Consider the following 47,130-nt stretch of genomic DNA (forward strand, 5'->3'; position numbering starts at 1 on the left):
ATATTAAATATTAAATATTAAAATTAAGTTTGGTATTATATGGAGATATTCTTTATTATCTTTTGGTGAACGCCGTTTGAAAATACTTCCTTATATCTTGATTAGCCTATTAGGAGGTGCCATTGTTCCGCTCCAGCTGGCTATTGTCAACGCTTTTCGAGAAAGTACGCAAGCCTCTCAAATCCAATCTACCTTTTATTTATACTTAGGAGGTGCATTGGCTTCTTTAGTGCTGTCCTATATGATGAGTGGTGGTATTAAACCGCCAATAATTGAAAATGCGACATGGTGGATGTGGTTACCAGGATTCTTGGGCAGCTTTTATATCTTGTTTATGTTTATTGCCGCGCCAAAGATAGGCGCAGGTAATACATTGCTCTGGGTTTTTCTAGGACAAATGTATTTTGCCTTGATTCTAAGCCAGACTGGGTTGTTTGGCTTAGAGGTCAAAACGATAGATATCTATAAAATTACTGGTTTAGCCTTAGTCACTCTAGGCGGGATGTTAATGATATACGGTGAGAGTAAAATTAGCGGTTAAAAACTATCCGCTGGCACAAATACCGCGCCTTCCATAATTCGGCGAGCAGAACGACTCATGGAGACTTTTTTGGCTTGCCAGCGTCCAGCGACTTGTTCAGTCTTGCCGCCGACCAGCAGTGTTCCTGATGGATGACCAAAACGAACCTCTGACAGCTCGCCACCGCCTGCCGCCTCATTGACTAGTGTGCCTTGCGTGGTCGCTGCTGCCGCAATGGCGACCGCTGCTGTACCCATCATCGCATGATGCAGTTGTCCCATACTCATCGCGCGAACCACAAGATTGATGTCATCTTTATTGACTGCTTTGCCGCTCGAGGCGCTATAGCTTTGTGCTGGTGCTACCCACGCAATCTTAGGAATATGTTGGCTGGTTTGTGCCTCGCTCTCGTCTTTAAAGAGTCCCATTGCCACACCGCCACGCGCACGGATAGCCTCTAACTTGGCTAAGGTCTCACTATCACTATTAATATCGCCTTGTAGCTCCGTACCGCTAAACCCTAAGTCTGTTGCCTGCATAAAGATTGTCGGGATACCTGCACTGATAAAGGTCGCTTTGACGCTATCGATATTTAGACCACAACCAGAGACATCAAAGTCATCGACGAGGTTGTTGGTCGGAAACATATCACTGGATGAATCGACTGGATCGATAAATTCGATTTTGACCTCAGCAGCGGGGAAGGTCACGCCATCGAGTTCAAAGTCGCCTGTTTCTTGCACTTGCACCTGGCCATTCTTATCTTTGTATACAGGTACATGAGCGATAATGGTTTTGCTGATATTCTCTTGCCAAATACGCACTTCGCAGATACCGCTGTCCGCGTCTTTATCAATGCTACTAGAAACCTTGTCCGCGTCAACCAAACCCATATTTATCGCACAAGCACCCACGGCGGCGGTTAAGTTACCGCAATTACCCGCCCAGTCAATCATGGGCTTTGCGATATTAACTTGTCCAAATAAATAATTGACGTCATGATCAGCTTGTTTTGCTTCAGACAATATCACCGTTTTTGACGTACTAGAGCTGCCATTGCCTAAGCCGTCGATTTGCTTGCCATACGGGTCAGGGCTACCGATGACACGCAATAAGAAATTATCCCGCGACTCGCCTGCCACTTGGCAACGCTCAGGTAGATCAGATAATTTAAAGAAGGTGCCCTTTGAGGTGCCGCCACGCATATAGGTGGCGGGAACAGAGAGTTGCGGTGCGAATTTTGGTTGGGTCATGGTTTTCATTCCTTTAAGTCTTATTATAGTGTGAATAGTTAATATTTCTTGTTTGTGGTAAAATACCACAAAGGTTAGTATTATTAAATAAGGAGGACGTTATGTCCACTGCGAGTATACGACTTAATAAGTCCCTGGTTGACAAAGCTCATGCTATTGCAAAAGCACAACACCGGACACCACCGAAGCAGATTGAGCACTGGGCAACTATCGGTCAAATTATGGAAGATAATCCTGATTTATCCTACGAATTTGTTCGTCAGTTATTAATTGCACAAGCCGAGGTTGATGCTGGTATGACTGAGCCTTATGAATTTGGATAGTTTAATCTGGAAAAAATATGACTCAATCTCTACGTGTTATTCAGTCTCATGGGTTCAAAAAAGCGGTTAAAAAGTTACATAAGAATCAAAAATCAGACCTTGATAAGGCTGTGCACGCAATCGTTGATGATCCTCATTTAGGAACACTCAAAGCAGGTGATCTTTCGTCTGTGCGCGTCCACAAATTTAAAATGGCAAAACAGTTAACGTTATTAGCTTATCAGATAGATGATGGTCAGCTCGTTCTTACGCTGCTTATGCTAGGGACACATGAGAACTTTTATCGTGATGTTAAGTTAATGCTTTAAAGCTAAGTTTTTAAGCTCGATACTGTTAAACGCCATCGGCATCATTTGCCAAATCCACATAGTTAGGCAGTACAAATAGTTAGGAAATATAAGCTTAAAAAAGCCGATGCCATATCTTTATATAACATCGGCTTATTTATTACTTATACGCTATGCCTTGACGCTTACGCAATATCTAGCGTGCCTTCAATAAACTCTTTGGCAAAACGCTGTAACATACCGCCAGAGTTGTACATCTTCACTTCATCAGCCGTATCTAGGCGGCAGATAACTGGGGCTTTATCGACTGTGCCGTCTTTGCGATGAATCACTAGCGTCATATCGCCGCCCGCCGATACTTCACCTTCGATATCAAAGATTTCTGTACCATCGATATTTAGCGTCTCACGGTTGGTGCCTTCTTTAAACTGTACGGGAAGTGCACCCATACCGACTAAGTTTTGACGGTGGATACGCTCAAAGTCTTCAGCCACGACGACTTCTACGCCAGCGAGGCGCACGCCCTTTGCAGCCCAGTCACGGCTTGAGCCTTGACCATAGCCGTCACCAGCGATGATGATAAGCGGCTGCTCACGATTCATGTAGGTTTCGATCGCTTCCCACATACGCATGACTTGACCTTCTGGCTCCACACGAGCGAGTGAGCCTTGAATGACGTTACCTTCCTCGTCACGTACCATCTCATTCAATAACTTTGGATTGGCAAAGGTGGCACGCTGCGCGGTTAAATGATCACCGCGGTGCGTGGCGTATGAGTTATAGTCCTCAGCAGGCAGTCCCATGGTATCGAGATACTCACCAGCTGCAGAGTCGCCCATGATCGCATTCGATGGTGACATGTGATCGGTTGTGATGTTATCGCCAAGTACGGCTAGTGGGCGCAGACCTTTTAATTTATTCATCGCGGCCATCTTACCTTCCCAATAAGGAGGGCGACGGATATAAGTACTCATCTCACGCCAGTCGTACTGAGGGTCGATAACCGACGCTTCATTACGACCTGCCTGTGCTTTGGCTTCATCAAACATCGGAATATAGACGGCATTATACTGCTCAGGTTTGACGGCTTTAGCCACGATAGCATCGACTTCACTGTCCTCAAACCAGATGTCTTTTAGATACACATCGTTGCCATCTTGGTCTTTGCCGAGTGAGTCTTTTTCAATATCAAAACGGATATTACCAGCGATAGCATAGGCGACCACCAAAGGCGGTGAAGCAAGGAAAGCTTGCTTAGCATACGGATGGATACGGCCATCAAAATTACGGTTGCCTGATAATACGGCGGTACTAAATAAATCCCGCTCGATGATCTCTTGCTCAATCTCTGGATCGAGCGCACCGCTCATGCCATTACAAGTGGTACAAGCAAAGGCGACGACATCAAAGCCCAGTTTTTGTAGCTCGGGCAATAAGTTGGCTTCTTCTAAATACAGCTTAACGGCTTTTGAGCCTGGCGCGAGTGACGACTTGACCCAAGGTTTGCGAATAAGGCCTTTTTCCACCGCATTACGAGCGACAATACCGGCAGCCACCATGTTGCGCGGGTTTGAGGTGTTGGTACAGCTGGTGATAGCAGCAATAATGACGGCACCATCCGGCATCAGACCATCTTTTGGTTCTGGTAGTTTTTCGTTTTCACCGTGGGCGATGCCTTCTTTGACAAGATCAGTCGTCGATACACGTGCATGGGGACGTGACGGGCCTGCGATGTTACGCACGACTTTCGATAAGTCAAAACGTAATACACGCTCATACTCGGCATCTTTTAGGCCATCTGCCCAAAGACCAACCTGTTTGGCATAGGCTTCAACTGTTTCGATTTGCTGCTCTGAGCGTCCGGTGAGACGTAAATAATCAATGGTTTGCTCATCGATGGAGAACATCGCAGCAGTTGCGCCGTACTCTGGTGTCATATTCGAGATAGAAGCACGGTCGCCAACAGTCAAATTGCGCGCGCCTTCGCCATAAAATTCTAGGTAGGCTGAGACCACGCCTTCTTCACGTAAAAACTCTGTCATCGCCAGTACTAAGTCTGTACCGGTAATGCCTTCTTGCAGCTTGCCTGTTAGCTCAACGCCAACGATGTTTGGCAAGCGCATGTATGAAGGGTTGCCCAACATCACGCTTTCGGCTTCTAGCCCGCCGACACCGATAGAGATAACGCCGAGCGCATCGACCATTGGTGTGTGGCTATCAGTACCGACCAAGGTATCAGGGAAGGTGATGGCATCGCCGTCTTGGTCAGCGACGACTTGTACCACTGGCGACATTTTTTCAAGATTTATTTGGTGCATGATGCCGTTACCAGGCGGTACGACGTTGACGTTATCAAAGGCGTATTGGCACCAGTTAATAAAGTGAAAACGATCTTCGTTACGGCGCTCTTCGATGGCACGGTTTTTTTCAAACGCATCTTCTTCAAAGCCTGCATGCTCGACCGCTAAGGAGTGATCGACGATCAATTGCGTCGGTACGATGGGGTTAACTTTGGATGGATCACCACCTTCTGCGGCGATGGCATCACGTAGACCTGCAAGATCAACAAACGCAGTCTGTCCTAAGATGTCGTGGCAAACGACGCGGGCAGGATACCAAGGAAAATCCACTTCTTGCTTACGGTAGATATGCTGTGACAGTGCCTCGGCCAAATCCTCGGGTGGGCAGCGGCGCACGAGGTTTTCGCATAATACTTTTGAGCTAAAAGGTAGCTTAGCATAAGCACCCGGCTCAATTTCATTGACGGCTTGCTCGACATCAAAGTAATGTAATTCGGTACCGGGCAGGGGCTTTTTATATTGCTCATTCATGGCTTGCGGATTAACTTGCGTTAAAGGCTGCTTGCTGTCGCTCATGGCGTGCTTTCCTTTATAGTGGGTTTTATTAGGTGTCAAAGTATTTATTTAGCAAAATATATTATGAATAATAGGTTTTGCTAAATAAATGTTACGGCAATTTTAGAGAGTTATAGGGTGCGCCATACGCACCCTATAATGAAACAACTAAGTAAATAATGATGATTAATTAACCACGCTCAGCGATAGTAGGTACGTCTCTTGGCTCTTCACCGATGTACTCTGCACTTGGGCGAATAATACGATTATTTGCGCGCTGCTCAAAAACGTGAGCCGCCCAGCCAGTCAGGCGCGAGCAGACAAATATTGGGGTAAATAGCTTGGTTGGGATACCCATAAAGTTATAGGTTGAGGCATGGAAAAAGTCAGCATTACAGAACAGTTTTTTCTCACGCCACATGACTTCTTCACAGCGCACAGATACTGGATATAAAACCGTATCACCAACGTCCTCAGCCAGTTTTTCCGCCCATTCTTTGATGATGACGTTACGCGGATCAGATTCGCTATAAATTGCATGACCAAAGCCCATGATCTTATCTTTACGCTCAAGCATAGCCATCATCTCTTTTTCGGCTTCATCTGGTGAGCTAAAGTCTTCAATCATATCCATCGCCGCCTCATTAGCGCCGCCATGCAAATGACCGCGTAATGAGCCAATCGCACCCGTGATACAAGAATGGATATCTGACAAGGTAGAAGCACAAACGCGCGCAGTAAAGGTAGAGGCATTAAACTCATGCTCTGCATACAAGATAAGTGAAACGTTCATCACGCGCTCGTGTAGCTCATTTGGCTTCTCGCCTTTGAGCAGATGTAAAAAGTGCCCACCGATAGTGTCATCATCGGTTTCAGTCTCGATACGTACATTGTCATGGCTAAAGCGATACCAGTAGTTGATGATTGAGGGGAACACCGCCAGCATACGATCTGTTTTATCATTTTGCTGTTCAAAGTCGGTTTCCATCTCAAGATTACCCAGCATCGAGCAACCAGTACGCAATACATCCATTGGATGAGCTTCCGCTGGAATACGCTCAAGCACATCTTTTAATGCTTGTGGCAGACCACGCATCTTTTTGAGTTTGGCTTGATAAGCATCAAGCTCACTTTGGGTGGGTAAGTTGCCATAAAGCAGTAGATAAGCCACTTCTTCAAAGATACATTGCTCAGCCAAGTCTTTGACATCATAACCACGGTAAGTAAGACCTGAGCCTGATTTGCCGACAGTTGATAATGAGGTCTTGCCAGCGACCTGACCACGTAGTCCTGCGCCTGATAGTTGTTTGCCTGCTGCCATGATTAAATTCCTTTTGTTGGTAGCTTGTTGTTAAGGTGATTGGGTTAAACAGCATTCACTGTTAAAAGTGCTTGAAAAAACAAGTTTATACCTTACTTAGTTTTTTCTTACTTATTATCAGCAAACAGCTTGTCTAGTGTTTGCTCAAACTCATGATAATTTAAGAAGTCATAAAGCTCCATGCGCGTCTGCATGGTATCAACGACATTTTCTTGGGTGCCGTCATCTAAGATATGTTGATAAACATTTAATGCCGCTTTGTTCATCGCACGGAAGGCTGATAATGGATATAGCACCATATCGACACCTACGCCATGTAGCTGCTCAGTGGTGTACAGGTCAGTTTGACCAAACTCAGTCATGTTGGCCAGTACCGGAATATCTAGTACATCAGTAAATTTACGATACATCTCAATGTCAGTTAAAGCTTCTGCAAAGATCATATCAGCACCGGCTTCTTGAAAAGCAACCGCACGCTCAACCGCCGCATCAAGCCCTTCAACTGATAGTGCGTCAGTACGCGCCATGACCACAAAGTCAGGGTCAGTTTTGGCATCTAAGGCTGCTTTTAAACGGTCTACCATCTCTGAGATACTGACGATTTCTTTATTAGGACGATGACCACAACGCTTTTGGGCGATTTGGTCTTCGATATGTACGGCTGCCACGCCTGCTTTTTCCATTTTTCTTACGGTTTGGCTAATGTTAAATGCACCGCCCCATCCCGTATCGATGTCGACCAATAATGGTGTGTCGACGGCATCAGTGATACGGCGCGCATCTTCAAGCACGTTATCAAGGCTAGTCATACCAAGATCAGGTAGACCAAATGAGGCATTAGCGACACCGCCACCAGACAGATAGATCGCTTGATGTCCCACTTGCGTTGCCATCATTGCCGTGTAGGCATTAATAGTACCGACAATTTGTAGCGGCTGATTATTATCGTTCTTTTGTTTTATGGCGCTGCGAAAGCGAGCACCAGCTGATAATGAGGTCATTTAAGAATCCTTAGGTAGAGGGTTAATCTTATTGTCGCCAGATAAAACCTTGGTCAATATCTTGTCTGGTCAAATTTTTATTAACTTAGAGTATACGCATTTGGTCTTAATTTGGAAGGGATCATTGCTAATATAAATTTAGTAAATATTTATTAAAAATTAAGTTAATTTAACAGTATTCATTTATTGAATAATACTATCTATATAATGAGGTTATCTTCATTCTGTTATGCATATTAATAAAAACAACAATTTTTAAATGGTTTATTCTGAAATATCTAGTTACATTTATACTGATTATAGTCGATTGTCAGAGTGTTATTAAAATGCCTTTCACGTTGTAATTGTTTTATATGTCTGATAATGAAAAAGCCCTTATAGCTAGAAGCTATAAGAGCCTGACATGACACGTTGTCTGTTACAGCTTTGACAAAAATATTAACCAAATAATCCGGCGAGATTGGCTAAGAACAATAAAGCAAAACCACTTAAAAACAGCAAGCCTGCAATCGAATAAGCGTTCATACCAAATGATAGTTTTTTATGATTTTTGACCAAGGTATAATTTAACCAACCAAAAATAGGGGCAGAGACAAAGGCGGATATCATGGCAAACTTAAGCATCGCGCCCAATTGCCCAGTAAAGAAAGTAATAATCACCAGCCCACCGCCGATGGCGTAAGTTGTCCAAAAGGCAATCTGTTTTTTATTGATTTCACCTTCGCCTTTTATCAAACGCCAGCACTCAGCATTGGCACGGCCATAACCATCTGCACAGGTAATTGTCGTTCCAAACATACACATAAAGGCGACGAACGCGACCAGCAGTCTTGACCATTCACCGATAGTGGCTGTATACATATTGATCAGCTGATTGATATAAGCACCGCCAACCAGCTCAATCTCTTGCCCTGAACCATACTGTACGAACACACCGAGCGACAAGAAAAATAAGGCCAAGATAGCAGAAACTAAAAAGCCCACATTGAAATCGAGTAAGCCTTGGCGATAAGTGGTGTTGTCCGCCTTTCTTTTGGCAGAGGTCCACATGGAGGTAATGGCTGCAAACTCCAATGGCGCGGGCATCCAGCCCATTAGTGCCACAATAAACCCTAACGTTGCTAAGTTCCAAGGAGAGGCGGGTATAAAGTCGGCAGTCATCACAGTTGGTTTGCCAGCAGCGATGATTACAGCAGCGACAGTCGCTAGAGTCAAGGCAATCATGATCCATTTGGTCACGCCATCTAATAACTTATAGTGTCCTGCAATCAAAAATACCCAGCAGATTACGACGATGATGAGCGATAGACCAATGGTTGAGATACCAAGGGAGGCGGGCAACATAAAGCCCAATATGACCGCTGCAATCAAGGACACGGCACCAGTACTAATTACCGCAGATAAGATAGAGAGAATGAAGTATACCCATAGGTAAGCTTTTGAGCGTTTGGCATATCCTGCAATCAAGCTTTCGCCCGTATCATAGACGTATTCGGTGCCAAAGCGGAAAAACGGGTATTTAAAGACGTTGGCAAGGATAATCATAATGGCCAGCTGCCAGCCGTATATGGCACCTGCCTGCGTCGATGAAATCAGATGAGAGCCACCAATAGCAGCAGTCGCCATCAAAATCCCTGGCCCAAAGATACGCCAGCTAAAGCCTTCTTGTTGAGCGGTGCTAACCGCATCGGGGTTATCAATTGGTCGTGTGGTCATAAATACCTCAATGTATATTTGATCGGCTCTCACTACCTTGTGATGAGCTCCTTTTTAAACGAAAGAAAAATGACAATAGCGACTTTAGCACACCTATGCTCACGTGCGATAATAATTGTGCTGATAAAAAAAGCCGCTTAGACACTAAATAAACCACTGCCGTCGATAAGTAATACCACGTTGTTCGTACACTGTATAGATTGCATCTAAGAGATTGGGGATCTTAGGATGAATGAAGTCTTTTAGTGTATGTAAGTACACAGGAGAGGTGATATTCTCATGAATCAAGCGCTGATAACTAATTTGTTCGGTACGTACCGTTTTTAGGCTGGCTGGTACTAAAGTAATCCCTTCGCCTGCCGCCACAAGTCCAAGCGCAACTTGTAAGTCGCTCACCTCGGTCGTCATCAGCGGGGTGATGCCGTACCTTGCAAACAGGTGCAACAAAGGCTCGGTGACAGGTTCGCTAACCGATAACGACTTGCTATTTGTCTCACCATTTTTGTTGGGCAATGCTGTGGCTGCAGGAGTAGATACGGGCAAATGAGTTTGATGATATAGAATTAGGCGGTTGTTTGCCAAATCAATCAAGCGTTGGTCTGTGCTATGAGCAAGCGGATGGGCTTTAGGCAATGCCACCAAATAGCGTTCATGATGCAATAGAATTTGCTGTATCCATGCATCTTGATGAGCAAAACGCCCAAAGCCGATGTCAATTTCACCCGATTTTAACGCTTCTACTTGTTGATATGAGCTGATATCTTTAAGATTAACTTCGATATCAGGATTTTGCTGTTTTAAGGACGCAATGATATCTGGCAAGTGCCCATAAAGCACTGATGGTACAAAACCTATGTTAAGTGCCATACTGGGCGCTGATAAACGTTGAGTCATGCTGGTGACGGTATTGAGCTCTGTCAATACTGCACGGACTTTATCATAAAAGAACTGACCGGCTTCGGTTAGTTGTAGAGGCCGATGATAACGATCAACCAGTAACACGTCCATATCAGCCTCAAGCTGTTTTAGCTGGCGACTAAGACTAGGCTGTGATAAGCCTGTTTTTTTGGCAGCAGCACTAAAGCTTTTGAGCTCAGCGATAGCAATAAAGGCATTGATCTGCTTTAAATCCATTGTTTATAGTCCTATCATAGTAGCTTTTTCTTCTTTGATTGAATAAAGAGTGTTATCTGCAAATCAATTAAATGATCAATATCATAGCGCAATTATGATAACGTAATTTTTACAAGCACTTAATATTAACGGTATTACTTGGTTTATTAACATATGAATGAATTGGATAACGGCAGCTTAGAAGACACTGATTTAGATAATAAAGAATCAGACAATAACAACCTGAAAAATAGTGACTTGGACAAAAATACGCCAAATGTAAAAGAAAAGTCGTCTGACAACGTCTACAGAAAAACCAACAAAACGAGTGATATCTACGAGCGTTTTATAAATCGCATGCAGGGTATTGGTGAATCTAATGTTGACAAAAACTCAAGTAATACCAATTTTAAAGAAAAATTATCTCATACAAAAACTGTATCTGAGCCTTTAGATAATATAGAGGGGCAACTCTTTTTAGAGACTGAACAGATCCCACATCATGATCAAAAAATCGATACTCAACAACTAGAGACCTCTAAAGCAAATACTGATAATGGGTTGGAGCTGTCTTTACTATCCTTACATGAAGACCCTACGCCTGACAATGAAAATGATAACGCGCCCGCACCTGTAACGACACCTGCAACACCAACTGATTTAGAAGCAGACTCTGATATCAAACAGACAAGCGTAACAGAAGATAAGCAAATTGGTAGCCTAAAGATCAAGTTATTGATTATTGGTATTGTGTGCGGATTACTGCTTAGTGGTCTTGTGGTTGCCATACTCACTATGACAGGTATATTTGCCAATAGTGAGTCAGCTACAAAAAGCTCAAATACAACAGTGATGAGCGTTGATGAAGCAGAGGCTGCGAGCATAAAGCCATTGAGTAATGAAGAGATGGTAGCGAAATCTGACGATATAAGTGAGGCAAATTTGTTAGATAACACTGTAACTACAGATGAATTACCGGTAGACGATCCAATCGACGAATCTAAGTTAAGCGATGAACAAATAAAAGATACGCTATCAAAGCCTAGCACAACACAACTGGTTACTGAAGTAGCTCCAACGACCGATACAGAAGCTGATCTTATCAAAAATAGCGATAGTGAAGCTATAATTAGCTATGAAGATTTTGCAGAGGAAGCGCAAAGTACCCTATATCGAGAAACGAATAACTAATCGTTGTGACATATAATCAAATTGTAAGTACTTAAAATGAGTTTTATAAAGAATGACCTTAAATTTATAGTAAAAATATTTAAAGATAAAATATAATATTAATAATAATTATTTATAAAACGATAATCAAATATTATAATAAAACAACAAATACAAACAAAACCATTTAAACAAACTTTTGTTATCAAGTTTTATTTTTAATAAACAACTATTTTTATCTAAAAAAGAATTGAGATTAAAAGAAAATTAGTCGTAAATTAGTAATACTTAGAGGTAGGCTACTAATCTAGTAGCGTTAAACACGCTCTATTATTGGATAATTATTATTCAATAGTAGAGCGTGTTTTTTATATGGGTGGTATATTTCCGATAGTTGTAGGAATACCATATACTTTATAAGAGATTAATTTTTTCATTTATTAGAGGGATAGAAAATTGTTCGCTAATATTCTCATCATATTTTCCTGTATAGAGTAGTAATAAATAATTACGCTATATTTACATTTTGTAAGCTTGTAAACATATTCGCTTTGATGAATACTAACTGAAAGTATTTTTTAAAGTGAAGGAGCAAGCAGTGAATAAGATATTCAAAAAAATTTGGAACCAATCATTAGGGCAGGTGGTAGTCACCTCTGAGACGGCAAAAAGTGCAGGCAAAACCAGCGGCGTAACTGGTAGTATTAGCCAAACGATTAGCCTATCTAGTCATTCATCCAACAGTTCATCTAATTATCCAATACTGACTCTAAAAGCTTTGGTTCTTGGTATGACAGCGATTAGCGCTACTGTCTGGGCCGATACTGGGTTTGATAATACAGATCCGAGTTACATTGATTTGAATAAAAACAGTAGTGATGTAGACCTTGATGAAAATCCAATGCCTTCATTCAGTACTGAAGTCGGTTTTGATAATATGGCAGGGGGTATATTTAGTAGTGCAGTCGGTAGTAAAAATCAAGCAATGCACGATAGTAGCAATGCTATAGGTTATAATAATAAGGCATCCGGTCATGAAAGTAGTGCGGTAGGTAGTAACAATAACGCGCAGACTTGGGGGACCGTTGCAATAGGTAATGGCAATGCGGCAGTAGAAGAGTATGGTGTTGCGATGGGTGCTGGTAATAGAGCGTCGGGTTTTTTTAGTAACGCTCTAGGTCGTGGCAATGAAGCATCAGGTATGTATAGTAGTGCATCAGGTAACGAGAGTACGGCATCGGGCGAAAACAGCAGTGCCGTAGGTTATATCAATGATGCATCAGGTGAAAACAGTAGTGCGATGGGTGCTAATAATACAGCATCGGGTATTAATAGTAGTGCGGTAGGGTATAACAATGAAGCAGCAGGTGAGGAAAATAACACCGCGGTGGGTTACAACAATACGGCAAGTGGTATGTTCAATAGCAGTGCGATAGGTTTCAGTAATGAAGCAAAAGAGAGGAATAGCAGTGCATTAGGTAATAGCAATAGTGCGGCGGGTTATTTTAGCAGTGCCATAGGTTATAACAATAATACATCAGATTATAGCAGTGCCGTAGGTTATACCAATAGTGCAACAGGAGCCTTTAGTAATGCTATAGGTGATAGCAATACGGCGACGACTTTTGGGACCAGTGCACTAGGTAGTGGCAATACGGCATCGGGGGAATATAGTAGTGCAATGGGTAATTCTAATAGAGCAGAGGGCTTTTGGAGCAGTGCACTAGGTCATGCTAATCGTACATCGGGTATGTATAGCAGTGCAGTGGGTAACGAGAATAATGCTTCAGGTGAAAACAGCAATGCGCTAGGGCACTCTAATACGGCAACAGGTGCTGTGAGTAATGCAGTAGGTGTTTCCAATACCGCATCAGGTAATGCTAGCAGTGCAGTAGGTCGTTCCAATATCGCATCCGGTAATGCAAGTAGTGCGGTGGGTTACAAAAATGACGCGGATAGTGAATATAGCAGTGCGCTAGGCTCTTTTAATAAAGCAACGGGCATTAATAGTAGTGCGGTGGGTTATAGAAATATTGCCTCAAGTAGTTTTAGTAGCGTATTTGGAAGTAACAGCCGCGCTACAGCAGCACGTGCCACGGCCATTGGCCATAATTCTCTTGCGGATGAGGTAGATACCATTTCAGTGGGCCGCGTAGGTAGCGAGAAACGTATCACCAACGTTGCTGATCCAAAAAACGATTATGATGCTGCCAATAAACGTTACGTCGATGATCAAATACTAGTGTTACAAAGAAACTTTTTAGTTGCCCCGCAGTCAGCTATGATTCAGCCTGCATCTATTGGACCTGCACCTATTGAGAATGAAATCAGTAGGTTTACGTTTGCAGAGTTTGCAACTGCCGACAATGCAAGTATGAGGTCGGTAGAGGGAGATGCTATAGATAATAATGCTACGAGCGCTAATAACGCAGCCTGGCAAGGTGAAGGCGAGCAATCTATTGCCATTGGTGATGGGGCAGAAGCAAGCGGTGTGCAATCCATTAGTATAGGTACAGGTAATAAGGTCACAGGAGACCATTCTGGAGCGATTGGTGACCCAAGTGTCGTCAGTGGCGACAACAGTTACAGCTTCGGTAACGACAACACGGTGTTGGGCGATAATACTTTTGTAGTAGGTAACAATGTTAATACTTCAGCTGAAAACGCAGTGGTATTAGGCAATAACTCTAGTTCTGTTAGCTCTGATCTTGACCGTGACAACACCGTATCCGTTGGCTCTGCTAGTAACCAACGTCAAATAATAAATGTCGCTGATGGCACTGATGAGCATGATGCGGTAAACGTCAGACAACTACAAGCTGAAAAAACGAACGCTATCGAAACGGCCAATGCCTATACTGATACTGGTATAGCGACTTTGAATAACACATTCCAAAGTTATGAGGTTGAGACTGACAGACGTTTTCGAGAGGTCGATGAGCGTTTTGATCGTCAGGGTGCGATGAGTGCCGCTATGTTAAACATGGCCACGAGTACATCAGGTCTGTCAGGTAAAAACCGTATAGGCATAGGTGCAGGTTTTCAAGGATCTGAGCAAGCGGTTTCAGTCGGCTATCAACGTGTCATCCATCCTAATGCAAGTGTCAGTGTCGGTGGCGCTTTCACCAAAGATGAGACTTCTGGTGGTGTAGGCTTAGGTTATAGCTGGTAGGAATTGATTAAACACAAAAAAGGGATATTAAGTTATCCCTTTTTTTATAAGTATCTAATAGTGTCTAACCATGCGAACCAACAATGCATCTTATAGTTATAAAATAGTTTATTTAACTTATGTTTACCTAGAGTTCAGTTCACTAATAGTGATATAAAAACATGTAATTAAATCAATAACTTAAATATATTTTTTCAAATATAAAAAAAAGTAAGTTCATGAACTAATGGTTTTATATTGTTTTTGAAACTATTTTCACATGAATCTTGAAACATAGTTCATGAACCTGGAAAGTAAGTCTTATATTAAAAGGCACGGTACTTTAATATAAGCATCCGTTTGCCCTATATTAATTTGATATCAACGTAATGCGTCGATTAAAAGTCTAAACAGTAGCGAAGACTCTCGTCGAGCAGGATAATACATATAGTAACCGGAATAACTTATATCCCTATCCTCTAGTATTGTCACAAGCTCACCATTGATCAACTCTGATTCAACCATTGCTTTGGGTAACCAAGTAATACCCAGTCCGTCTAAGGCAGCCTTGACTTTGAGTCTAGCATGACTCACGACCATGACAAATTCAGGTTTGAGACTCACCACCTCATTGTTTTTTTCTAAATTTTTAAATTCCCACGCCATGATCTGTTCGTGGGTAGGTAAACGCATCCCAATACAACGGTGTTGGTGCAACTCTTCAGGAATGTGTGGCGTACCATAAGTTCTTAGATAATCGGGTGATGCCACCGTAATCATTTGCAATTCATCACTGACTTGCACAGCAATCATGTCTTTATCGACATGATGTCCGAGACGAATCCCAATATCATAACGATCTTTGACAATATCTGAAAAAGTATAGTCAGTGGTGAGTTCTAATTGAATATTGGGATGCTCATATGAAAATTTGGCTAACTTTTCCCACAATAAAAAATTGAGACTGAGCTCAGTGCCATTAATTCTCAACCGTCCACGAGGATAATCACGAAATTCATTTAGGTTATAGAGTTTTTGTTCAATCCCTGTAATGAGAGGTTCAATATCATTCAGCAGTTGCTCACCCTCTTGTGTCGGCGAAACACTGCGTGTGGTGCGGTTTAGTAATTTAATCCCAAGACGTTGTTCCAACGTTTTAAGAGTATAGCTAAGGGCTGACTGCGATACGCCTAATTGTCCGGCGGCTTTAGTAAAACTTCCTGTTTGGGCAATCACAACGAAAGCTTTTAAATCGTTTAAGTTTTCAGACATTTCCCACCTCAAAATAAAAATGACATTTTTTTTGTTAATTAAGTGTAATTAATCAAATATTTATATAAATGTAATCGAATTTACCTAACTAATATATTGTTTATTGTTAGGGTATAGTGGATTTTCAGTCAATACTATATACGTGATGAGAGATCGCAATGAAAACAATTCGATTAAATAATGATCTTGAAATGCCAATCGCCGGTTTTGGCGTATTCCAAATAAATGATCCTGTGCAATGTGAACAAGCTGTATTGCATGCAATTGATGCAGGTTACCGATTGATTGATACCGCAGCCTCTTATCAGAATGAAACCCAAGTGGGTAATGCACTTCGCCAAAGCCAGGTTACCCGTGAAGATTTATTTGTGACCACAAAATTATGGTTACAGGATGCTAGTTATGAAGGTGCAAAAGCCCAGTTTGAGCGTTCTATGAACCGTTTGCAACTGGATTATCTTGACCTGTATCTCATTCACCAGCCGATTGGTGATGTACATGGTGCATGGCGAGCAATGGAAGAACTGTATGCAGTAGGGAAAATCCGTGCAATTGGGGTGAGTAATTTTCACCCTGATCGCTTAGCCGATCTGATTGCATTTAATAAAGTCAAACCAGCGGTGAACCAAATTGAAGTGAATCCATTTAATCAACAGCTTCATGCCGTACCATGGATGCAGTCCCATGATATTCAGCCAGAAGCTTGGGCACCATTTGCAGAGGGACGGAATAATTTATTCAGCCAGCCTGTACTTGTTGAGATTGGCAAGAAATACGGTAAATCCGTTGGACAGGTGGTACTACGCTGGTTATTACAACGCAATGTAGTGTCCTTAGCCAAATCAGTACACCAAGAACGCTTGCAGGAAAATATTGATATCTTTGACTTTGAATTATCGATTGAGGACATGATTCAAATCACAGCAATGGATACCGCCACTAGCGCATTCTTCTCGCATCGCGACCCCACCATGATTGAATGGCTAGCTGGTCGAAAAATGGATGTCTAAACGTAAAATTTAGGAGAGATCATGAAAGTTTTACAAACCATTTTAATGTCGGCAATGATCACAACTTCAGGTGCAGCTATTGCAGCAGATAAAAAGGACAATCCTTTTGACTTAGTCTATGGTGGTGCAATTACTGAAAATATCAAAGGTCAGGTCAATATTCATCCAGTCAGTTATAAACTCAATGGTCTGGATATTGTTGCCAATGTCTATACCCCAGCCAACTATGATGCAAATAAGAAATATCCTGCGGTTGTAGTAGCACATCCGAATGGCGGCGTTAAAGAACAAGTTGCAGGGTTATATGCTCAGCGTTTGGCTGAACAAGGTTATATCACCATCACCGCTGATGCAGCTTATCAGGGTGGAAGTGGTGGTCAGCCTCGTAGTGTTGATAAACCTGCAAATCGTATTGAAGACGTACACGGTATGGCAGATTTTATTACCCAATATACAGGGGTAGATAACAACCGTTTGGGCTTACTTGGGATTTGTGGCGGTGGAGGCTATTCATTGGCAGCCGCAGAAACAGATAAACGTTTTAAAGTAGTGGCGACTTTAAGTATGTTCAATTCTGGAAGAGTACGTCGTAACGGCTTTATGGATTCGCAGCTAGATACTATTCAACAGCGTTTAAAACAAGCCACGGATGCTCGTGCTCAAGAAGCTAAAGGAGGCGATGTTCTCTATGCAGGCGATGCAGATATGACCGATGAGCAAATTGCTGCACTACCATTTGAAATGTATCGTCAAGGTTATGAATACTATTGGAGAACGCATGCTCATCCAAATTCAACCTTTAAATACACCATGAGCAGTTTACTTGATTTGATGCGTTGGGATGCCACTGATCAAATTGAATTGATCAATCAGCCATTACTGATGATTGCAGGTAGTAAGGCAGACAGCCTTTATATGACCGAAGATGCTTTTGCCAAAGCCACCGGCACAAAAGATACAAAAGATAAAACCTTATTTAAGATTCCAAATGCTACGCATATTGAAACCTATTGGAAGCCTGAGTACGTCAAGCAGGCAATGAATCAATTGACTGCATTTTATGGCAAAACGCTGAAATAGAAAAATTTGTGCTTTGCATAATGAAGGCAGTGATTTGATAAGTTTCCTTGAATCATTGCTTTATTACTTAAACAGGGATGATAGAACATATGATAAGAAATCAAGTGTATGCCTTATTTTTGATGGGTTCCCTTTCAGCTATGGTCTGGGCAGATGATAAAATGGAGCAACAGATCACTCTAGCAGATCAGCTTGATACTCAATCTGCGCCTGCCAGTAATTTTTCAGGACAAGCCAACTTTGCCCGTTTTCCTGTGATACCCTCACAAGGTGATGTTGCACCAGCTGTCGTCAATTTTGCAGCAGGTACGATCACTCATTGGCATAGCCATCCACATGGCCAGTATTTGATTGTGACAGAGGGCGAGGGACGTACGCAAGAATGGGGTAAGCCCATTCAGACTATTAATAAGGGCGATACTATCTGGTGTCCACCCAATGTCAAACATTGGCATGGTGCAAGCGAGTATAGCCCAATGTCGCATATTGCGATTAGTCCTGTTGCCAAAGATGGTGAAAGCGTCACATGGCTGGAAAAAGTGAATTTGCCGGCTCAACTGCAAACGTCAGCACAGCCTAAAGCAAATACCTCTGTGATATTAAGCCAGAAGCAACTCAGTTTGATTCCGATTGCAGCCTTTAATGCGACAGGCAATCTTGAGAAGCTTAAACCAGCATTAGTCAAAGGATTGGAAAACGGTTTAACAGTAAATGAAATCAAGGAAGTTTTTGCCCATCAATATGCTTATGCTGGTTTTCCACGTGCATTAAATGGAATGCTAACTTTTAAAAGCTTATTGGAGGAACGTGAAAAACAGGGTATTAAGGATGTACAAGGTGCAATACCAAGCACTTTGACAAGTGATACCAATTACTATCAATTGGGTATAGAGCGACTCGCTTATTTGAATAAAACATCTATCAAAGACAATACAAAACCGCTATTTGAAAATTTCTCACCAACGATGGATTATGCTTTAAAAGCCCATTTGTTTGGTTATTTATTTAGCCGAGATAATTTATCGCCTTTAGAACGTGAGTTAGTGGTAGTCAGTACTTTATCAGCGCTCGGTGATGTCAATGCTCAACTGCGTTCGCACTTAAGAATCACCCGCAATTTAGGTGTGAATAATACTCAGATGCAAAAAATTGTAGCTACTTTACAGCAATCCATTGGGGTAGATTTGGCAAACAACACCCAAAGTGTTTTACAGCAACTACAATAACGGAGAGCTTGAAAAAATGACCAATACAACATTCATATTCAGAAACACACTGATTTCGATCTGTCTTGCAGGCATTATTTCAGGCTGTTCGATCAGTCCACATCAGTCCACTGCTTTAAGTATAGCTGAGCAAGGAAACTTCGCTGCAGGTGGTAAAGTAATTCAAAGTGCAGGTCAGTTTGACGATAAACAACTCTTTAACCCACAAGGTCAAACTTTGCATGGTGATCATGCTTCAGTGTTTTATCAAATTCCTGAACATGCTCGTTCTTATCCATTGGTGTTTTTACATGGTGCTGGTCAATCGGCAAAAACTTGGGGAACTACTCCTGATGGTCGTGAGGGATTTCAAGAGATTTTCCTACGTCAGAATTTCCCAGTTTACGTCGTTGATCAACCACGTAGAGGACAAGCAGGACAATCTACCGTAGCAGCCGAAGTACCTGCTACTACCCTTGATCAGGCTTTGTTTAATATGTTCCGTATAGGACAATATCCAAACTTCTTTAAGGGTGTACAGTTCTCGCAAGATCCAGCCGCTTTAAACCAATACTTTCGTCAAATGACACCGAATACGGGTGCTTATGACGAACAAGTTATTAGCGATGCAATGGTTGAAGTTTTAAAAAGATCAGGTGATGCAGTGCTGATTACTCACTCACAAGGCGGTGGGCCAGGTTGGTGGACAGCTATCAAATCGGATCAGGTCAAAGGTATCGTTGCCTATGAGCCAGGTAGTGGTTTTGTTTTTCCTGAAAATGAGCTGCCTGAGCCGATGCCGAGCGCCACAGGCACATTAACGGCCACCCCTGTAAAAATGGCAGAGTTTCAGAAGCAGGCACATTAACGGCCACCCCTGTAAAAATGGCAGAGTTTCAGAAGCTGACCAAAACGCCGATCATTATTTATTATGGCGATAATATTCCAACTGAAAAAAATGGCTATGCAGGACAAGAATACGCAGGGCAGGACAACTGGCGTGTACGCCTAAAAATGGCGCAGCTTTGGGTAGATAAAATCAATCAGCATGGCGGTAATGCGCAGTTGGTACATTTGCCTGATATTGGTATTTATGGAAATACTCATTTCCCATTTTCAGATTTAAACAGTCAGCAGATTGCAGAACTACTATCGCAATGGCTCAAGCAAAATAAACTGGATTAATTGAGAGGGAATACTATGTCAATCACGTTGCGGATGATGTGGATATTCCTGTGCACACTCTGCCTAACTGCTTGTCCAACAAGTGCAGAAAATACAGGAATAGCACAAAATATGGAACCATCTCCTAATACCACTATGGATGGTGATAGCAAAGCCCTGATTGTTTATTTGTCCCGAACTAAAAATACCGAAGCACTTGCTAAAATGGTGCAAGAAAAAGTCGGTGGAGAGTTGGTTGCTTTAGAGTTACAAATGGTGCAAGAAAAAGTCGGTGGAGAGTTGGTTGCTTTAGAGTTACAAAGACCTTATCCAAAAAATTATCAAGCCATTGTCAGTCAGGTTGATCAGGAAAATGAGGATGGTTATTTGCCACCATTAAAAACTCAAATTACAGATATTGGGCAATACGATATCATTTTTGTTGGTTACCCAACATGGGATATGCAGTTGCCGCCACCGATCAAAAGTTTCTTAAATCAATATAAAGTCGATTTGAATGGCAAAATAATTGTGCCATTCAATAATAATGCAGGCTATGGCATGGGGCAGAGTCTTGCCCAGTTCAGCCAGTATTGTAAAGACTGTCAAATCATGCAAAGTATTGAGCTGCGAGGTGGAATTGAACGAGATGGCGTTTTATTTGTAATGGAAGGGGAAAGAGCCAGTCAAGCCAAAACTGAAATCACTCAATGGCTGCAAAACTTGTCAACAAGCTCCCCAGTGATACAACAGCTATTGCAAAAACAATCGGCGAACTAAGTTGTTTTATTTCTACAATCCATTGAGTCTTTAAAATGTCTGTTTCTTCTTCTCGTTCCCAAAATCTTAATGCCACATTAAAACCCTCAAGCTGGTTTTTTATGGCGATTTTGGGTGCATTAATGGCTTTTACCTCGCTCTCAACCGATATTTATTTGCCTGCAATGCCGCAGATGGCGCATGAATTAAATGGAAATGTTGAGCTGACGGTTACAGGGTTTCTGGCTGGGTTTGCATTGGCACAGTTGATATGGGGGCCGATAAGTGACCGTATCGGAAGAAAGTTTCCTTTATTTATTGGTATGGTTCTTTTTGTGATTGGCTCCATTGGTTGTGCGTTGTCACAAACAATTGAACAGATTGTATTTTGGCGAGTATTTCAAGCCTTTGGTGGAAGATAAAATAATTAATAAGTTTGAAAAAATTGAAAATCATTCTGATCAAAAGCTAATTGGTAATGACTGAATTTATAGCTGAGTATAAACATATACCGATCCTAGTTTTGAACTCTATGATTGCTCATTTGAAATGACCTCGCAGCTCATCTACATAATTTGCCCAATCTTGCATCATCTGCACCCTAGTATCGATTTCATCAAGTCTGTTATAAGCCCCGCCATGTGTGTCTTTGATACGATGACCTAGTTGTAATTCTGTGACGATATCTGAATAGCGTAACTCAGGCTGTTCCATGAGCAAAGTTTTAGCCGATGCTCGAAATCCATGCGCACATTGCACGTCTTTATATCCGAGCCGATGAAAAACCTGTACCAACGTCGCTTTACTGATATAAGCATTACTTGAACCACGCATCGAGGCAAAAAAATACATATTCTTTATGCCCAGTAATTGAATAAATATTTCGTAATCGCGCAATTACTTGCTTGGCTAAGGGGACGACTAAGTGCGAGACCATATCATCGCGACCTTCGCCCTTGGTCGGGGAGAACGCCCATACATCATTGTCCCAATCGATGTCATCCCAACGCATTGAGCGCAGATCGATACTACGTACAAATACATACGGCAGTAGGTTCATAGCCTCTAGTGTCATCTTACTTGCGCCTTTAAAGTTGGACATATCCTTTAAGAGAGTTGCGAATTGCTCTGGTTTGGTGATGGCTGGTAAGTGATTGCCTGAGCTGGCAGGTGCAAGCTCACCACGGGTATCAATTGCCACATTTCTATCGCATAACCCTCGAGCAACAGCGAATGAAAACACTTTTTCAGTATATAAACGAGTGCTCGCCCCAACGAAAGTCGCTTGATTATCATTGTTTTGAATCGACTCGCACACACTTAGTATCATCTCGCTAGTGATATCGTCCATTCTTAAACCACCAATTTCTTGGCACATATATCCTAGGCATAAATCCCAAAACTTGAGGGTTGACTCACTATATGATGGTTTTTTAGATTTACCTTGATTGCGACCTGATGTTTTGTGTTCTCGCCATGCTTGGGCAATGTCAGAAAATGGTGCATTTTTTAGGTGAGTATATTTGTTGGTTTGCTCTTTTTGCTGGATAGCTTTAGGGTCAGAGCCTTTGGCGACCATATCAAGGATAGTGTCTGCTTTATACTTAACCTCATGTAGACTGATATCCTCAATCTTACCCAGCATCATCCTAGGGCGTTTGCCATCTATATGCGGATGTGAATACCGCAAGTAGTATTCCTTTTTACCATTTGGATAAATGCGCAGGCTTAAACCAGCCACACCTGAGACACTGACCGAATAATCCTTGTCTCGGCATTCAAGCTTATTGATATCGTTTGCATTATTGATAGTCATGATGTGTATCCTTAATTTATCTAAGATAGATGAGTTATGATTATTGATCTGATATCTATATGCTGAGGTCCAGAGTAATCTTTTAGTAGGTATTCCAAGTTAAGGAAAGCCGCAAGGAGTATTGTTGGACACTGTCATGGACACTAGTATTCGCTAACATTATTAGTAAAACCTTATATAATAATAGTTTTAACACTAAATTATCCCCAAGTGAAGGTTGGGGATAATTATAGTATAGTGGAGAAAGAAGGAGTAAGCTATTTTTTTGTTGATATATATGGCGTTTGAAGGAATAAACTTCACATAGGCTAAAAGTAAGAGTTCTCTTTGCTATTGGCAATAGAGTCCTTCGGCATATTTGCACGAAAAACCGTGCTCCTGTACTCGCACAGAATAGCTTAATCAGGGTGATAGTGCTGTTCTGTGCAAATTTGGAAGGTATCAAACCAATGCTTTAGATTAAGATATTTCAGTAAGAACGAGAGATGTTAGAAAATACCAATGAATGTCTCACTAATCAGGAAGGCTCTTTTGGTGACTCTAAATAAAAACGTATTACAACGTAGTTAGCTATGATAATAGCAGCTATAAGGTGTATATAGACTTGGACTTACTGAGATGCCAAGTAGGAGCATTATCAGAGCTTGTGTACGTTCTTATCAATGATATAGAGTAATAGGCATCCACAAGGGTTATTGCTTTTACTTTGAGCTGATTGTTACTTGGTGGCGAATGCTTCTGTACCTAACGTAGTTCAAGCACATTCGCATTAATGAGGAAGTCGGCTAAGCTACCAACAATCGATTGATGAGTAATTTGATTATTAGATGATGATTAGGAATGACAGATTATTCATAGGGATTATTGTGCCGTATGAAGGTAGTAAACTTAGCAATGATGAATAGAACAAGTTTATCAAACAGGTTAACTAGCGACATAGTTTAATACGTTAAGTTCGATTACAAATACAATAGGATCAGTGATAGCTCTGTACATTGACTCCTTAAGACAGCTTAGCTAGTAATTGTATTAGTGTTGATGAAGATGACTTTATGAATAGTTAGTAGGTATGAGAATTAATCAATCATCAACCAATCTTGATAAGGATTTATCATATAATCATAACTCCATGAACTTATTGTACGGTAGCCTTAGTTTAACATAATATACATTATGCGAAAACAAACCAATAGTCTTAACAGTTGAGAATACTATCTTCAATGACGATTAACTATCATCAATTGACGTTTATTTTGTTTGTGCGAACAACATCTTTATTTTGATAGCCAAACCAAATCTACTAATTTACTATTTATACTTTTACCGTGAAAAATTCAGTTACAGCGTTAAGGATATTTTTATGACTCATTCATCTTTTTTATTCTCACAACTAAGCACGGCCAAATTATTTACTCTCAAATCATCAATCGCTGCTTGTAGTTTTCTTATTGCGCTAGCGTTGCCTGGTTGTCAATCTCAGATGATTACTGACAAACCTACAGCAGGTATTTCAATTGACACTCCAAGGTTTAATACACAAGCTGACAGTAAAACGCTCACGCTGAACTATGCCAAAGATATAAAGACTGCATTGGCTCAGCAAGATTATGAAGCGCTTATTCCATATATCCATCCGACACGCGGTGTGCGCTTCTCAATGTATGCTTACATCCAGCCTGAATCTGATAAAGTCTTTAGCCGTGAGCAATATGTGCAATACCTTAATGAATCCGACATTCGTTTTACTTGGGGACAAAAAGACGGTACTGGCAAGCTGTATATCACGCCTTTACCAGACTATCTTAAAAATTGGATTCAAGCGGATTATTTTGACACTCAGACAGCGACTATCAACCATACCTTAGCCTCAGGAAACAGCATTAACAACATTGATAAAATCTATCAAAATTCAGATTATGTCGAGTTTTATAACCCTGGTGTCGATCCTCAGTTTGGTGGCTTAGACTGGCGAGCGCTGCGTCTGGTATTCGATGACTATCAAGGTAAGCGTTACCTAGTCGCTATTATCAGTGACCAATGGACGATATAAAAGTTACTCTATTTTCGAGATAGTCAACATATATTCGTTTTTGTGCATGTTGAGACCAATTACTTCTGTACAGCTTTTATAAATATAACCTACATAGGTGTCTGGCGAAAAAACTTCACCATAATGTCATAAATATCAGGATAAGCATCGATTAGTTTTTGCGGAGTTTCAAAAAACACTTCGCTAAGCACAGCAAAAAACTCCGCCGGATTGGTCGCGCCATAACGATCAAGACCTGACTTACGATGCTTTTGAAAGTCTTCAAAATCGCGGCTCATAATTTTCGTCCAGCGCGTCGGATCCATATCAGGCTGCATGGGCGGAAAGCCATTGGCGCGGCCATTTAACATATCGATCTTATGCACAAACTCATGAATGACGACATTGTGACCATCGCGCTCGCCTGAGTGCTTAGCGTCTTTCCATGATAAAACGACAGGTCCACGCTGCCACGCCTCCCCGCTTCGATGTTGCTGGCCTTCATGAACGATACCGAACTCGTCTGTAGTGGTATTATCACTCTTATATGAGCCGTTATAGATGATGACTGAAGACCAGCCTTTATACCATTCAAGTCCTAAATTCAATATCGGCAGGCACGCTTGCAAAGCGATAGACAGTCTGACTTTATCAGTTACCTCAAAGCCCTGAGCGCCTATGATAGACTTGTCGTCCAAAAACAACGTTGCCAAATCAAAAAGACGAGTGAGATCTTCTTTACTTAGTCTATCTAGGATCACAATGCGCTTGGCTGCACGCATCCAGTCTTCGGTAGTAAAGTCGCTGTTATCAAGTACGCGCTGCTCACGCCAGTCTTTTATTATCTCAAACATGGTTTTTATCCTTCATTGATTCAATTTATTAAGACAATTAAACCCTATCTATCGCATCTATTCGCTGCATGATGTTATCAATCAAATTGAGGACAGCGTTGATATTCATATAGTGCTTGATATCGTTATGGTCTAACGCGTGCCAACATGTCAGCGCCCTGCTCTGTTTTTCATTTTTACAAATAAAGACTAATACAGGCGCCTTAAAAATATAAGGATCAAGGTAGAGCTGCATGCTTTAATCTAAAATGATTCATTACTTTGAACTTGTTTTTTTTAATAAAACTTAAATTAAAAATTACATTGTAATATATCTCTCTTTTATCAAAGCGTCTATGATTAAAGTAAATGTCCTACAGCTACGCATGAAGCTTTGATAACAATAAACCGTTTTGCTTTAGCTACTACTTATGCTGCTTTAACTTTGCATAACCATCATTTATAAATGGCTTTAATCATATTCATATAGCTTTTTAATGGACATAAATATAAAGATATTGTTAAGGAGCCACTCAATGGTATCAACGATCGATTTGAATTCAGATATGGGAGAAGGGTTTGGCGCTTGGACGATTGGTGACGGGGTCGATCCCGATATCATGCCATTTATTAGCTCAGCCAATATTGCCGCAGGTTTTCACGCCGGCGACCCCTCTATTATGGCTGAGACGTTGCGTCTGGCAGCGCGTCATGAAGTATGCGTTGGTGTCCATCCAGGTTTTCGTGACTTGGTGGGCTTTGGACGTCGCCATATCTTAGCATCTGCTGATGAACTGGTGAATGATGCATTGTACCAATTAGGTGCTCTACGAGAACTTGCTCATCTTAAAGGTCTAACGATGCATCATTTCAAACTGCATGGCGCATTATTTATGCACGCAGCACGAGATGAAGAATTTGCTGAAAAGCTAACTTCTGCCCTAGCAATTGTCGCTCCCAACTTAGCTATTTACTGCTTGGCAGACACCGCAATTGATCATGCAGCAAAAAATGCTGGGTTACATAGAGTGCATGAGTTTTATGCAGATCGTGATTACGACGATGAAGGAAATCTTGTGTTTGTGCGCAAGATCAAGCCACTTGATCCTAAGCGTGTGGCACAAAAAGTATTACGTGCCTGCCAGCATAATGAAGTAGAGTCAATTAATGGCCAGCTATTAACGGTTAAATTCGATTCTGTCTGTATTCACAGTGACACTCCAGGCGCCCTTTCACTGATCAAAGCCGTACGAGCAGCTCTTGATAATGCGGGCATCGAGGTGGCAGCTCCTTAACTTAATTTTCATTAATGATAATTTCAAGGAAGAAGGAAGACAATCATGAAAAATCTCGAAATTGAAGAATTAACTATTACTGATATGCAAGCGCATCTCAAAGATGGATCGCTAACTGTACGGGGTCTGGTTGAAGCGTACCTCGAACGCATTGAAACCATTGACAGATCTGGTCCTACCCTTAACTCTATCATTACTATTAATCCACTCGCGCTGAATGAAGCCGATCGTCTTGATTCACATTTTGCAGAAACCGGCGAATTTGTTGGGGCGTTACATGGCGTACCAGTGCTCGTAAAAGATCAGATAGAAACTAAAGATATGATGACGACCTTTGGTTCTATCGCTCAGGACGGCTACCAACCAGAAGACGACGCAACTGTTGTCAAAAAGATAAAGGCGGCAGGTGCCATTATCCTTGCCAAGACAGTATTGCCAGATTTTGCATCATCATGATTTGGCTTCTGCTCAAAACAGGGTGAAACCAAAAATCCCTATGTTTTGTCACATGATCCAGGTGGCTCTAGTAGTGGTACAGCTGCTGGTATAGCGGCGAATCTAGGGTTGGTCGGAGTTGGCGAAGACACTGGTGGATCTATACGTTTGCCAGCCAGTTTTACCAATCTCGTTGGTGTCCGTGTCACCCCCGGCTTAATAAGTCGTGACGGCACGTCACCTCTGGTGGTGTTTCAAGACACAGCAGGACCGATGGCGCGTACTGTTACGGACGCTGCACTCCTTTTGGATACAATGGTGGGCTATGATCCAAAAGATGAATATACTACCGCAGCAAGTATTGCCAATCATCAAGGCAGCTACACGGATGCGATGGATGTTGACAGTCTCAAAAATGCGCGTCTGGGCGTTGTACGCAATGCTTATGGGCCAAATGATAACACTGAATCGGCAGAAGTTAATCAGATTATTGACTCAGCCCTTGAACAAGCAAAGAGCGCTGGCGCAGAGCTCATCGATGTTGAAATACCAGATATGATGGAACATATTACTGAAACCTCCTTATATGGTTCGCATTCGCGACACGACATCAATGAATTTTTAGCCTCACGTGAAAACATGCCAATCAAAAGCCTTGAGGAAATTAAAGAAAAGGGCTTGTTTCATCCTGTGCTAGACCTTTTGATTGATATATTTGAAGGGCCAGTAAACCCAGAAGATGAGCCTGATTATTTCAAAAAACTTGCCGCTCGTGACAAGTTCCAGCGTTTAGTTGCCGGAATCGTTGCAAAAAACAACTTAGATGCGTTGGTATTTCCCTGTATTCAGATTTTGCCACCATCGAAACAAGACATACGTGATGGCAAGCATCAGGTATTAACATTCCCAACAAATACTTTGATTGCTTCGCAGACTTGGATGCCATCGATTTGTTTGCCCGCTGGATTTAGTAAAAATGGGTTGCCTGTCGGTATGGAGCTGGTTGTTTTGCCCTATCATGAGCCTGATTTATTCCGATTGGGTTATGCGTTTGAACAAGCCAATAATGTACGTCAAGCGCCTAAGTATTTATGATTTTTTAATTTTGAGACTCGCTTTAACGGCTAAAAATATAGCCGTTAAGGCTAATGCCCTACTGCGTTTATTACCATCGAATATCAAACCCTTATTGTGCATTGGCTTATAGACACGGTATAGTGAATATAAGACATTAGCTATATATTGGACATATTGCAATATCAGTCCGCCTATCATAGCCAGTCTACTTATCATAACAATAACTTTACCAAGGATGCGTGAGGTATTTATGAATAAAGAAGCGACTCAGTCCCAAGCCCAAAAACAGTCTCAAAACCAAAACGACGAAAGTGCTGAAAACCAAAATCAGACACAAGCATCAACAGCTAGCAAACCTGCTACCAAGGCCGATTCTGCAAACACTACAAAAAATACAGCAACGAAGTCTAAAGAAAAGCCGCAATGCTTCGATGAACTAAAGATCAGTAAAGACAAGTACCGTCCAGTGGCACAGGCAGTTGGTGACTGGCTAGATGATATCAGTATTGATGGTCTCAATCATTTAAATGAGCAAGCCGAAAATATTTTTTACCGAAAAGGCGTTACTTTCACCGTTTACAGTGATGCCAAAAACATCGAGCGGATGATTCCATTTGATATTATTCCACGCATCATTGCTGCAAGTGAGTGGCAGCAGATTGAAGCTGGTTGCAAGCAGCGTATCACCGCCTTAAATGCTTTTTTGCATGACATTTATCACGATCAAGCCATCATGAAAGAAGGCATTGTCCCTGACGCTTATGTCTATGCTAGCGGTTGTTATGAGCCATGGATGATGGGTATTGAGCTGGATAAACCTATCTACTCACACATTAGTGGTATCGACCTTATTCGTGATGAGGGCGGCCGATTTTGTGTATTGGAGGACAACCTACGCACGCCCTCTGGTGTCTCTTATATGCTTGAGAGCCGTAATATATCAGAGACACTGCTGTCCGATTTGTTTGCGCACACTCCTATTTTGGGCGTTAGCGATTACCCACAACGCCTCAAAGCCTGTCTTGCCAGCTCAACGAGCAAATACGATCCACAAATCGTCATCTTGACGCCTGGACGCTTCAACAGTGCTTATTATGAGCATGCCTTTTTAGCACATGAGATGAATGTGCCTTTAGTACATGGTTATGATTTGGTGGTCGAGGACAGTAAAGTCTATATGCAAGGCATTCGCGGTAAAGTACAAGTTGATATTATTTATCGCCGTATCGATGACCCTTATATTGATCCGTTAGCATTTCGCTCAGACTCTATTTTAGGCGTGTCAGGACTAATGAGTGCCTACCGTGCAGGCAATGTGGTCATCGTTAATGCCCCAGGCACTGGCGTCGCTGATGATAAGAGCTTATATCCGTTCGTACCTGATATGATTGAGTTTTATCTAGGTGAGAAGCCTATCTTACCTAATATTGAAACCTTTCAATGCCGCAAGCCTGATGAATTAGAATATGTGCTGAGCAACTTAGACAAATTGGTCGTCAAAGAAACGCAAGGTTCTGGTGGCTATGGGATGCTTATTGGACCGACCTCCACCAAGCAAGAAATTAGCGACTATCGTAAGCGTCTGCTTGACAACCCGGCAGGATTTATCGCTCAGCCGACTATCTCATTGTCTACCAACCCTACCGCTGTGAGCGACGGTATCGCACCGCGTCATATCGATTTACGCCCCTTTATCCTCAGTCATGGTGACGGTTCTGTGGACATTGTCCCTGGCGGTTTAACCCGCGTGGCAATGGTCGAAGGCTCATTAGTCGTCAACTCGTCTCAAGGCGGCGGTATTAAGGATACATGGGTCATTGACGATAGTGATTTGAAACCGTCAGCCAAGAATGATGTCAATCAAACGATTAAAGGCGATAGCCAAGCTAATGCTTATCATGCCAATTATCATAACCCTGCGCAGCCTCTAGAAGCCGGGTATGAGAGCTTCGATGATGCGCCTATGATATTACTACTATCTACCGCCAATCATCTGATCTGGCTCGGTAGATATAGCGAGCGGCTCTATTGCTACGACAATATCATGAAGCATCTGATCAAAGGCGATCTTAAAAAATCACAACTAAAACATTTAATCAGCTCTTTAGGCTTTGAAGCTGATCTTAACGATTCATCAAAATCTATCACTGCTCAAATGCTACGGGACTTGGCACAAAATAAAATCCCTAACGTGGTTCAGTCCATCGAGACCAATGTACAAGAAGCGAAAGGCGTCATCGGTGAAGATGCCGCTGAGCTGTATAACTTAATTAAACGTTTATCGAGTGCGGGCACGTATCGGGCGGCCGCGCTGCAGCTTCATGCCTGCAACGCAGCCATGGCACAAGAGCATCCAACTGTGACCTGCTTTTGGCAATTGGGACGCTTATTTGAGCGGCTTGAACGAGCAGTATTGTTAGACGAAGATGCGACAGAAATCAGTCTTGAATTTAAATATTGGATTAGTGAGTTACCAGAGAACACACGCTGGCGTGAGCTTACGCGCTTGACCAATCAGATGATCAAATCAAAACAACTGTGTGACTTTAAGCTCATCAGCCGAGAGTTCAGTATCATCCTTCAGCAAGGAGTCTGATACGGCAGGCTTTTGCTTAGTTAACTATCATTTGCTTAATCATTAGCAAATGCGCGTCCATATAATCAAGACAGTAGATAAAACAAAGGATGACGTTATGAAACTTCAAATCAGCCATCAGACCAACTACTACTATGGCGAGCTGGCCCAGCGCAGCGTACAGTATATACGTATGACACCGATGCAACTGCCGCATCAAATCATTCATCAGTGGGATGTTATGCTACCCAAAGTTGCTACCAGTCAAAAGGACGGCTTTGGCAATGACTGGCTCACGCTTAGTCGTAACGAAGCGCACAATAATTTACAGATGCAAGCGTCAGGCATCGTTGAGATTAATACCGATACTGAGCGACTAGAGGATATGGATAACGTCCCCTACCTGCTCTTTACCGTACAAAGCCCCTTGACCAAGTGCTCAGAGGCAATGCGTACATTTGCAGCGCCTTATCTAAAAAACCCGACGCATGACAGTTTAAAAGCGCTGGCGGCTGAGCTATTAACGAAGATGCCTTATATAAAAGATACTACCCATGTCGGTACGACCGCAGCCGAAGCTTTTGCAATAGGCGCTGGGGTGTGCCAAGACCACACCCATGTATTTGTGGGCTGCTGCCGTGATCAACAAATACCAGCGCGTTATGTATCAGGCTACCTGTATGACGATACTGAGAACCACATGGCAAGTCATGCTTGGGCTGAGGTATGGCTCGATGGCTACTGGTATACCTTTGATGTTTCAAACCAGCTATTTCAGCCAAGCGCTCATGTATATGTCGCTATTGGTCGCGATTACTTAGACGCAGCTCCTGTGCGCGGCGTACGCATGGGTGGCGGTTATGAGAATCTATACAGTCAAGTACTAGTCACGCGATTATCGTAGTGGCAGATTTTATGCAATTTATACTTATTAGGAATATCTCATGACTTATTGTGCTGCTATTCGCCTCAAAGAAGGGATGGTTTTTGCCAGTGACACCCGAACCAATGCAGGCGTGGACCACATCTCAACCTTTAGAAAGTTATATCAATATGGCGTTGAGGGTGAGCGTTTTATGGTACTACAAACAGCTGGTAGCCTTGCGACCTCGCAGGCGGTATTTAACAAATTACAGAGCGATATTCATTTGCGCTCTGAACACAGCTTACATACCGTTTCTTCATTATTTGACGGCGCGCAAATGGTTGGCGAATGTATGCGTCATGTCATGACAAATGCACAAAGAGTCGCTAATGATAACAATAGCGGTACTTTCACCAGCTCGTTTTTATTAGGTGGTCAAATAAAAGGGCAACCGCCCGAGCTGTATATGATTTACCCTGAAGGCAACTGTATTAGAGCAACTCAAGACACGCCATTTTTTCAGCTTGGTGAAAGCAAATACGGCAAGCCTATTCTTGATCGTTCAGTGAAATACGATACTGGGGTGAATCATGCTGCTCAGGCATTAATGTTATCGTTTGACTCGACCATTCATTCTAACCTGTCCGTTGGTATGCCAATAGACTTTGTGATTTACCAAAATGATAGTCTCACGCTACCTAAAGGCCGCCGTATCGAGGAAGACGACGAATACTTTAAAACTATTAGTCGTCAGTGGTTAGAAGCACTGCGTCATACGCTAGTTGAATTACCTGCCTGCCCTGATAATTATTGGGAATGAGGGACTTTCTTAATGATGTTGCGCTTGCTCGCATTTAATTTTAAAAATATTACTACACCAATAAAAACGGCGCAGTTTGGCTGGTCTTTGATTTTGCCACATCCTCAGGTGTGCCTTGAGCGACGATAGATCCACCCGCATCCCCTGCGCCTGGGCCAATATCGATAATCCAGTCGCTATTGCTGGCCACTTGCATATCGTGCTCAACCATAATGACGGTATTGCCCGCCTCGACGAGCGCATTCAATTGCGCCATTAGCATCGACACATCGGCAGGATGCAGACCGGTGGTCGGCTCATCCAAGATATAGAGCGTATCACCACGCTGGGTACGTTGTAGCTCGGTGGCAAGCTTGATACGCTGCGCCTCCCCGCCCGACAGTTCAGTCGCTGGCTGTCCCAGACGCAAGTAGCCAAGACCAACTTGCAAGAGAGCATCTAAAGCACGTAATATCGAGGCTTCTCCGTCAAAAAACGCATAAGCGGCTTCTACCGTGAGATCCAGCACTTCAGCGATGTTTTTATCTCGGTAAGTAATCGCCAGCGTGTCATTATCATAGCGCTGACTGTGACAGACTTGACAAGGCGCATAAACGCTGGGCAAAAATAGCAGCTCAACACTGACAAACCCTAGGCCTTCACAGTTAGGGCAGCGACCCTTTGGCGTGTTAAAGGAAAAACGTCCCGCATCATAGCCACAGGCTTTGGCCTCTGCCGTTGCCGCAAATAATTTACGAACATCATCAAACAGCCCCGTATACGTGGCAAGGTTTGAGCGTGGCGTACGGCCAATGGCTTTTTGATTGATATCAATAAGGCGACTGACCTTGTCCATGCCAGCAATGATTTTGCCTTTAGTGACCGTCTCAAACTCCTGCTCTAGCAAATCTGCTTCAACCGCTGGCGCATCTGCACTGGATTTTTTTCCTAATGCCTCATTGACTAATTCAACTAGTGCCTGACTGACCAAACTTGATTTACCTGATCCCGATACGCCAGTCACACAGCTCATAACCCCTAGTGGCAACTCAATACTTAACCCTTGGATATTGTTACGCTCTATATCAGCAAGCTTTAGCCAAGCGTTAGGTTTTCTAAGCGGTTTTTTGTGTGTCGCCTCTTTATCGGTAAAGAGATATTGTGCCGTTGTTGATTCAGTGGCCTGGCGCAAACCCTCTACAGGACCGCTATAGACAATCTCGCCGCCATGCGTACCCGCCTGTGGCCCGACATCGACCACCCAGTCGGCATGACGAATAACACTCACATCATGCTCAACGACAAACATTGAATTGCCAGCGGCGATGAGCTCATCCAATGCACCCAGAAGTGCTTGCGTGTCGGCAGGATGCAAGCCTGCGGATGGTTCATCAAGCACATATACCACCCCAAACAGCTGCGAGCGTATTTGGGTGGCCAGACGCAAACGCTGTAACTCCCCTGGAGATAAGGTCGGTGTGGTGCGCTCAAGCGATAAGTAACCCAAGCCGAGTCTCGTTAATGCCTCAACACGCGTTAAAATGTCGCTAGCGATCCGCTGTGCGACGATGGCTTTTTCGCGGTTGGGGGTGTCATCTTCGATTTTTGTACATACTGTTTTTTCCAGCGTTAACGCCAAATCGGTTAAGGTAAGTTGCGACAGCTCGCCGATATCCAGCCCTACAAACTTTACTGATAGCGATTCTTTTTTGAGCTTTTTGCCATGACATTCTGGGCATACAGATATTTGCATAAACTGCGAGACCCGTTTTTTGACCCGTGGGCTTTGCGTGGTGGTAAAGGCATTTAAAATAAAGTTTTTGGCGCTGATATAGGTACCCATATAATTGGGCTTCTCTCCTTTTTCAATCGCAGCGCGCGTTTGCGTCATATCATATTCAGGATAGACTGGTACCGTTGGCGTCTCATCAGTAAATAAAATCCAGTCGCGAGACTTTCTGGGCAATTTGTGCCACGGCGTATCGATATCATAGCCAAGCGTGGTTAATATCCGGCTCAAGTTTTGACCTTGCCAAGCACCGGGCCACGATGCAATCGCCCGCTCACGAATGGACTTGCTACCATCAGGCACCATCAACTCTTCGGTCACATCAAACACTCGGCCAATACCCGAGCACATCGGGCACGCCCCCTCTGGGGTATTGGGCGAAAACGCATCGGCGTAGAGCATCTCTTGATCTGCTGGGTACTCGCCAGCCCGTGAGTACAACATCCGCAGGCCGTTCGATATGGTCGTGACACTACCAACGGAAGAGCGTACAGAAGGCGTGCCGCGCTGCTGCTGTAAGGCGACTGCAGGTGGCAGACCTTCTATGGCATCGACATCTGGCTCGTCCACTTGATCGATCAGACGCCTTGCATACGGTGACACCGAATCGAGATAACGCCGCTGCGATTCGGCGAACAAAGTCCCAAACGCCAGCGATGACTTCCCTGAGCCTGATATGCCCGTAAACACCACAAGCGCATCACGTGGCAAGTCAACGTCGACGTTTTTTAGATTATGCACACGTGCGCCTCGGACTTGAACGTGGCTATTTGGTGGTTTGTTTCGTTGATGATTGGGAGTGTTATAAGGGTCGTGGAAGTTCATGTTATTATGCTTGGCCATACCGCAGTCTTTCCTTTTAACTCATTATTATTATAAGATTTGATTCACAAGAGGTTAACACACCTTGGTTGTAGGCTATGGCTGGGCTTACGTATTCATAGCATAGAGAGACAAAACGATAACTTTATACTTAAGTGATATAAAAAGAGCGTGGCAAGATATTTTCTTGGCACGCTCTTTTTAATCAAGATTTTACGTTTTTAATGTATTTTTTTAATTGATAATGCGCCGTGTTTAATACTCGTGAGTACCTCGAATTGGATAATCTTTGTCTCTGATAAACGCCAAACCCTCTGCTAGCGTTTTTAGATCAGGTCTCACAAAAGGATTGTTTGAGATATCCACGACTTGAATATCCCCTTTATCATTAACCACGTAGATACCAGGCTCAGCAAACGGATGATCGGTTTCGTTTTCTGAGCGCGGGTCAGAGATATAAAGTCCCAGCGTTTTCATTTGCTCAACACTCAAACCATAAGCGATCGGGAAATCGATGTCTATATCGTCAAAGTGGCTTTCTAGCTGTTCTTTACTGTCGCCAGATACCGCAATGATATCGACACCTGTTTTATAAAAAGACTCCTTTCTAGTCTCAAGTTCATTGAGATATTTGGTGCACATCGGGCAATGCTGACCGCGATAAATAACGACCAGTTTCCAATCATGGCCATGGGCTGGTTTCCCCAATGACTGCATCTCACCGTTATATAACTGTACTTCCATCTCAGGAAACTTGGTGCCAGAAAGCAATTTTTGATTATAAGCTGCTTGCATAATTTTATCCTTATATATTCTCATTATTGTAACTTTGAAGATTCATTTTGACCAATCGTTCAACATCTCACCGACGATGGTATAATTAAAAAGCCAACAGTTAAGTCGGCTTTTTGTTATGAAATGATACCTATTAGCAACCTAGAGAGATATTTCTAATCTCAGCCCACCACCAGCCGCATCATCTGCGTGCTGATATAACCGCCAAAAGTACCGACCGCATAGCCAAGAATTCCCAAAAACACGCCGACAGGTGCCAAGGAAGGATGAAAGGCAGTGGCGACAATCGGTGCTGAGGACGCGCCGCCCGTATTGGCATTGGAGCCTACTGCCAAAAAGAAAAACGGCGCACGAATCATCCGAGCAACAGCAAAAATAATGACGATGTGAATACTCATCCATAGCAGGCCAATGAGCAGCAGTCGCCACTGTGAGACGATACCCGCTAGATTGATTTGCATGCCGATAGCTGCGATCAGTACAAAGATAAATACTGTACCAACTTTTGAGGCACCCACATGATCAAGCCGGCGAATTTTAGTAAAGGAAAAGATTACCCCTATGATGGTAATGATGACCACCATCCAAAAGAAGCTACTGGCAAAACTGTACTGCACCGCCCAACTATAAGGCGCAAAAAATCCTGCGATTTGTCCGCCCAAAAAGTGCGCCACGCCCACCATGGCAAAGCACAGGCCAAACATCACCATGAGGTCATTGAGTGTCGCAGGCCGCGCATGGTGACGCTCATAGCTCTCAACCGCGGTGATGACTTTGTCGATACTGCTGCTATCGGCTCTTAATAATTTATCAATTTTATCGCTGTGTTTGGCCATGATGAGTATCGCGAGTAACCACAGCGAAGCGTTGGTGGTATCGACCAGAATCATCATGCCAAATAAGTCGTCACTGACCCCAAACAGCTCTTTCATCGCCGCCTGATTCGCCGCGCCACCAATCCAGCTGCCTGCCACGGCCGAAAACCCACGCCACAAGGTGTCATCGCTAAACATACTGGGCGACACCCATTTGGCGATGCCTAAGCTGATCGGACCACTGATGATAATGGCAATACTGGCGGCAAAAAACATGGCAATGGCTTTCCAACCTAGACCCAATATCTTGGGCACATCCATCGACAGGGTCATCAGTAGCAAGCTGGCTGGCAACAAATAGGTAGCCGTAAAGCCATAAATCTGTGAGCCAATACCATCAGCAAAAACGCCCAAGCTATTCAGGGTTGCCGGTATAAAGCAGCACAGTACGATACCGGGTAACACCGCATAAAAACGTCGCCAAAACTTACCGGGCAATCCTTGGGTATAGAACACCAAGCCGATAATGGCCATAATAATACCAAACGCTAACGGCAAACTATCAATTGCAAAACTTGAGGTGGCGGGCATCAAAAGGCTCCGGAGTGTACGTTCAATCAAAGTTTGTCAGTATAGACAAGGCAAAAAACAGGTGCAAGCTGCTATTTGGCCAAATTCTAAATTGAATAGACACAAAAAAGCCAGATAACACGTATCTGGCTTTTTACAGCTTTACTATAGGGCCAAATGAGCGGCTTTACTATAAACCGTGATTAGCCATTAAAACTAACGTTATTACGAGTTTCTACCACGGTTGCCGCCAGTTGGACGACCTTGACCGCGGCTGTCAGAGCGATTGGCTGGACGACCTTGACTACCACTTGGACGACCGCGACCAGAAGCGGCACGTTCACCGCGCGGTGCGCTATTACCGTCACCGCGGTTAGGATCACTGCGCTTACCTTGGTATGGTTTGCCGCCTGAGCGCTCATTTGGTTTGCCTTGATAGCCACTGTCGTTGCTGGCGCGTTGACCGGTAGCTGCGCGATCACTTGAACGACCACCAGTAGACTTGCCAGCATAACCACCGCTTGAACGGCCACGGCCTTGACCACCACCGTTAGAACGTCCGCGACCACGGCCACGACCGCGGCCTTTATTTTCACTCGGTACGTAAGTTTTCTTTGGCTCCATGCCTTCGATGACACAGACTTCCATTTTACGATCTAAGTAGCGATTAATAGCGTTTAGCTGTGGACGATCATCCATGCTACATAAGCTAATAGCCACACCTGTACGACCAGCACGGCCACAGCGGCCAATACGGTGGACATAGTCTTCAGTTTGACGCGGTAAGTCATAGTTGATGACGTGAGAGATGGCTGGCACATCGAGACCACGGGCAGCAACGTCAGTCGCCACTAAGATTTTGCATTTACCATTACGCAAGTCTTGCACGATACGATTACGTTTGCTTTGCGGCAAGTCGCCATGTAGGAAGCTTGCTTTATGGCCCTGCTCTTGTAGCGATTTGGCCAGCTTTTCCGTGCTACGTTTGGTTGCGGCAAAGATAATGATTTGCTCCATCTCTGGCTGGCAAACGACTTTATCAAGCAGTCTGTTTTTGTGCTCAAAGTCGTCACAGTAGTATACTTTTTCTTCGATATGTGCTGACTCAACTTTGATAGACACACGCTCAGGGTTTTTAGTAAAGCTAGCGGCGATTTTGCCGACAGGACCATCCCAAGTGGCTGAACACATAATCGTCTGACGATCCGTTGGCGCAGCGCTTAAGATATCACTGATGTCATCAGCAAAACCCATGTCTAGCATACGGTCTGCTTCATCAAGCACAAGTACTTCAAGGTTAGATAAGTCGACACGGCCTGCTTTGATATGGTCAAGTAAACGACCTGGCGTGGCGACAATGACCTGTACGCCTTTTCTTAAGGCTGTGATCTGACCATTGTATGGCGCACCGCCGACCAACGGCACACAGAATAGACCGCGCATGTCTTTTGAGTACGTGCGCACACTGTCATGTACTTGCTGAGCAAGCTCACGAGTTGGCGTTAGGATAAGGGCTTTGGTGAGCTTATCAAAGCTGGTGGCACGGCTTAGGCGATCGAGTACTGGGATGACAAAAGCGGCAGTTTTACCACTACCGGTTTGCGCGGACAATAATAAGTCACGACCTTGTAGAGCAAAAGGAATGGCTTGTGCTTGGATAGGTGTTGGATTGGTATAACCAATACGATCAAGCGCCGTCAAAATTGGCTTGGCAATATTAAGATCGCTAAAGGTTGTTTGGTCTTCTGAGGCCGCGTCTGTTGCTGCTTGAGCAGTGGCGTCCGTGTTAGAGATGTCAGTGTTTGGAGTATCGGTGCTTTCGATGATGCCGTTTTCAGCGGCGATGGTAGATAAGATATCAGTCATGAGGATCCTTGGTAAGTATAAGCTGCTGTACATTCAGCAAGCTTGATGCATACCACTGATAACCGTTCACCACGCAGCCTTTATTGAACATTACCGAAACACAAAAAAGTGTCGATAATTAAAAGCCAAGCTGCTAAAGCTAAGCTTTTACAATAAATGCGTGCATGCTGTCTGACGTATTTTGGTGGTAGTGCCGAGTGTCTTATCCTTGTCTGATATAGGCGCATTATCGATGCTTTATCCAAAGCAGATAAGGGCGAATAACAACCAATCTAGCCCACAATCATAGGGCAATAGATAAGATATGAGTCAAAAATAACTGACGTTTTATAAAACGTTATTTAAGTACACAAAATCATCGGCAACAATTACTAATGGTCAATCCTAGACCCAAAATCGCAGGCGATGTTATCAATCTCATAATTCACGAAAGCTTAAACTTTCGTGGCGACGTAGTATAGCATAATGAAACTGCTATCAGTACCTATTTTTTAATGCATCGATAAAAACATGATGCTTATTAATTAAAAATAGGGTTTCGTAAATCTATAGAGCTGTCTTAACGCAGGGTATTGACCTCAGATACATAGGTTGGCAGCTGCCATGCTCCGCCTGCTTCAATCATACGGCACAGCCCCGTACTACTCTCATGACTTTTTACAAAATTCTTGCCAGTCCATATCCAGTCGGTTTTATTTAAACAATCACCAATACCGCGGCCTTTTTGTACAGAACTGATCTTACCATTTGCATAATCGGTCGCCTCGGTGGTTATCAACACTGGATCATAGGGTTTTTTATCATTCATGACCCACATTCCTGTTCCTGCATTATAAGCACCCATCCAGCAGTTGTGCTGAATTAGCAATTGTGATCCATTCAGACGACTGATACGCCAAGGTGATTTATCCATTAGATTTGGGCAGTCAGTATCTACATTCGCTATCGTGCCTTTTGTCAATGCAGATAACTGTGAGGGCTTCATACTAAACTTCTCTTTACGGCTTGAGGTGGCTCTAATATTAGGCACTATGAGACGTAGTTGAGGAGCAGGTTTGGGTGGTAGTACATTACTGTTAGACTTGCTTGCGCCATTGGTACTGACTAGCGCACTTGGCGTCCCTACTCGTCCTTGTGCTTCATCAGCCTTTATCATAACTGCCATTGCGCCCTTGTCAGACAACTGCCAACGCGAGTTACGCATAACCAGCTCAATCTTACTAGATTTGGTCAACGCCTCAAGTAACGCGGCAACTTGGGTTGCGGTCAGCTCTGCATCACCTGCCACTGTTGAGAAAGGCTTGGTTTCTCCCAAATCCTTACCATCAATAAATAACGACATACGATGACGATTACCCAGCTGCAGAAGCGCTTTGGTAGAGCTTTCTTTGGCACCGCCAAGCTTGACTTTACCCATGACGTTAGCCTCACTACCTGCACGGCGCATGAGTAATATAGAGATAGGAAAATCACTGTTTTCTGCTTGATAACCTGCTAATCGGCAAGTACGCGTATTGTCACAAGCTACTTGCCAGTCTTGATGCGTCAGCTCAACCGCTGCGCTACTTGTCGAACACACTGCTATAGCACTGATGGCTAATAATGTCGACGATACTATTTTTTTTAATAGAAAAAATACTTTTTAAAGAGGGACCACTAAGGGCTTTGTCCCGCGAGATACTGTTTGTCCAAGCCAATTTATTCTTATTATTTTTATACTTCATACCATTATTGCCTACAGCCATATTTGACTGTATAGGCTTATAAAATAAACCCTTCATAATTCTCACTCACCAACAGAGGAAATATAAAAAATGAATCTCAATGAACACAGTAACTTGCCACCTCAACTCACTGACGTTTCGGTCTGTTATTACAATGTATCATTCTGTAAAGCCACAAGCAAACAACTTTCAATCAGTTATCAGAATTATTTCAATCATTTTTTATAAAAAGGCCGATCAATATTGTATTAATCAGCCTACACACTATTACTCACTTAAAATACAAATGATTCATAAAAATCACGATTGTAAAAGCAGCTATCGAATAAAATTTAGTTAAACAAAACAACGTAAACCCTTAAAAAATATCTTAGATCAATAGCAAGCAGTTGTTTAAACGATAGGTTTTAAACTTAAGTCTACAGCACGCTTAACTGCTGGACGCTCAGCGATATTTTTTGCCCAGCGTTTGACATGCTCATACTCATCTACTTGTAAAAATTCAGCGGCATCATAGAGCTTCCCAAGCACTAATTGTCCATACCATGCCCAAATGATCATATCAGCGATATTGTAATCAGCATCATCATCACCGCCCATGTATTTATGGTGTTTCAAGTGTTTGTTTAGCACATCAAGCTGGCGTTTGGTCTCCATTGTATAGCGGTTTATGGGATACTCTAAAGGCTCAGGCGCATAAGCATAAAAATGCCCAAAACCGCCACCTAAGAAAGGCGCACTACCCATCTGCCACATAACCCAAGACAGACAATCTGCGCGCGCCTTTCCTAAAGATAGCGGGATAAATTTACCAAACTTTTCGGCCAAATACATCATGATAGCGCCAGACTCAAAAATCGCCACAGGCTTGCCGGCTTCACTATTGGCATGATCGACTAGAGCTGGTATTTTTGAGTTGGGGTTTATGTCCACAAACCCTGAGCCAAACTGGGCGCCTTCAGAGATATCAATTTTATAGGCATCATACTCAGCGCCTTTGACGCCCAGCTCAGCCAGCTCTTCTAAAAGGATATTTACCTTGACGCCATTTGGGGTGTTGAGCGAATACAGCTGCAAAGGCGCATCGCCCACAGGCAGCGCTTGCTCGTAGCGCGCGCCGGCGGTTGGACGATTGATATTAGCAAACTTGCCGCCATTGTCTTTGTCTTGTACCCAAACTTTTGGCGGTGTGTAGGTCTCATTTTGCTCATTAGTATTGTTATTAGACTGGTTATTATCCTGACTCATGACATATCCTTAATATAGGGTTCTTAGTTCATGTTTATAAAGTTATCGATGTTTTATCAGCGAATACGATGCGCTTATTTGTTACTTAAGCGGCAAGACAAGGTTTACTATAGCGAGAACTTACCTGTACATTAAAGTTCTCTCTTGTAATCAGTGTAGTGCTTTCAATACTGCCTTTTATAAAACGCTACCTTGATTCACTGTTATTTCGCGCCACTCTTTCTTATACTACTCACCTTGCATCGGTTATCACCTATCATCAATAAAACCATTAGGGTGTTCGTCCGGCTCATAGTACTATTTGTACCCCTTTGCTCGTCTGAGCTGTACCAATCCTATTCTAGTTTGACTATATAAACAGACCGTTTTGCTTGTCTTAATATCAAAAATCCAATGAGAGTCACATGGTAACGCTAACCCCAACGCAAGAGAAATACCTGCCCTACGTGTTAGCGGTAGCCCTTTTTATGCAGATATTAGATGCGACCATCCTAAACACTTCTTTGCCACAGATGGCTCAAGCATTGGGCGAGTCTCCGCTTAAGATGCAATGGGCAGTCATCAGCTACGCGCTAACGTTGGCGATTTTTATCCCTATCAGTGGCTTTTTGGCGGACAAATACGGCACGCGGCGCATCTTTTTGACCGCCATTGTGATATTTTCTGTCGGCTCGCTACTGTGCGCGGCTTCGCCAACACTGGACTTTTTGATAGGCTCGCGGGTGATACAAGGGATTGGCGGGGCTATGATGACGCCTGTTGCGCGCTTGATATTGGTCAAGTCTTATCCGCGCAACAAGCTACTGACCGTGATGAACTTTGCCGTGATACCGGCCTTGGTTGCGCCGCTCGTGGGGCCGGTGTTGGGCGGCTATATCGTCCAGTATGCCAGTTGGCATTGGATATTTTTGATCAATATTCCGATGGGTGTTTTAGGGTTTGTTATGGGCAAAAAACTGGTGCCTGCTTTGTTTGAAGACACCAAGCGCCTTGATTGGTTAGGCTTTGGGCTGTTTGCGGCAGCAGCTTGCGGATTTACTCTCGCCGTAGAGTTTGGCTCGCAGGTGGGCCGCGGTGTGTATGGTCTGCTGCTAGCGGTGGCAGCCAGCGTATTGCTAGGCGCTTATCTGGCACATGCCAAACGCCGTCCCGCGCCTTTATTTCCACTGAGCCTATTTGATATTCGTACCTTTCGTATCGGTATCACGGGCAATTTATTTACCCGTTTGGGCATCAGTGCTGTGCCGTTCTTACTGCCGCTCTTATTACAAGTGGTGTTTGAGTACTCGCCCTCACAGGCAGGCTGGCTGCTTGCGCCTATCGCCATTGGTGCCATCGGTATCAAACCTTGGGTCAGCAAAATCATCCAGCGCTTTAGCTACCGTAAGGTTTTAGTATTAAATACTTTATTAATCGGCCTATTAATTATCGTGTTAGCACAGTTCGACAACCCTGATAATTGGCTATGGTTTATCCCGCTGCTTATTGTGATGGGCGCGTGTAACTCTATGCAGTTTAGCGCAATGAACACCATTACCATTGGCGATTTGGAAGGCGCGCAGACCAGTAGCGGCAATAGCCTAATGGCAGTCAATCAGCAGCTAGCAATTGGCTTTGGCATTGCCTTTGGGGCGGCGGTGCTCAACCTATTACGTGAGCGCTTTGGACTAGATACGCTGGCGGCGTTTCAGACGACGTATTGGATACTGGGGATTTTGACCATTTTATCAGGGCTGTATTTTTTACGACTTAAGCCTGAAGATGGTCGCGGTTTATACTAGGTTGTGTTTTATTAGGGCGGGTGACGCGTTCAGTCGATACCTATCTAAAGGGCCTAAAACCACAGGAATTAAATCACCATGAATCAAATAGGCATAAAAATACCAGCTTGTCCTTTTATGTATCCCAAGAGAGATACTCAATAAACAAGCTGGCAAGTATAGCGAAATGATGGCTATTTACGGTGCGTCGTCGTCATGCATTTGCGACTGAATATAGCGCTCTACCCCGATGCTTTGTATCAAGTCTTCTTGGGTCTCAAGCCAGTCTTCATATTCCTCATTACCGTCTTTTAGAGTGACCAACAGCTGGCGTGATACATAATCGCGATGGGTTTCACATAAGGTAATCGCGTCAGTGATAATAGCAAATTTTTGCTTTTCTAAACGCAGGTTACAATCAATCATTTCAGGTACGTCTTCTGCGATAAACATCTTGCCATAATCTTGTAAGTTTGGCAGACCGCCTAATAACAAAATACGTGCAATCAAATCATCCGACCACTTCATCTCAGCGATAGACTGTTTGTAACAATTGTCGTTTAACGCTTCAAGCCCCCAATGACGAGCGATGCGTGCATGCAAAAAGTACTGATTGATCGCAATTAATGACTGTCCGAGTACTTTATTTAAGGCGCGAATGACCTCTTTATCCCCTTTCATATTTTCTCTCCCTAATCTATTCAATCTATTGATACGTGCTCTAATTATTGCAGCTCAGTATGACGATACTAGACAATATCAGGAGACACTTCCGCCATTTGGCTTTGCAGATAGTTAGGTAGTCCGATCATATCGATAAGGCGTAGCTGCTGCTCTAACCAATGCGCATGATCTTCTTCGGTATCTTTAAGCTGCTCGACCAACATCTCACGGGTAACATAATCCTGCTCTTCTTCACACAGAGCAATACCGTCTTTTAGATGCTGCTGTACTTGATACTCTAAATCAAGGTCAAACTGCAGCATTTCAGGAACTGTGCTCCCAATTTTAATCTCATCAACGCTCATCTTTGGCGTACCGCTGAGCATCAAAATACGGCGAATAATGGCCTGCGCATGTAAAGTCTCGTCTTCCATTTCATGATGGATGCGATCGTACAGCTTGCCATAATGCCACTCAGCATACATCTCTGAATGAATAAAATACTGATCGCGTGCAGCAAGCTCACCGCCCAACAAAAAATTCAAATAATCAATGACTTTTTGGCTACCTATCATAACGTGTACTCCTGTTCCTAGATTGGCACAACTTCTTATATATTTTAGAATTGCTCTATTAGCACAAAAAAGACGTCTTCGTAAGTCATTTACTCATCTTTAAATGTATTAGATATGCTACTAGAGTATCTAATAGTACTAAATAAATATAGTAGCACAAAGGCGGGATAAGGCTTGTAACGTTATGAACTAATAATAAGATATCAGTTGAGAACAATAATTAGAATCGTTGCAAGAGCAATTGTTGTAATAAGGTCAAATAGAGGTCAAGCACAGCTTAACATAGCAAATGAGGATGAGTAAAAGGTCACTACATGCTAGTGATGAACAGTCCATTTTTGGAATCTGTCTTATTTTAAATCTATCTTTGTCAATTAACTGTCATGAACCAAAGACTTTCTTTTTATTGGCATAACAATTGCATCTATTAAACCGCATAAGCCAATATATCAAGTTTGGCATGATGCTCATTTAAATAGTCATTGACCATAGGTTCGCAGCAACCACAACAGGTAGCAACATCAAGAGAGTCTTTTAAGCCATCGAGGGTATCGATTCCTGAAGCAATAGCTGCTTGAATTTGCTTCTCTTTTACATCGTTACAGATACATACGTACATAATTTGCTCCTATCGCTATAGCTTGTTAATGTTGTTTATAATAACGATAATTATTACCATTTACAATAATTGTTTTAATATTAACCGGTTTTGAGTATTTAGGTTTAAGGCATTGATATTAATACATTAGATATAAAAAAATTAGTTTACCTCTGTCACAATATAAAAAAATATATTTATATATTCGTAAATATTAATGTATTCCCGATGAACGGTGTTAAAATAGAGATAAGTGGATATATATATAATATTCTTGTATATCTAAATATATATTTTGTGTTATTATTGTTTTCAGTTGCTTAAATGTTTTTTATTGTTTTAGTTTGTACTTTATATGTATATATAGACGGCCTGTTTGAAATATTCAGTGTTTGAATATTTAATGTTTGTCTGTAGCTAGACGCAGTTTGACTAGCTAAGACTAGACTGATCGTCTCTATCAAACCCATACAATTATGCTTCAATTTTTTTACTGAATGAATGCTTTTTAATGACTCAATTAATTAGATAGTAAGTTATCGGATACTACTGGGTAATGGATTATCTATTTTATTAACCACTTAACTTCTCTCTTATTAGGATGAATAAAATTCATAAGTAAGCGTGACAATCTATTTGGAATATACTCTATGTCTAATAACAACTTTGCTATGCAGCCTCTTGATTTGTTTAAAGTACTGTCTGACCCAACTCGTTTGAAGTTGTTCCAGATTCTATTTAATAAAGAATCGCGCTGCGTATGTGAATTGGTAGATCTACTTGACCAACCGCAGCCTACGGTTTCTCGTCACCTAAATCACCTAAAAAAGCTAGGAATTCTTAGCTGTTCGCGCGAAGGTACATGGATGTGGTATGAAGTAGCGGATGACTTACCAGAATGGTGTCAAGAGATATTAGAAATTACTTATAAGACGCTTCAAAGCCAGCCAGAAGCCAGCTAATAGTAAAACTTTCTCTATG

Annotated in this window: 38 protein-coding genes and 2 pseudogenes; 21 read left to right on the top strand and 19 right to left on the bottom strand. The window is 42.8% G+C overall.

Features of this window, described 5'->3' with window-relative positions; translation table 11 throughout:
- The first annotated feature begins 76 nt into the window (after positions 1 to 76).
- A complete protein-coding gene (locus PENNN9_RS06070; RefSeq protein ID WP_058368811.1) occupies positions 77 to 541 on the top strand; it encodes a DMT family transporter in 465 nt (154 codons plus the stop codon).
- On the opposite strand, the gene prpF is transcribed toward PENNN9_RS06070, so the two are convergent.
- The gene (prpF, locus tag PENNN9_RS06075; RefSeq protein WP_058368812.1) at positions 538 to 1,773 is read right to left on the bottom strand and encodes a 2-methylaconitate cis-trans isomerase PrpF; all 1,236 of its coding nucleotides are present in this window, start codon (positions 1,771 to 1,773) and stop codon (positions 538 to 540) included. The genes PENNN9_RS06070 and prpF overlap by 4 nt on opposite strands.
- Positions 1,774 to 1,874: 101 nt before the next feature.
- Between prpF and PENNN9_RS06080 the strand changes: the two genes are divergently transcribed.
- Both PENNN9_RS06080 and PENNN9_RS06085 read left to right on the top strand, forming a co-directional pair.
- On the top strand, positions 1,875 to 2,096 hold the full coding sequence (locus tag PENNN9_RS06080) for a TA system antitoxin ParD family protein (RefSeq protein WP_058368813.1): 222 nt from the start codon (positions 1,875 to 1,877) through the stop codon (positions 2,094 to 2,096).
- 17 nt (positions 2,097 to 2,113) lie between these two features.
- The gene (locus PENNN9_RS06085) at positions 2,114 to 2,404 is read left to right on the top strand and encodes a type II toxin-antitoxin system RelE/ParE family toxin (protein WP_058368814.1); all 291 of its coding nucleotides are present in this window, start codon (positions 2,114 to 2,116) and stop codon (positions 2,402 to 2,404) included.
- Between the two features lie 164 nt (positions 2,405 to 2,568).
- Here the strand turns inward: PENNN9_RS06085 and acnD are convergent, their stop codons facing one another.
- The 5 genes from acnD to PENNN9_RS06110 form a co-directional block, all read right to left on the bottom strand.
- On the bottom strand, positions 2,569 to 5,214 hold the full coding sequence (gene acnD, locus PENNN9_RS06090; RefSeq protein WP_082638018.1) for a Fe/S-dependent 2-methylisocitrate dehydratase AcnD: 2,646 nt from the start codon (positions 5,212 to 5,214) through the stop codon (positions 2,569 to 2,571).
- A 214-nt stretch (positions 5,215 to 5,428) separates the two neighbouring features.
- Positions 5,429 to 6,559, bottom strand: coding sequence for a 2-methylcitrate synthase (gene prpC / locus PENNN9_RS06095; RefSeq protein WP_058368816.1), 1,131 nt, complete (start codon positions 6,557 to 6,559; stop codon positions 5,429 to 5,431).
- Positions 6,560 to 6,666: 107 nt separating this feature from the next.
- Positions 6,667 to 7,560 (bottom strand): methylisocitrate lyase, encoded by an 894-nt coding sequence (prpB, locus tag PENNN9_RS06100; protein ID WP_058368817.1) that lies wholly within the window; start codon positions 7,558 to 7,560, stop codon positions 6,667 to 6,669.
- A gap of 438 nt (positions 7,561 to 7,998) precedes the next feature.
- On the bottom strand, positions 7,999 to 9,276 hold the full coding sequence (locus tag PENNN9_RS06105; RefSeq protein WP_058368818.1) for an NRAMP family divalent metal transporter: 1,278 nt from the start codon (positions 9,274 to 9,276) through the stop codon (positions 7,999 to 8,001).
- A 144-nt stretch (positions 9,277 to 9,420) separates the two neighbouring features.
- Positions 9,421 to 10,410, bottom strand: a complete 990-nt coding sequence (locus PENNN9_RS06110) for a LysR family transcriptional regulator (RefSeq protein WP_058368819.1) — start codon at positions 10,408 to 10,410, stop codon at positions 9,421 to 9,423.
- A 153-nt stretch (positions 10,411 to 10,563) separates the two neighbouring features.
- Between PENNN9_RS06110 and PENNN9_RS06115 the strand changes: the two genes are divergently transcribed.
- A complete protein-coding gene (locus PENNN9_RS06115) occupies positions 10,564 to 11,580 on the top strand; it encodes a hypothetical protein (protein ID WP_058368820.1) in 1,017 nt (338 codons plus the stop codon).
- Between the two features lie 577 nt (positions 11,581 to 12,157).
- The gene (locus PENNN9_RS06120; RefSeq protein ID WP_058368821.1) at positions 12,158 to 14,731 is read left to right on the top strand and encodes an ESPR-type extended signal peptide-containing protein; all 2,574 of its coding nucleotides are present in this window, start codon (positions 12,158 to 12,160) and stop codon (positions 14,729 to 14,731) included.
- Between the two features lie 360 nt (positions 14,732 to 15,091).
- Here the strand turns inward: PENNN9_RS06120 and PENNN9_RS06125 are convergent, their stop codons facing one another.
- Positions 15,092 to 15,982, bottom strand: coding sequence for a LysR family transcriptional regulator (locus PENNN9_RS06125; protein ID WP_058368822.1), 891 nt, complete (start codon positions 15,980 to 15,982; stop codon positions 15,092 to 15,094).
- 158 nt (positions 15,983 to 16,140) lie between these two features.
- Here PENNN9_RS06125 and PENNN9_RS06130 point away from each other — a divergent pair, with 158 nt between their 5' ends.
- From PENNN9_RS06130 to PENNN9_RS06155, 7 genes are all read left to right on the top strand, one after another.
- Complete coding sequence (locus PENNN9_RS06130) at positions 16,141 to 16,992, top strand: aldo/keto reductase (protein ID WP_058368823.1); 852 nt, start codon at positions 16,141 to 16,143, stop codon at positions 16,990 to 16,992.
- Between the two features lie 21 nt (positions 16,993 to 17,013).
- Positions 17,014 to 18,072: an alpha/beta hydrolase gene (locus PENNN9_RS06135; RefSeq protein WP_058368824.1), complete on the top strand. Its 1,059-nt coding sequence runs from the start codon at positions 17,014 to 17,016 to the stop codon at positions 18,070 to 18,072.
- Positions 18,073 to 18,161: 89 nt separating this feature from the next.
- Complete coding sequence (locus tag PENNN9_RS06140; RefSeq protein WP_227511747.1) at positions 18,162 to 19,298, top strand: cupin domain-containing carboxymuconolactone decarboxylase family protein; 1,137 nt, start codon at positions 18,162 to 18,164, stop codon at positions 19,296 to 19,298.
- Between the two features lie 16 nt (positions 19,299 to 19,314).
- The gene (locus tag PENNN9_RS06145) at positions 19,315 to 20,145 is read left to right on the top strand and encodes an alpha/beta hydrolase (protein ID WP_264752918.1); all 831 of its coding nucleotides are present in this window, start codon (positions 19,315 to 19,317) and stop codon (positions 20,143 to 20,145) included.
- Positions 20,146 to 20,162: 17 nt separating this feature from the next.
- Positions 20,163 to 20,462, top strand: a complete 300-nt coding sequence (locus tag PENNN9_RS13370; protein WP_264752919.1) for a hypothetical protein — start codon at positions 20,163 to 20,165, stop codon at positions 20,460 to 20,462.
- 15 nt (positions 20,463 to 20,477) lie between these two features.
- Complete coding sequence (locus PENNN9_RS06150; protein ID WP_058368825.1) at positions 20,478 to 21,221, top strand: flavodoxin family protein; 744 nt, start codon at positions 20,478 to 20,480, stop codon at positions 21,219 to 21,221.
- Between the two features lie 35 nt (positions 21,222 to 21,256).
- On the top strand, positions 21,257 to 21,622 hold the full coding sequence (locus tag PENNN9_RS06155; RefSeq protein ID WP_256713853.1) for an MFS transporter: 366 nt from the start codon (positions 21,257 to 21,259) through the stop codon (positions 21,620 to 21,622).
- 118 nt (positions 21,623 to 21,740) lie between these two features.
- Here PENNN9_RS06155 and PENNN9_RS13070 read toward each other — a convergent pair whose 3' ends face one another.
- Together PENNN9_RS13070 and PENNN9_RS06160 are read right to left on the bottom strand one after the other, a co-directional pair.
- Positions 21,741 to 22,052 (bottom strand): tyrosine-type recombinase/integrase, encoded by a 312-nt coding sequence (locus PENNN9_RS13070; RefSeq protein WP_227511748.1) that lies wholly within the window; start codon positions 22,050 to 22,052, stop codon positions 21,741 to 21,743.
- Complete coding sequence (locus PENNN9_RS06160; protein ID WP_227511749.1) at positions 22,018 to 23,016, bottom strand: tyrosine-type recombinase/integrase; 999 nt, start codon at positions 23,014 to 23,016, stop codon at positions 22,018 to 22,020. The genes PENNN9_RS13070 and PENNN9_RS06160 overlap by 35 nt, the downstream gene beginning before the upstream one ends.
- 1,360 nt (positions 23,017 to 24,376) lie before the next feature.
- On the opposite strand from PENNN9_RS06160, the gene PENNN9_RS06165 reads away from it, so the two are divergent.
- The gene (locus PENNN9_RS06165) at positions 24,377 to 25,066 is read left to right on the top strand and encodes a hypothetical protein (protein WP_058368826.1); all 690 of its coding nucleotides are present in this window, start codon (positions 24,377 to 24,379) and stop codon (positions 25,064 to 25,066) included.
- Between the two features lie 89 nt (positions 25,067 to 25,155).
- Here the strand turns inward: PENNN9_RS06165 and PENNN9_RS06170 are convergent, their stop codons facing one another.
- Positions 25,156 to 25,899 carry a zinc-dependent peptidase gene (locus tag PENNN9_RS06170; RefSeq protein WP_058368827.1) on the bottom strand — a complete coding sequence of 248 codons (744 nt, stop codon included), beginning with the start codon at positions 25,897 to 25,899 and terminating at the stop codon, positions 25,156 to 25,158.
- Positions 25,900 to 26,414: 515 nt separating this feature from the next.
- Here PENNN9_RS06170 and PENNN9_RS06180 point away from each other — a divergent pair.
- The 6 genes and pseudogenes from PENNN9_RS06180 (at position 26,415) to PENNN9_RS06205 (ending at position 32,945) form a co-directional block, all read left to right on the top strand.
- The gene (locus tag PENNN9_RS06180; protein WP_058368829.1) at positions 26,415 to 27,173 is read left to right on the top strand and encodes a 5-oxoprolinase subunit PxpA; all 759 of its coding nucleotides are present in this window, start codon (positions 26,415 to 26,417) and stop codon (positions 27,171 to 27,173) included.
- An 84-nt stretch (positions 27,174 to 27,257) separates the two neighbouring features.
- A pseudogene (locus tag PENNN9_RS06185) lies at positions 27,258 to 28,703 on the top strand (amidase).
- Between the two features lie 232 nt (positions 28,704 to 28,935).
- A pseudogene (locus PENNN9_RS13375) lies at positions 28,936 to 30,507 on the top strand (circularly permuted type 2 ATP-grasp protein); the annotation flags it as partial.
- 141 nt (positions 30,508 to 30,648) lie between these two features.
- A complete protein-coding gene (locus PENNN9_RS13380; RefSeq protein ID WP_264752920.1) occupies positions 30,649 to 31,281 on the top strand; it encodes an alpha-E domain-containing protein in 633 nt (210 codons plus the stop codon).
- Between the two features lie 97 nt (positions 31,282 to 31,378).
- The gene (locus PENNN9_RS06200; protein WP_058368831.1) at positions 31,379 to 32,164 is read left to right on the top strand and encodes a transglutaminase family protein; all 786 of its coding nucleotides are present in this window, start codon (positions 31,379 to 31,381) and stop codon (positions 32,162 to 32,164) included.
- A 40-nt stretch (positions 32,165 to 32,204) separates the two neighbouring features.
- Positions 32,205 to 32,945, top strand: coding sequence for a peptidase (locus PENNN9_RS06205; protein ID WP_058368832.1), 741 nt, complete (start codon positions 32,205 to 32,207; stop codon positions 32,943 to 32,945).
- A 52-nt stretch (positions 32,946 to 32,997) separates the two neighbouring features.
- Here PENNN9_RS06205 and uvrA read toward each other — a convergent pair whose 3' ends face one another.
- From uvrA to yghU, 6 genes are all read right to left on the bottom strand, one after another.
- Positions 32,998 to 35,538 carry an excinuclease ABC subunit UvrA gene (uvrA, locus tag PENNN9_RS06210; RefSeq protein ID WP_058368846.1) on the bottom strand — a complete coding sequence of 847 codons (2,541 nt, stop codon included), beginning with the start codon at positions 35,536 to 35,538 and terminating at the stop codon, positions 32,998 to 33,000.
- Positions 35,539 to 35,790: 252 nt separating this feature from the next.
- Positions 35,791 to 36,330, bottom strand: a complete 540-nt coding sequence (locus PENNN9_RS06215; protein WP_058368833.1) for a redoxin domain-containing protein — start codon at positions 36,328 to 36,330, stop codon at positions 35,791 to 35,793.
- Between the two features lie 161 nt (positions 36,331 to 36,491).
- Positions 36,492 to 37,736, bottom strand: a complete 1,245-nt coding sequence (locus PENNN9_RS06220; RefSeq protein WP_058368834.1) for a DUF819 domain-containing protein — start codon at positions 37,734 to 37,736, stop codon at positions 36,492 to 36,494.
- 204 nt (positions 37,737 to 37,940) lie between these two features.
- Complete coding sequence (locus PENNN9_RS06225; protein WP_058368835.1) at positions 37,941 to 39,581, bottom strand: DEAD/DEAH box helicase; 1,641 nt, start codon at positions 39,579 to 39,581, stop codon at positions 37,941 to 37,943.
- A gap of 559 nt (positions 39,582 to 40,140) precedes the next feature.
- Entirely contained in the window at positions 40,141 to 41,160 is a 1,020-nt protein-coding gene (locus PENNN9_RS06230) for a DUF1176 domain-containing protein (protein WP_058368836.1), read from the bottom strand.
- 538 nt (positions 41,161 to 41,698) lie between these two features.
- On the bottom strand, positions 41,699 to 42,553 hold the full coding sequence (gene yghU, locus PENNN9_RS06240) for a glutathione-dependent disulfide-bond oxidoreductase (RefSeq protein ID WP_058368838.1): 855 nt from the start codon (positions 42,551 to 42,553) through the stop codon (positions 41,699 to 41,701).
- Positions 42,554 to 42,957: 404 nt separating this feature from the next.
- Between yghU and PENNN9_RS06245 the strand changes: the two genes are divergently transcribed.
- Positions 42,958 to 44,334, top strand: a complete 1,377-nt coding sequence (locus tag PENNN9_RS06245) for a DHA2 family efflux MFS transporter permease subunit (protein WP_058368839.1) — start codon at positions 42,958 to 42,960, stop codon at positions 44,332 to 44,334.
- A 177-nt stretch (positions 44,335 to 44,511) separates the two neighbouring features.
- On the opposite strand, the gene bfr (PENNN9_RS06250) is transcribed toward PENNN9_RS06245, so the two are convergent.
- The 3 genes from bfr (PENNN9_RS06250) to PENNN9_RS06260 all read right to left on the bottom strand — a co-directional run bounded on the left by bfr (PENNN9_RS06250) (position 44,512) and on the right by PENNN9_RS06260 (position 46,170).
- The gene (gene bfr, locus PENNN9_RS06250) at positions 44,512 to 44,994 is read right to left on the bottom strand and encodes a bacterioferritin (RefSeq protein ID WP_058368840.1); all 483 of its coding nucleotides are present in this window, start codon (positions 44,992 to 44,994) and stop codon (positions 44,512 to 44,514) included.
- 68 nt (positions 44,995 to 45,062) lie between these two features.
- Positions 45,063 to 45,551, bottom strand: a complete 489-nt coding sequence (bfr, locus tag PENNN9_RS06255; RefSeq protein ID WP_058368841.1) for a bacterioferritin — start codon at positions 45,549 to 45,551, stop codon at positions 45,063 to 45,065.
- Positions 45,552 to 45,978: 427 nt separating this feature from the next.
- Positions 45,979 to 46,170, bottom strand: a complete 192-nt coding sequence (locus PENNN9_RS06260; protein WP_058368842.1) for a bacterioferritin-associated ferredoxin — start codon at positions 46,168 to 46,170, stop codon at positions 45,979 to 45,981.
- Positions 46,171 to 46,799: 629 nt separating this feature from the next.
- Between PENNN9_RS06260 and PENNN9_RS06265 the strand changes: the two genes are divergently transcribed.
- A complete protein-coding gene (locus tag PENNN9_RS06265) occupies positions 46,800 to 47,111 on the top strand; it encodes an ArsR/SmtB family transcription factor (protein ID WP_058368843.1) in 312 nt (103 codons plus the stop codon).
- Positions 47,112 to 47,130: the final 19 nt, after the last annotated feature.

It is taken from the genome of Psychrobacter sp. ENNN9_III (genome assembly GCF_001462175.1).
Taxonomy (GTDB): Bacteria; Pseudomonadota; Gammaproteobacteria; order Pseudomonadales; family Moraxellaceae; genus Psychrobacter.

Bases quoted from the DNA above. Each gene is read 5' to 3' on its own strand.
- prpF (WP_058368812.1), bottom strand. From the start codon at position 1,773: ATGACCCAACCAAAATTCGCACCGCAACTCTCTGTTCCCGCCACCTAT.
- PENNN9_RS06080 (WP_058368813.1), top strand. From the start codon at position 1,875: ATGTCCACTGCGAGTATACGACTTAATAAGTCCCTGGTTGACAAAGCT.
- PENNN9_RS06085 (WP_058368814.1), top strand. From the start codon at position 2,114: ATGACTCAATCTCTACGTGTTATTCAGTCTCATGGGTTCAAAAAAGCG.
- acnD (WP_082638018.1), bottom strand. From the start codon at position 5,214: ATGAATGAGCAATATAAAAAGCCCCTGCCCGGTACCGAATTACATTAC.
- prpC (WP_058368816.1), bottom strand. From the start codon at position 6,559: ATGGCAGCAGGCAAACAACTATCAGGCGCAGGACTACGTGGTCAGGTC.
- prpB (WP_058368817.1), bottom strand. From the start codon at position 7,560: ATGACCTCATTATCAGCTGGTGCTCGCTTTCGCAGCGCCATAAAACAA.
- PENNN9_RS06105 (WP_058368818.1), bottom strand. From the start codon at position 9,276: ATGACCACACGACCAATTGATAACCCCGATGCGGTTAGCACCGCTCAA.
- PENNN9_RS06110 (WP_058368819.1), bottom strand. From the start codon at position 10,410: ATGGATTTAAAGCAGATCAATGCCTTTATTGCTATCGCTGAGCTCAAA.
- PENNN9_RS06115 (WP_058368820.1), top strand. From the start codon at position 10,564: ATGAATGAATTGGATAACGGCAGCTTAGAAGACACTGATTTAGATAAT.
- PENNN9_RS06125 (WP_058368822.1), bottom strand. From the start codon at position 15,982: ATGTCTGAAAACTTAAACGATTTAAAAGCTTTCGTTGTGATTGCCCAA.
- PENNN9_RS06130 (WP_058368823.1), top strand. From the start codon at position 16,141: ATGAAAACAATTCGATTAAATAATGATCTTGAAATGCCAATCGCCGGT.
- PENNN9_RS06135 (WP_058368824.1), top strand. From the start codon at position 17,014: ATGAAAGTTTTACAAACCATTTTAATGTCGGCAATGATCACAACTTCA.
- PENNN9_RS06140 (WP_227511747.1), top strand. From the start codon at position 18,162: ATGATAAGAAATCAAGTGTATGCCTTATTTTTGATGGGTTCCCTTTCA.
- PENNN9_RS06145 (WP_264752918.1), top strand. From the start codon at position 19,315: ATGACCAATACAACATTCATATTCAGAAACACACTGATTTCGATCTGT.
- PENNN9_RS13370 (WP_264752919.1), top strand. From the start codon at position 20,163: ATGGCAGAGTTTCAGAAGCTGACCAAAACGCCGATCATTATTTATTAT.
- PENNN9_RS06150 (WP_058368825.1), top strand. From the start codon at position 20,478: ATGTCAATCACGTTGCGGATGATGTGGATATTCCTGTGCACACTCTGC.
- PENNN9_RS06155 (WP_256713853.1), top strand. From the start codon at position 21,257: ATGTCTGTTTCTTCTTCTCGTTCCCAAAATCTTAATGCCACATTAAAA.
- PENNN9_RS13070 (WP_227511748.1), bottom strand. From the start codon at position 22,052: ATGTATTTTTTTGCCTCGATGCGTGGTTCAAGTAATGCTTATATCAGT.
- PENNN9_RS06160 (WP_227511749.1), bottom strand. From the start codon at position 23,016: ATGACTATCAATAATGCAAACGATATCAATAAGCTTGAATGCCGAGAC.
- PENNN9_RS06165 (WP_058368826.1), top strand. From the start codon at position 24,377: ATGACTCATTCATCTTTTTTATTCTCACAACTAAGCACGGCCAAATTA.
- PENNN9_RS06170 (WP_058368827.1), bottom strand. From the start codon at position 25,899: ATGTTTGAGATAATAAAAGACTGGCGTGAGCAGCGCGTACTTGATAAC.
- PENNN9_RS06180 (WP_058368829.1), top strand. From the start codon at position 26,415: ATGGTATCAACGATCGATTTGAATTCAGATATGGGAGAAGGGTTTGGC.
- PENNN9_RS13380 (WP_264752920.1), top strand. From the start codon at position 30,649: ATGATATTACTACTATCTACCGCCAATCATCTGATCTGGCTCGGTAGA.
- PENNN9_RS06200 (WP_058368831.1), top strand. From the start codon at position 31,379: ATGAAACTTCAAATCAGCCATCAGACCAACTACTACTATGGCGAGCTG.
- PENNN9_RS06205 (WP_058368832.1), top strand. From the start codon at position 32,205: ATGACTTATTGTGCTGCTATTCGCCTCAAAGAAGGGATGGTTTTTGCC.
- uvrA (WP_058368846.1), bottom strand. From the start codon at position 35,538: ATGAACTTCCACGACCCTTATAACACTCCCAATCATCAACGAAACAAA.
- PENNN9_RS06215 (WP_058368833.1), bottom strand. From the start codon at position 36,330: ATGCAAGCAGCTTATAATCAAAAATTGCTTTCTGGCACCAAGTTTCCT.
- PENNN9_RS06220 (WP_058368834.1), bottom strand. From the start codon at position 37,736: ATGCCCGCCACCTCAAGTTTTGCAATTGATAGTTTGCCGTTAGCGTTT.
- PENNN9_RS06225 (WP_058368835.1), bottom strand. From the start codon at position 39,581: ATGACTGATATCTTATCTACCATCGCCGCTGAAAACGGCATCATCGAA.
- yghU (WP_058368838.1), bottom strand. From the start codon at position 42,553: ATGAGTCAGGATAATAACCAGTCTAATAACAATACTAATGAGCAAAAT.
- PENNN9_RS06245 (WP_058368839.1), top strand. From the start codon at position 42,958: ATGGTAACGCTAACCCCAACGCAAGAGAAATACCTGCCCTACGTGTTA.
- bfr (WP_058368840.1), bottom strand. From the start codon at position 44,994: ATGAAAGGGGATAAAGAGGTCATTCGCGCCTTAAATAAAGTACTCGGA.
- bfr (WP_058368841.1), bottom strand. From the start codon at position 45,551: ATGATAGGTAGCCAAAAAGTCATTGATTATTTGAATTTTTTGTTGGGC.
- PENNN9_RS06260 (WP_058368842.1), bottom strand. From the start codon at position 46,170: ATGTACGTATGTATCTGTAACGATGTAAAAGAGAAGCAAATTCAAGCA.
- PENNN9_RS06265 (WP_058368843.1), top strand. From the start codon at position 46,800: ATGTCTAATAACAACTTTGCTATGCAGCCTCTTGATTTGTTTAAAGTA.